The organism is Exiguobacterium sp. K1 (genome assembly GCF_033721435.1).
Classification (GTDB): domain Bacteria; phylum Bacillota; class Bacilli; order Exiguobacteriales; family Exiguobacteriaceae; genus Exiguobacterium_A; species Exiguobacterium_A artemiae.
On sequence record NZ_JAOTIT010000007.1, the window covers coordinates 1 to 57463 of the forward strand.

59 protein-coding genes, 1 other RNA gene and 1 pseudogene (1 of these 61 cut by a window edge) are annotated in these 57463 nt (G+C 47.2%); 27 read left to right on the forward strand and 34 right to left on the reverse strand.

Features of this window, described 5'->3' with window-relative positions:
• Nucleotides 1-30 precede the first annotated feature (30 nt).
• A complete protein-coding gene (locus N7U64_RS13085) occupies nucleotides 31-315 on the reverse strand; it encodes a hypothetical protein (RefSeq protein ID WP_318930044.1) in 285 nt (94 codons plus the stop codon).
• 153 nt (nucleotides 316-468) lie between these two features.
• Here N7U64_RS13085 and N7U64_RS13090 point away from each other — a divergent pair, with 153 nt between their 5' ends.
• From N7U64_RS13090 to N7U64_RS13110, 5 genes and pseudogenes are all read left to right on the forward strand, one after another.
• On the forward strand, nucleotides 469-1752 hold the full coding sequence (locus N7U64_RS13090; protein WP_318930045.1) for a hypothetical protein: 1284 nt from the start codon (nucleotides 469-471) through the stop codon (nucleotides 1750-1752).
• 652 nt (nucleotides 1753-2404) lie between these two features.
• Nucleotides 2405-2512, forward strand: a pseudogene (locus N7U64_RS13095) (excalibur calcium-binding domain-containing protein); the annotation flags it as partial.
• 384 nt (nucleotides 2513-2896) lie between these two features.
• Nucleotides 2897-3385, forward strand: a complete 489-nt coding sequence (locus N7U64_RS13100) for a hypothetical protein (RefSeq protein ID WP_318930046.1) — start codon at nucleotides 2897-2899, stop codon at nucleotides 3383-3385.
• An 81-nt stretch (nucleotides 3386-3466) separates the two neighbouring features.
• Nucleotides 3467-3949 (forward strand): hypothetical protein, encoded by a 483-nt coding sequence (locus tag N7U64_RS13105; protein ID WP_318930047.1) that lies wholly within the window; start codon nucleotides 3467-3469, stop codon nucleotides 3947-3949.
• 4 nt (nucleotides 3950-3953) lie between these two features.
• Nucleotides 3954-4799 carry a hypothetical protein gene (locus N7U64_RS13110; RefSeq protein WP_318930048.1) on the forward strand — a complete coding sequence of 282 codons (846 nt, stop codon included), beginning with the start codon at nucleotides 3954-3956 and terminating at the stop codon, nucleotides 4797-4799.
• A 545-nt stretch (nucleotides 4800-5344) separates the two neighbouring features.
• Here the strand turns inward: N7U64_RS13110 and N7U64_RS13115 are convergent.
• Together N7U64_RS13115 and rnpB are read right to left on the reverse strand one after the other, a co-directional pair.
• On the reverse strand, nucleotides 5345-6490 hold the full coding sequence (locus tag N7U64_RS13115) for a class I SAM-dependent RNA methyltransferase (protein WP_318930049.1): 1146 nt from the start codon (nucleotides 6488-6490) through the stop codon (nucleotides 5345-5347).
• 110 nt (nucleotides 6491-6600) lie between these two features.
• Nucleotides 6601-6974: RNase P RNA component class B (gene rnpB / locus N7U64_RS13120), an RNA gene on the reverse strand.
• Between the two features lie 134 nt (nucleotides 6975-7108).
• Here rnpB and N7U64_RS13125 point away from each other — a divergent pair.
• Nucleotides 7109-7552, forward strand: a complete 444-nt coding sequence (locus N7U64_RS13125) for a hypothetical protein (protein WP_234944590.1) — start codon at nucleotides 7109-7111, stop codon at nucleotides 7550-7552.
• A 57-nt stretch (nucleotides 7553-7609) separates the two neighbouring features.
• Here N7U64_RS13125 and N7U64_RS13130 read toward each other — a convergent pair whose 3' ends face one another.
• From N7U64_RS13130 to N7U64_RS13145, 4 genes are all read right to left on the reverse strand, one after another.
• Complete coding sequence (locus N7U64_RS13130; protein WP_318930051.1) at nucleotides 7610-8953, reverse strand: S8 family peptidase; 1344 nt, start codon at nucleotides 8951-8953, stop codon at nucleotides 7610-7612.
• Nucleotides 8954-9013: 60 nt separating this feature from the next.
• On the reverse strand, nucleotides 9014-9430 hold the full coding sequence (locus N7U64_RS13135) for a hypothetical protein (protein WP_214764997.1): 417 nt from the start codon (nucleotides 9428-9430) through the stop codon (nucleotides 9014-9016).
• Nucleotides 9431-9489: 59 nt separating this feature from the next.
• Nucleotides 9490-10182: a hypothetical protein gene (locus N7U64_RS13140; protein WP_214764998.1), complete on the reverse strand. Its 693-nt coding sequence runs from the start codon at nucleotides 10180-10182 to the stop codon at nucleotides 9490-9492.
• Nucleotides 10183-10249: 67 nt separating this feature from the next.
• Nucleotides 10250-11245: a potassium channel family protein gene (locus N7U64_RS13145; protein ID WP_318930054.1), complete on the reverse strand. Its 996-nt coding sequence runs from the start codon at nucleotides 11243-11245 to the stop codon at nucleotides 10250-10252.
• Nucleotides 11246-11313: 68 nt separating this feature from the next.
• On the opposite strand from N7U64_RS13145, the gene N7U64_RS13150 reads away from it, so the two are divergent.
• The 3 genes from N7U64_RS13150 to N7U64_RS13160 all read left to right on the forward strand — a co-directional run bounded on the left by N7U64_RS13150 (nucleotide 11314) and on the right by N7U64_RS13160 (nucleotide 12776).
• Entirely contained in the window at nucleotides 11314-11541 is a 228-nt protein-coding gene (locus N7U64_RS13150; RefSeq protein ID WP_012370146.1) for a DUF1659 domain-containing protein, read from the forward strand.
• Between the two features lie 31 nt (nucleotides 11542-11572).
• Nucleotides 11573-11779 carry a DUF2922 family protein gene (locus N7U64_RS13155; protein ID WP_214765000.1) on the forward strand — a complete coding sequence of 69 codons (207 nt, stop codon included), beginning with the start codon at nucleotides 11573-11575 and terminating at the stop codon, nucleotides 11777-11779.
• A 97-nt stretch (nucleotides 11780-11876) separates the two neighbouring features.
• Nucleotides 11877-12776: a hypothetical protein gene (locus N7U64_RS13160; protein ID WP_318930055.1), complete on the forward strand. Its 900-nt coding sequence runs from the start codon at nucleotides 11877-11879 to the stop codon at nucleotides 12774-12776.
• A gap of 144 nt (nucleotides 12777-12920) precedes the next feature.
• Here the strand turns inward: N7U64_RS13160 and N7U64_RS13165 are convergent, their stop codons facing one another.
• The gene (locus tag N7U64_RS13165) at nucleotides 12921-13343 is read right to left on the reverse strand and encodes a hypothetical protein (RefSeq protein WP_318930056.1); all 423 of its coding nucleotides are present in this window, start codon (nucleotides 13341-13343) and stop codon (nucleotides 12921-12923) included.
• Between the two features lie 355 nt (nucleotides 13344-13698).
• On the opposite strand from N7U64_RS13165, the gene N7U64_RS13170 reads away from it, so the two are divergent.
• Together N7U64_RS13170 and N7U64_RS13175 are read left to right on the forward strand one after the other, a co-directional pair.
• Nucleotides 13699-14382 carry a lytic transglycosylase domain-containing protein gene (locus N7U64_RS13170; RefSeq protein ID WP_012370142.1) on the forward strand — a complete coding sequence of 228 codons (684 nt, stop codon included), beginning with the start codon at nucleotides 13699-13701 and terminating at the stop codon, nucleotides 14380-14382.
• Between the two features lie 14 nt (nucleotides 14383-14396).
• Entirely contained in the window at nucleotides 14397-14978 is a 582-nt protein-coding gene (locus N7U64_RS13175; protein WP_318930058.1) for a DUF1643 domain-containing protein, read from the forward strand.
• A 246-nt stretch (nucleotides 14979-15224) separates the two neighbouring features.
• On the opposite strand, the gene N7U64_RS13180 is transcribed toward N7U64_RS13175, so the two are convergent.
• From N7U64_RS13180 to N7U64_RS13215, 8 genes are all read right to left on the reverse strand, one after another.
• Nucleotides 15225-17561, reverse strand: a complete 2337-nt coding sequence (locus N7U64_RS13180; RefSeq protein ID WP_318930059.1) for a glycoside hydrolase family 31 protein — start codon at nucleotides 17559-17561, stop codon at nucleotides 15225-15227.
• Nucleotides 17562-17759: 198 nt separating this feature from the next.
• Nucleotides 17760-19283 carry a cardiolipin synthase gene (locus N7U64_RS13185; protein ID WP_318930061.1) on the reverse strand — a complete coding sequence of 508 codons (1524 nt, stop codon included), beginning with the start codon at nucleotides 19281-19283 and terminating at the stop codon, nucleotides 17760-17762.
• A gap of 103 nt (nucleotides 19284-19386) precedes the next feature.
• Complete coding sequence (locus tag N7U64_RS13190) at nucleotides 19387-20511, reverse strand: GTP-binding protein (protein WP_318930062.1); 1125 nt, start codon at nucleotides 20509-20511, stop codon at nucleotides 19387-19389.
• 150 nt (nucleotides 20512-20661) lie between these two features.
• Nucleotides 20662-21531: an alpha/beta fold hydrolase gene (locus N7U64_RS13195; RefSeq protein WP_318930063.1), complete on the reverse strand. Its 870-nt coding sequence runs from the start codon at nucleotides 21529-21531 to the stop codon at nucleotides 20662-20664.
• A gap of 12 nt (nucleotides 21532-21543) precedes the next feature.
• Nucleotides 21544-21990: a DinB family protein gene (locus N7U64_RS13200; RefSeq protein ID WP_318930279.1), complete on the reverse strand. Its 447-nt coding sequence runs from the start codon at nucleotides 21988-21990 to the stop codon at nucleotides 21544-21546.
• The gene (locus N7U64_RS13205; protein WP_318930065.1) at nucleotides 21987-22499 is read right to left on the reverse strand and encodes a GrpB family protein; all 513 of its coding nucleotides are present in this window, start codon (nucleotides 22497-22499) and stop codon (nucleotides 21987-21989) included. The genes N7U64_RS13200 and N7U64_RS13205 overlap by 4 nt, the downstream gene beginning before the upstream one ends.
• 89 nt (nucleotides 22500-22588) lie before the next feature.
• Nucleotides 22589-25306, reverse strand: coding sequence for a bifunctional 2',3'-cyclic-nucleotide 2'-phosphodiesterase/3'-nucleotidase (locus tag N7U64_RS13210; RefSeq protein WP_318930066.1), 2718 nt, complete (start codon nucleotides 25304-25306; stop codon nucleotides 22589-22591).
• 207 nt (nucleotides 25307-25513) lie between these two features.
• Nucleotides 25514-26908 (reverse strand): hypothetical protein, encoded by a 1395-nt coding sequence (locus N7U64_RS13215; RefSeq protein ID WP_318930068.1) that lies wholly within the window; start codon nucleotides 26906-26908, stop codon nucleotides 25514-25516.
• A gap of 163 nt (nucleotides 26909-27071) precedes the next feature.
• On the opposite strand from N7U64_RS13215, the gene N7U64_RS13220 reads away from it, so the two are divergent.
• The 3 genes from N7U64_RS13220 to N7U64_RS13230 are packed head-to-tail and all read left to right on the forward strand — an operon-like array spanning nucleotide 27072 to nucleotide 28955.
• Entirely contained in the window at nucleotides 27072-28109 is a 1038-nt protein-coding gene (locus N7U64_RS13220; protein WP_318930069.1) for a phosphotransferase, read from the forward strand.
• Nucleotides 28110-28126: 17 nt separating this feature from the next.
• The gene (locus N7U64_RS13225; RefSeq protein WP_318930070.1) at nucleotides 28127-28576 is read left to right on the forward strand and encodes a hypothetical protein; all 450 of its coding nucleotides are present in this window, start codon (nucleotides 28127-28129) and stop codon (nucleotides 28574-28576) included.
• A 4-nt stretch (nucleotides 28577-28580) separates the two neighbouring features.
• Nucleotides 28581-28955 (forward strand): SMI1/KNR4 family protein, encoded by a 375-nt coding sequence (locus N7U64_RS13230; protein WP_318930073.1) that lies wholly within the window; start codon nucleotides 28581-28583, stop codon nucleotides 28953-28955.
• Nucleotides 28956-29081: 126 nt separating this feature from the next.
• Here the strand turns inward: N7U64_RS13230 and N7U64_RS13235 are convergent, their stop codons facing one another.
• The 3 genes from N7U64_RS13235 to N7U64_RS13245 form a co-directional block, all read right to left on the reverse strand.
• The gene (locus N7U64_RS13235; protein ID WP_318930075.1) at nucleotides 29082-29645 is read right to left on the reverse strand and encodes a GNAT family N-acetyltransferase; all 564 of its coding nucleotides are present in this window, start codon (nucleotides 29643-29645) and stop codon (nucleotides 29082-29084) included.
• A 128-nt stretch (nucleotides 29646-29773) separates the two neighbouring features.
• Nucleotides 29774-30931 (reverse strand): MFS transporter, encoded by a 1158-nt coding sequence (locus N7U64_RS13240; protein ID WP_318930076.1) that lies wholly within the window; start codon nucleotides 30929-30931, stop codon nucleotides 29774-29776.
• A 39-nt stretch (nucleotides 30932-30970) separates the two neighbouring features.
• Complete coding sequence (locus N7U64_RS13245; RefSeq protein WP_318930078.1) at nucleotides 30971-31729, reverse strand: MBL fold metallo-hydrolase; 759 nt, start codon at nucleotides 31727-31729, stop codon at nucleotides 30971-30973.
• Between the two features lie 117 nt (nucleotides 31730-31846).
• Between N7U64_RS13245 and N7U64_RS13250 the strand changes: the two genes are divergently transcribed.
• Nucleotides 31847-32257, forward strand: coding sequence for an Lrp/AsnC family transcriptional regulator (locus N7U64_RS13250; protein ID WP_318930079.1), 411 nt, complete (start codon nucleotides 31847-31849; stop codon nucleotides 32255-32257).
• Nucleotides 32258-32352: 95 nt separating this feature from the next.
• Here N7U64_RS13250 and adhE read toward each other — a convergent pair whose 3' ends face one another.
• Nucleotides 32353-34947, reverse strand: a complete 2595-nt coding sequence (gene adhE / locus N7U64_RS13255) for a bifunctional acetaldehyde-CoA/alcohol dehydrogenase (RefSeq protein ID WP_318930081.1) — start codon at nucleotides 34945-34947, stop codon at nucleotides 32353-32355.
• Between the two features lie 333 nt (nucleotides 34948-35280).
• On the opposite strand from adhE, the gene N7U64_RS13260 reads away from it, so the two are divergent.
• The 5 genes from N7U64_RS13260 (at nucleotide 35281) to N7U64_RS13280 (ending at nucleotide 40582) form a co-directional block, all read left to right on the forward strand.
• On the forward strand, nucleotides 35281-35832 hold the full coding sequence (locus N7U64_RS13260; protein WP_012370131.1) for a beta-class carbonic anhydrase: 552 nt from the start codon (nucleotides 35281-35283) through the stop codon (nucleotides 35830-35832).
• A gap of 151 nt (nucleotides 35833-35983) precedes the next feature.
• Nucleotides 35984-37306 (forward strand): Na+/H+ antiporter family protein, encoded by a 1323-nt coding sequence (locus tag N7U64_RS13265; protein ID WP_318930082.1) that lies wholly within the window; start codon nucleotides 35984-35986, stop codon nucleotides 37304-37306.
• Nucleotides 37307-37504: 198 nt separating this feature from the next.
• The gene (locus tag N7U64_RS13270) at nucleotides 37505-38098 is read left to right on the forward strand and encodes a DedA family protein (RefSeq protein ID WP_318930084.1); all 594 of its coding nucleotides are present in this window, start codon (nucleotides 37505-37507) and stop codon (nucleotides 38096-38098) included.
• A 58-nt stretch (nucleotides 38099-38156) separates the two neighbouring features.
• Nucleotides 38157-39026 (forward strand): hypothetical protein, encoded by an 870-nt coding sequence (locus N7U64_RS13275; RefSeq protein ID WP_318930085.1) that lies wholly within the window; start codon nucleotides 38157-38159, stop codon nucleotides 39024-39026.
• Between the two features lie 191 nt (nucleotides 39027-39217).
• A complete protein-coding gene (locus N7U64_RS13280; RefSeq protein WP_012370127.1) occupies nucleotides 39218-40582 on the forward strand; it encodes an amino acid permease in 1365 nt (454 codons plus the stop codon).
• 144 nt (nucleotides 40583-40726) lie between these two features.
• On the opposite strand, the gene N7U64_RS13285 is transcribed toward N7U64_RS13280, so the two are convergent.
• Nucleotides 40727-41059 carry an ATP-binding cassette domain-containing protein gene (locus N7U64_RS13285; protein ID WP_318930086.1) on the reverse strand — a complete coding sequence of 111 codons (333 nt, stop codon included), beginning with the start codon at nucleotides 41057-41059 and terminating at the stop codon, nucleotides 40727-40729.
• Between the two features lie 336 nt (nucleotides 41060-41395).
• Entirely contained in the window at nucleotides 41396-42217 is an 822-nt protein-coding gene (locus N7U64_RS13290; protein WP_318930087.1) for a transporter substrate-binding domain-containing protein, read from the reverse strand.
• A 204-nt stretch (nucleotides 42218-42421) separates the two neighbouring features.
• Here N7U64_RS13290 and N7U64_RS13295 point away from each other — a divergent pair, with 204 nt between their 5' ends.
• A complete protein-coding gene (locus tag N7U64_RS13295; protein WP_318930088.1) occupies nucleotides 42422-43063 on the forward strand; it encodes an SDR family oxidoreductase in 642 nt (213 codons plus the stop codon).
• Nucleotides 43064-43107: 44 nt separating this feature from the next.
• On the opposite strand, the gene N7U64_RS13300 is transcribed toward N7U64_RS13295, so the two are convergent.
• The 3 genes from N7U64_RS13300 to N7U64_RS13310 all read right to left on the reverse strand — a co-directional run bounded on the left by N7U64_RS13300 (nucleotide 43108) and on the right by N7U64_RS13310 (nucleotide 45494).
• A complete protein-coding gene (locus N7U64_RS13300; protein ID WP_318930090.1) occupies nucleotides 43108-44136 on the reverse strand; it encodes a hypothetical protein in 1029 nt (342 codons plus the stop codon).
• Between the two features lie 74 nt (nucleotides 44137-44210).
• On the reverse strand, nucleotides 44211-44633 hold the full coding sequence (locus N7U64_RS13305; protein ID WP_318930091.1) for a MarR family transcriptional regulator: 423 nt from the start codon (nucleotides 44631-44633) through the stop codon (nucleotides 44211-44213).
• 117 nt (nucleotides 44634-44750) lie between these two features.
• On the reverse strand, nucleotides 44751-45494 hold the full coding sequence (locus tag N7U64_RS13310; protein WP_318930093.1) for a nuclease-related domain-containing protein: 744 nt from the start codon (nucleotides 45492-45494) through the stop codon (nucleotides 44751-44753).
• A gap of 122 nt (nucleotides 45495-45616) precedes the next feature.
• Between N7U64_RS13310 and N7U64_RS13315 the strand changes: the two genes are divergently transcribed.
• Nucleotides 45617-45931, forward strand: coding sequence for a hypothetical protein (locus N7U64_RS13315; protein WP_318930095.1), 315 nt, complete (start codon nucleotides 45617-45619; stop codon nucleotides 45929-45931).
• A gap of 52 nt (nucleotides 45932-45983) precedes the next feature.
• On the opposite strand, the gene N7U64_RS13320 is transcribed toward N7U64_RS13315, so the two are convergent.
• From N7U64_RS13320 to N7U64_RS13350, 7 genes are all read right to left on the reverse strand, one after another.
• On the reverse strand, nucleotides 45984-46616 hold the full coding sequence (locus N7U64_RS13320; RefSeq protein ID WP_318930097.1) for an ABC transporter ATP-binding protein: 633 nt from the start codon (nucleotides 46614-46616) through the stop codon (nucleotides 45984-45986).
• Between the two features lie 12 nt (nucleotides 46617-46628).
• Nucleotides 46629-48047 (reverse strand): hypothetical protein, encoded by a 1419-nt coding sequence (locus N7U64_RS13325; RefSeq protein ID WP_318930098.1) that lies wholly within the window; start codon nucleotides 48045-48047, stop codon nucleotides 46629-46631.
• Nucleotides 48041-48799, reverse strand: coding sequence for an ABC transporter permease (locus tag N7U64_RS13330; RefSeq protein ID WP_318930100.1), 759 nt, complete (start codon nucleotides 48797-48799; stop codon nucleotides 48041-48043). The genes N7U64_RS13325 and N7U64_RS13330 overlap by 7 nt, the downstream gene beginning before the upstream one ends.
• A gap of 18 nt (nucleotides 48800-48817) precedes the next feature.
• Nucleotides 48818-49573 (reverse strand): permease prefix domain 1-containing protein, encoded by a 756-nt coding sequence (locus N7U64_RS13335; protein ID WP_318930102.1) that lies wholly within the window; start codon nucleotides 49571-49573, stop codon nucleotides 48818-48820.
• Complete coding sequence (locus tag N7U64_RS13340; RefSeq protein WP_318930103.1) at nucleotides 49563-49907, reverse strand: PadR family transcriptional regulator; 345 nt, start codon at nucleotides 49905-49907, stop codon at nucleotides 49563-49565. The genes N7U64_RS13335 and N7U64_RS13340 overlap by 11 nt, the downstream gene beginning before the upstream one ends.
• Before the next feature lie 180 nt (nucleotides 49908-50087).
• Nucleotides 50088-50513, reverse strand: a complete 426-nt coding sequence (locus N7U64_RS13345; RefSeq protein ID WP_318930105.1) for a hypothetical protein — start codon at nucleotides 50511-50513, stop codon at nucleotides 50088-50090.
• A 214-nt stretch (nucleotides 50514-50727) separates the two neighbouring features.
• Nucleotides 50728-51120, reverse strand: coding sequence for an RrF2 family transcriptional regulator (locus tag N7U64_RS13350; RefSeq protein ID WP_131502876.1), 393 nt, complete (start codon nucleotides 51118-51120; stop codon nucleotides 50728-50730).
• A 171-nt stretch (nucleotides 51121-51291) separates the two neighbouring features.
• Here N7U64_RS13350 and N7U64_RS13355 point away from each other — a divergent pair, with 171 nt between their 5' ends.
• The 5 genes from N7U64_RS13355 (at nucleotide 51292) to N7U64_RS13375 (ending at nucleotide 56017) form a co-directional block, all read left to right on the forward strand.
• Nucleotides 51292-51585 carry a hypothetical protein gene (locus N7U64_RS13355; protein ID WP_318930108.1) on the forward strand — a complete coding sequence of 98 codons (294 nt, stop codon included), beginning with the start codon at nucleotides 51292-51294 and terminating at the stop codon, nucleotides 51583-51585.
• A gap of 177 nt (nucleotides 51586-51762) precedes the next feature.
• Nucleotides 51763-54096 (forward strand): sensor histidine kinase, encoded by a 2334-nt coding sequence (locus N7U64_RS13360; RefSeq protein WP_318930109.1) that lies wholly within the window; start codon nucleotides 51763-51765, stop codon nucleotides 54094-54096.
• A gap of 31 nt (nucleotides 54097-54127) precedes the next feature.
• Entirely contained in the window at nucleotides 54128-54433 is a 306-nt protein-coding gene (locus tag N7U64_RS13365) for a hypothetical protein (protein ID WP_012370115.1), read from the forward strand.
• A gap of 15 nt (nucleotides 54434-54448) precedes the next feature.
• The gene (locus tag N7U64_RS13370) at nucleotides 54449-54994 is read left to right on the forward strand and encodes an isochorismatase family cysteine hydrolase (protein ID WP_318930111.1); all 546 of its coding nucleotides are present in this window, start codon (nucleotides 54449-54451) and stop codon (nucleotides 54992-54994) included.
• Nucleotides 54995-55135: 141 nt separating this feature from the next.
• Nucleotides 55136-56017, forward strand: coding sequence for a manganese catalase family protein (locus N7U64_RS13375; RefSeq protein WP_012370113.1), 882 nt, complete (start codon nucleotides 55136-55138; stop codon nucleotides 56015-56017).
• Nucleotides 56018-56623: 606 nt separating this feature from the next.
• Here the strand turns inward: N7U64_RS13375 and N7U64_RS13380 are convergent.
• Together N7U64_RS13380 and N7U64_RS13385 are read right to left on the reverse strand one after the other, a co-directional pair.
• On the reverse strand, nucleotides 56624-57013 hold the full coding sequence (locus tag N7U64_RS13380) for a thiol-disulfide oxidoreductase DCC family protein (RefSeq protein ID WP_318930113.1): 390 nt from the start codon (nucleotides 57011-57013) through the stop codon (nucleotides 56624-56626).
• 139 nt (nucleotides 57014-57152) lie between these two features.
• A protein-coding gene (locus tag N7U64_RS13385; protein WP_114596099.1) for a hypothetical protein crosses the window boundary here: on the reverse strand, nucleotides 57153-57463 show its 3' portion. It continues 100 nt past the right edge of the window; 311 of the gene's 411 nt are visible here — the last part of the coding sequence; the start codon falls outside the window, past its right edge — the gene reads right to left on this strand; the stop codon is at nucleotides 57153-57155.

A 57463-nucleotide genomic window follows, 5' to 3' on the forward strand; every position in this document is an offset into this window, starting at 1 on the left:
AGACCGAGCGGTTTTTTAAGGAACAAGGACTTACTTGAAATCCTCGATTCGCAGGCGTTCCAGTTCTTTTTCCTGATTTCTTTTGAACACCTCTCGCCCCTCCATCCACTCTGCCATCAGACAAAACAACCCGATGCCCATAACCAGTAATTGAGCCTTTACGCTCACGGTATCCACAGTCAAGTACCGCCACGCCATAGCCGCTACGAAAATCACCGGTATCACGGCACCGAGGTACACCTTCTTTTGACTCGATAACGCAAAGTGAATCAAAAGCATGACTGTGAAAAACATTGCCTTCAGAAAAAAGTCCATTTGGTTGTCCTCCTGTTTTTTTAATATTTTTTTCTATCGTCAGCTGATATAAATAATTTACCACATCAATTTGAAATTTAATTAAATATTCCTTATAATTACAAAAATGTAATTTAAGAACTTCACACAAATATATCTAAGGAGGAGCACAAAATGGATGAGGAAAGCGAACGTGGTTCAAGACATGAACGATATCATCGCAAGACAAGATGTCTTCGTTGGATTATCGGAATCATTGGCATATTAATTGTCGGCGGCATCTTTATTGGAGATATGTACACTAATCCTTCTTCATCTAAAAAAGAAAATGTGGGCGTTCAATCAAAAGCAAAACAAACAAAGCCAAATAAAACAGAAACTAGAGACCCACGGGACCTTGCCTCTTTTGGCCACGGAACCAACATTGTACAACCTAACAATGATTTTCCTCCTGAAGATGTACAAAATGCTTTAGATACTGGAAAGCCTGTTATTGAGAGTGCTATTTCCTCTACGAGTAAATTAATCGAAAACATCGTCAAAGAACAAAAAGAAATGAAAGAGTCAAAACAACTGGACATCAAAGAGTTTCAACAAACAATCACTCAAGATGTCCGTGATCGTGTCGATTCGCAAGTGGAGATACTAAATGAAGCCGCTCAAGTTGCTCACACCATGGCTTCTGGTGCGCACATGGCAAAGTATAAAAACATGCCTTTTACGAATACTGAAAACGTGAGTGAAGAGAAACTAGAACCTCTCTCGCAAAATCTTCTAGATATGGCATACAGTCTGGAAACCTATACAGTCGCTAGAAGTTTTGAAACATGGGATGAAGCGGCTGATTATTTACCGAATCGACAGGAAAAATCGTTACTCGCCATTCCGTTAAACGAAGCCATCTTTAATTCTTCCTCTATAGTCAGTAATCCGATTATTGCAGAACCAGTTACGGAAGAAGGAGATATTAGTGATGAGTCAGAGGAGAAAGAGCAAACTGACGCTGAACGATATCCGGAAGCAATCACTAGCGTCTTTAAAATTTCAGAAGCCATGAATACTATTTATGTAACGGCTGATGAATTACAACAACGCTTTACCCCCTACGAGAAGAAAGACGGATTTGGTCACTTTGAATACATCTCAGTGAACGATTTAAATGATTTGTACAAATTTGATGCAACCATATCAAATGAAATTACGTCGAGTATCCATTTTAAAGCACCGAGCTATACTGTCGATGGATTTACACAAGCAATGGACTCGCATCGTATCATCATCAAAGAACTCGATCAGTTAGCAGTGTTCCTCGATAGTTATTCAGAAGAATTCCAACAAGATCCAGAAGGTACACTGAAGCAAGCAAAAGGTCACCTTGAACGAATCAAAGTTTCTGCTCAAACCAAGTTACCAGGGTTTGAACAATTCTTTGAATCAGCGGGTCCTGAAGCAAACTAAACACGGGTTAAGCACGTTTTGCATTAAAGGAGCAAAATATCTTATTTGCCATACTGAACTGCTTGTCTCCAGAAGAATTCATCGCCCGTACAAATAAGATATGACTTTTCAACTCGTAATATGTGGTGACATTATATCGTTTACTAGCTATAGGAAATAAATTTTTCAAAACATCAGAAAATGATTAATACAGGTAATTGTATAAATTTGTCACATTGTGCATCTTTCTATGTTGTCGCAACTAAAAAAGAAGCCCTTTACTTTTACGTCAGCTATCGACAATCCGTCAAGCTATTGGTCCATCACCCTTGGAACGAGATTCATGATGAGCTATTTAAAAGCAATCGTAAAAATAATCGCACCTATCGTCATAAATAAACGTTACCCTGACTATTTTTGTTGGTGATGACTAAGAAAATAAAGAACAGCCTGTACAAACGGAATAAATTAATACATTAAAGGCTGAAGATCAGTCCGACGATACTAAAGATAACGATACAGCCAATAACGACAAGGCTAAAAAAGCAGCTGATGAAAAAGAACGTGAACGTAAAGCGGAACTAGCTGTACAAAAAGAAGCAGAAAAGAAAGCGAAGGAAGAACATAGTGCACAAGATGAAGAACCGCTGCTGCAGAGGCTTTCGAGACAGATTTTGCGAACTGTACGGATTTCAGAACCGTTTATCCAGAAGGGGTTCCGAGTACTCATCCTGCTTATCAAGATAAGATGGATTGGTATAACGACGCTTTTGCGTGTTAGCGAAATTAAATTTAATCACGTCCCAAATATATTCATAAACGAATCTTAAACAGACTACTTTGCCATATTAAAAATGAAGGAAAAGTCATGTTCATGACGAAATCATTATGTATAACCAATGATTAAGAGAAGTCCTTGAGAAATTATCAAGTGTTAAAATCGGAGCATATTCAGTTCAATTTTTTTGGTATTTACACGTATACATAATATTGTTTTAGGGAATATTCAAGATACAAAGTGATTATACGAAGTTGAAAATAGTTCATAAGAACTATAAATTGCAGGATTTTTATATCATTTACCTTTTTTCATCTCACATTATGTTATTATTACAAACGTTGAAAACAAAATTGTACAGGACATTTAATTAAGGAGGGATTTTAAATGTCATTTACTAAAGATGCTGATGGATTTATCCCTAGTAGTATTACCATTAACTATAATGCTTCTCCTTCTGCTAACGCTGCTGATGTAATTAGCGAATTTTACGTCTTTACCGTCTTAGCGAGAAGAAGCAACGAACGCTTACTACAATTTATTACAAGCCCGAATTTTCAAAATCCTGACTTAAATACTGTTCACAAAAACAAAATTGAGAATACTCAGATTACTGTTTCGTTTGTACTAGATTGTTTACATGCACCTGCTTCATATTCTAAACCAAAGCATATGAAGAAATGGTTAGATTCTCAAAATCATTATCTAAGCAAAATGCTAAAAAAAGATTTAAAAAATGAGTTTGAAGCAATTATGTTTGCAAATGATATTACACGTGCTTTTTCAGATTTAAAGAGTGAGAATGAAGAGTTCTTTTCAAAAGATCGAATATCTTCTTATTTGAAGCATGAATCATATCATTTAATTAACAGTTAAATAATTTTATAAATAAAGATGGGCTACTGAAATAGTACTCATCTTTATTTTATTTATACATCACTTAGGAGGATATATATAATGAAAGAGTCTACAATAATCAATATTAATCACTTTTTAAGGCATTTTAATATAATAGATTTAGCTATTCAGTCTGAAGATAATTATTTTTTTAAACAAGAATTTAATGTGAAAGGTAAAATCAATATTGCTTTAACAAGACCTAAAAGATTAGACAAAGAAACTTGTGAACAGATAGCAACGTTTCAAGTTGAATTTTCTGATTTAGAAAATGAAAACAATACATATATAATAGTTTCAATAGAGCATCAAATAGAAATTAAATTTGATGTAAATGAGTTAGATGAAAATAAGTTATATGATAAAAATGCTAACGCAAACGATGAATATCATAGAGCATTTGGTGATTTTGTCATTGAAAAAGTTTGGAGTCAAACAAAAGATTTAGCTAACCTAGTTTTAGCATCGACAAGGTATGAAGACGTAGCTTTACCAGATAAACTAAATCGAAATGCAAATACCGATCATCAGGAGTCACAATGATATCATGGCTACCTTAAACAAGAACTACAGACCATTGTGTAGACGTGAAGCCAAAAAGAGACTAGAAAATATAGCGACTTTCAGTAGTTTTTACAATGATTTAAATAAAGTATTTGTAAAAAATAGTGTATACTATAAAACTTTTTTCTCCATTATGGAAGATATAGTTATTCCTGCAAAACAAAGAGAATATGCCGAAAAAAATCTTCCTGTAATAATTGAAAAAATTCCTGATCTTTTAATGATGGATTTTAATGAAGAGACAAGTTTAACCGAATCTGATGTAATTTATAAACATAGTGAATTTTATAATGCGGTTATAAATGTTCTTTCACTCCCACTTACAATAGTGAATAATTTCAGAGGGATATTTTTAGAAGATTTTATTCATAAGGTCGGTCCCTCACTACCTAGAAATCAAAAAGAATACTATAGATATATGAGTCCAGTTATTCAAGTCGGAAACGCCTTAATTAAGTTAAAAGAAAAAGATAATGATGTTGATGTTTTATTTCTTAATGTTGATTCGCATGACACAATAGTAGAGATTGAAGCAATAGAATGTAAGTCTTCAATCAATACATTTATGTACTCTGTGAAAAATCATCTTGAAAATAATAATAGAAACTCTAGAAGAGATTATAATAAAATTTTGTATATGCAAGATATATTAGACTATTCTGCAGCTGACTCGTCTGAATGTACTATAGGTTTCGCAACATACGAGTCTGAAATGAATATAAAATATATATACGATTTTAAAAATGAATTCACCCATAGTATATTCGATTTTATTCGCCAAAAAACAATAATTATAGATAGAAACCATTTATTAAAACTCGTAATATGATTCCACTAAATTCAATAACATAAAAAACATTAAAAATTTGTTTGTATTAATCTACTATCAATTTTTAGTGTTTTTATTTTTACCGAAAACCTTTTATTGAAAGAAGAGACGGCTACTCGTTCTCGAAACACGTCGCCGCGGATACACGTCGAACAGCGCTATGACAGTCGGCGGAGGGGTTGGCGGACGAGAATCTGATATATCTCGGCGTCTCCGTTGCCTACCTCGAGGCAATCGGGTCTCCAGCGGCGGCACCTCAAGACAATCAAAGCCGCCGGACTCCTGAAAATCCCCCTGCATACGTATGCTTCGCTCCTGATGGAGATCTTACCATCCATGAACAACTCATTCGCCGATGCCACCTTGACTATGGAAACGCACGCTCACACATTGCACACTTTACAATCGGACACGGCGACGCAATTCGAACAGCTTTTAAAACGCAAAAAAACCGCTCAACAGAGCGGTTCGTAAGAAAAATCCTGATTTTCACACCAAGTGTGCAATGAGTGTGCAACGGGATTTCGGTAGGTGCTAGAAATGACTTAAGACTGCGGTCTTTTCCGACGGAGACCATAATACTGGTAAAACTGAACTTCAATATTCCCGTTATAGAGCTTACGACGTTTTGTCGCCGGGCGGCCGAATGCTTTTTCGAACTCGACGTATGACGTGATCATGTAGACACTGTAATACGGGAATTCTTTGAAGGCATTCCCGATTTTTCGGTACAGTTGATGGACTTCACGTGCGTCCTCGAGACGTTCCCCGTACGGCGGGTTCCCGATGATGACACCGAAGTCTTCCTTCGGCTTGAAGTCCGCTGCATCACGTTGCATGACGTTGATTGCATCCCGGACATCTGCGAGCTCGGCGTTTTGTTTCGCGAGCTTGACCATCTCGGGATCCGTATCGTTGGCATAGATTTTGAGAGGCTTGTCCCACTCGGCTTTTTCGTTTGCTTCCTTGATCGCATCGAACCAGGCTTTTTTCGGAATACATGCCCATTCCTGCGACGCGAACTCACGGTTGATCCCGGGTGCGATATTCCGGCCGATCATTGCCGCTTCAATCGCCAGTGTCCCGGATCCCGTAAAGACGTCGTAGAGCGGCATATCCGGCTTCCAGTTCGTCAGCATCAGCATCGCCGCGGCCATCGTCTCTTTCAGTGGTGCCGCGGAGTGGAACTCGCGGTAACCGCGTTTATGGAGTGCGTCGCCTGACGTATCGATCGTCAGCGTTGCGATGTCTTTTAGAAGCGCAACTTCGATCGGGAAGCTGGCACCGGTTTTCGGTAACCACTCGTCGCCCATGTTGTAGGCTTCCTGCATGTGCGAGACGATCGCTTTTTCCGTGATTTTCTGACAGTCCCGGATCGAGAAAAGTTTTGATTTGACCGAACGGCCGTTGACGACGTAGTTCGCTTCCCACGGCAACAGCTCACTCCACGGGAGGTCTTTGACCTGATCAAATAATTTTTCGAATGATGTCGCCTTAAATTCCGCGACGACGAGTTTGACACGGTCCGCCGTCCGTAACCAGAGGTTGAGACGGGGAATGTCCTCGAGCTCACAGTCGATGTAGACTTTTCCGTCCTCGACCGTACACTCGTATCCTAAATCGCGGACTTCCTTCGCGACGAGAGATTCGATCCCCATTGCCGCTGTCGCGATGACTAAACGTTTTGCCATGATTGTTCACGCTCCTACCTGTTTCTAGAATTTCCAAAATCATTTCAATAAAAAAAGAGCCCAGTTGGACCTGGACTCTCGTTCAAAGTAAAAAATAACAGCCTATGTGGTCCTGTAAGCCATGTTCTGTTCCCTAGTGTTGCAAACGGTTTGACCCTCACACGCGGGCGACAATCATCTATCTCCGTATTTTCATACGCTCTCCTTTGCGTTCAGTTCCGCTCCGGAAATTCCCCTACCAAATTTGGGTTTCTCGCTCGTGGGGTTTACCTCGTTCCACCCTTACTGTTTCCAGTAAGGCTCCGTCACTGTGGCACTTTCAAGAAGTTTCGGCCATATCCGAAGACTTAGGCGTTCCTTCTGCCGTCAGCACGACGCTGCCTACACTTATCTTTTCGTGTAGCACGATCACTACAACCATCGCAGGTTGTGCGAGCATGGACTTTCCTCAAAGCACCGGAGTGCCCCGCAATTGTCCGAACCAACATAGTCACTGCTTAACAGTGTAGCGCACGCGAGCGTTTCTAGCAAGAGGTATTTCTCGTTTGACGGGCGGAAAAGTTGCAATTCTTCCTGATTTTACGGTATAGTACAATGGTTCAGAAAGGGGCATATACCATGAAAAAAAGACGCTCTGGTACGAACCAGCGTACCGTACGGAAGTTGACGTTCTTGATCGAGATTGATGAAATCAAGGCCCTTCATCTCCGGAACGGCATTTTTGCCTTTTACCGCAAGGGTGAACTCATCCATGCGTTCGAGCCATTTAATGTAAAACAACCTGATGCATTTTCGAAACGGAGTTACCATTTTGACCAGCATGACATCTTACTGATGAATGAACGGTTCCCGCAACAGATTCCGCTGTACGACGAAGCGATGACGTTACGGTCGTGGGCGAATCAGGTCGAATACGGCTTGTATCAGCTGATCGATTCAGGACGCCTGTCGTTCATCCATGAAGACGATACCGGCTACAAAATGGAAGCAACGATTCAGTGGACCGGCGAAGCGCTAGACGTTCCGACGCCCATCTATAAAAAAGGAAAAGACCCAAAGTAAACACTTTGAGTCCTTAACGAGCTGTCTCCCCTGAGGTGAGACGGCTTTTTTTTGTTGTTATTTGACGGTGATGACCCGCTCCGTCACACGTGTATGACGCCCGCTCGATGTCGCAAAGACAAGTTTATACGTCCCTGCTTCTTTTAAGGCGTACGTATACTTATGGGTACCGTTCCGCAGATAGTCATTCGTAAACGTCTTGACGATTTTACCGTCCTTGTACAGACGGGTCAGCGTTTTCGCGTTCGAATACTCGTCAAAGTAAAGCGCGAACGGCTGGTTCGGCTTCAGGACGGACGGCACGGACACTTTCGAGACCGGTGACGGAATCGTTGCGAGCATGCCGGCATTCAGACGGCCCGTCCCGTAATGAAGGGACGTATCCCCCGTCTTTTTCGCCGCTGCCGCATACAGTTTGCTGCGGAGCGTACTGTTCGTAATGAACGGATTCTTTGATTTTGCAAGCGCAATGACGCCGCTGACGATTGGTGTTGCCATCGATGTCCCGTCAAGATAGCCGTACTTGTTGCCGACCATCGTCGAATACACCCCTTCACCGGGGGCCATGATGTTTAATCCTCTGCCGTAGTTCGAGAACGTCGAAGCGCGTCCGAGCGTCCCGACCGAACCGACGGCAATGACGGAGTTCATCGAGGCCGGGAATAACAGTTTATTGCGGCCGTCGTTTCCGGCTGCACTGACGACGATGATGTTTTTCGCTTCCGCCTTTTTGATGGCAGCTTCCATGTACGGATCGTATTCATATTGACCGAGTGACAGATTGATCACGTCAGCCCCTTGGGAAATGGCATACAGCACACCGTCCCCGATATCGATTGAACTGGCGAAGTCACCGTCAAAGACGTCGGCGCCGATCAGCTTGACGCCGGACGCGACACCGACGATGCCTTTTCCGTCTTCCGCTGCCGCAACGATTCCCGCGACATGTGTCCCGTGATCGTCCGGTTTCCGGATGCCGGAAATCGTCGTCGTCTTATAGATGACGTTTTTGAACTCGGAGTGATTGACATCGATTGCATCATCAATAATCGCCACACGAACGTCGGATTTACCGCGACTGTATTTCCAGTAAGTAGGAATACGCGATTGATCGAGATATGTCTGTTGCAATTGAGCGGAATCCGTCGCCTTTTCGACGACACTGACCGGAATCAGGTCGGCGTCGACATCTTTTTTGTCGACATGCGGCAACGGTTCGACGAGTGAGAACCCGTCCTGTTTCAACTCCCGGACTTCCTGCAGACCCTGTTCTGCAAGCCATGTTTGTTTCTGTTGTTCATTAAACGTCGGATCATACTGCACATATTGAGAATTAGCGAACGCAGAAGTAGGTAACCCTACAACGACAGCAAATGTGAGTAGTGCAAGTTTCTTTTTCAATGTGGACCCTGCCCTTCTCTTTTTACACGCCGATTCTATTGATGTGCTGATCCAAACAGACTAAAAAAATGGCATCGTCCCATCGGATTCTTCGCTGACTTCAAATGGAATGATTTTTCCGATCGTGACATAGGAGTAATAGCGGACGAGAACGGCACGCCAACGTTTGGCATCAATCCCGGTCAAATCTTCTCCGAGCGGTGATCCGTCAAACGTCTCGAACTGTTGGCAGAAGAATGCTTCTTCCGCCTCGTTCCACGTCACGGCTTCTCCGATAAAACCGGTGGAAAACCGTACAAAATCAGCAATCGACGGACCAATGACTTCGGACGGCAACCGTTCGCTCATCCGTCCCACCAGTTCATACCGATCCCGTTCCGCCTGATCGGCCGCTTCAAGTGAGTGGCACAATAAAACTTCCCGGTTGATTTCCACCAAAACGACATAATCACCTTGCGGCAAATTGACGTGTATCATCCCTACACCCCTTGAATTAAATTCATGCAGTATCTAGATGTCACTTTCTATTGATTAATTTATAATGTCCATTTTCGATCAAACATCAATTCTATCGGTTCGTTATCCTTAGACTTTAACATACGAACCCGTGTCGTATCAATTTGATCGAGTAAATCGGCATCGCCGAGCGAACGGATGACCGGTGCGTCCGACTGCTCAATCCGCGACCGGAACGGTGTCAGTAAATCCTGCTGACCGCTCGCGAGCGCGTACCACGCGAGGCGGGCAAACGGTTCATCCTTCGCTGTCTCGAGCGCATAACTTTCAAAAATGTCTGGTAAGTAACTGGAAAACTGATCGAGGGCATCAATTCGTTCCGCCAGATCAAGCACCGTCAACCAACTCGGCAACGATAATAACGATTCACTTGACCACCAATCAATCAAATCAATATGTTCTTTAAACAATTGTTGCGCTTCATTGCGGTCGATGAAATGATGCATCGTCTGGATCAATTCGTTCCAGGCAATCGACCAGTACTCTTCCGATGGGTTGGCGGAAATGAAGAACTGGCGATAGACCGTCAACAGTTCCGATACTTCCTGAAGCTGCTCGACTTCGAGCCGTTGATTTAACCGGCTGACTGCTTTTGTGAAATAACTTGGTTCGAGCGTCAGTGCCATATAGAGTAATTTTGGGACATCTTTTAATTCACCTTGATCGACCGTCTCGAATAATTCTTGAATCCATTCTGGTTGTGGGTTTGTCATACACTTTTCTCCTCTGCATAGTAAATGTATTTACTATACCCGAAAAAGAATTAATGTAATCCTTTTCCTATAATGCGCCGATCCGCTGCGCCGTCTCTTCACTGCATAACACGATCAGCGTCGTATTCGGAGGAATCGGTTCATTCAGCCGCCGGTTCAAATCGAGGCGCTTCCCGTCCGATAAAATCGTCACTCCGTCTTCGAGCAGGACGTGAAAGGCATCCCGAAACGTCTGCCACTCCGGTTTTGCGGAAATCGAGAACATCCCGTCCCCGTCCTTCGTCAGCAGGTTCGTCACGACTTTCGAGACACCGGGATGATGAGCGGCGAGAATCGCCATCCGGGCGACGGTCTCGTCGCCGAGCAACACTTCATCGACTTTGACCTGTTCGAAGCTGTCGAGGTGTTCCTCAAGCATCATCTCGACGATCGTATAAATATTCGGGTTCGCCCGTTCGATGCTTGCCGCGATCAACAGGGTCCGACCATCGGCAAGGGCCGGTGGAATCGAATGATCGGCGAGAATGATCGCCCGGGTCGCCTTTTTAATATTCGCCCGCTGTAATGTCGCGTCGAGCGCCGGATCACCGCTGACATAATGGAACCGCGGATGACTGAACGGTTCCCGTTCAAGATCATCAATCAAGATGACATCTGTCGTTTCCAGCAATTCGTCGATGACGTGTTTCGACCGCCGGCTGTAGCCGAAGACTAACGTATGTCCCGTCTCTTTCACCTGTAATAACCCTCTTTCCTTTTGATTGCGGATCAACTGGACTCCGTCGACGAGTTTTGAAATCAACCCGCCGACAATCCCGATTCCGAAGATGAAGACGAAAATCGTCATGAACCGTCCGAAATCCGTATTCGGGAAAAAGTCCCCGTACCCGACCGTCACGACCGTCGTCATCGTCCAGTAGACGGCGCGGAAGTACGTTCCGAACGTCTCCGGTTCTGCCAGATACATGATCAGGGCGACACCGAACACAAATAAAAACGATGCATAAGCGAGCGTCCGCATCTTCAAAAACGACATCCGCCGTAAAAACCGTAACCAGACCATACTTTTTTCACCCTTTCCGAACATTTCCTGTTTTCGTCCTGTCAATAAGGGCGAAGGAGGTGATACACATGACACAAGCTGAAGAAATCAAAACCAGTTTAGTTGTCGTCTTCGAACGAAACGACAAGGTGACACCAAACGGGGACGCGGTCCTCGCCCGTCGCCGCTTTAACGGTTTGCGGTCGGATCTCGAACCGCAAGTCGTCGCATCGATTGGTCAAGCCATCGGCAAAATGCTTGCCGGTTCGTACACGCACACGGAAATCAGCCGTGATTTCGCTTTACTTAACGCTTAATCCGTTTGACTCAACTAAAAGGAGGAATTAGATGGAACACACGATTGTTTTGACATTCGATACGTTACTCAAAAAGCCGTACCGCTTGCGTCTCGCGGGAGCGAAACCCGATACGTCGGTCGCCGAAATCAAGGCACTCGGGCAACTGATGGTCGACCACGATCCGTTTCATGATGGGCTCGTCAAGTTGAGCCAGGCCGAGCTGCAAAATAGTTCGGAATCTGCCTACATCATTTAAGCGGAGAAAAACTCATCGTCATCATCACCAATAAAGGTGATGGTGACTTTTTTTTGGTATACTAGAATCATCAAGCAACTGGAAAGGAAGTCAATTTATGGCCAAACGCCCTCTTACGCCCCGCGAATGTGAACTCGTCGTCAGCAGCCTCTATGTGATGGAGCTGATTCCATTCGAAGGAATCATGGAACGACTCGAATCGATCACATTGCGAGACATCATCGGACCGGTCGCTGCCGGCGAGATGTCACGGGAGCAGGCTGCCGACGCGCTCGATCAATACATCAAAGTGCGTCGCCGCCGTTTCCGCAACGTCCCTCCGGAACACCTCTGGTCGCTCGACGACCGGATGGAACAGGAAGCTTTACGGATGATCCGCAAACGGGCGCCGTTGACGGCCGGTGAAAAACTGCAGCCAAAAGCCATCCCGTTCGAGATGGGCGATACGGTGGAAATGACGGTGACGGAAGTCCAGGAACGCAACGGAAAAGTCAACGTCATCGGGAAAGTCGGTCAAGTGACGGCTAAACTGCCGGTCGCCAACCGTCAAGCCGTGAAAAGCAGCAAAACGATGTCCGCCTGGATTACCGGAATCGAAAAGAAACCGGCCTTGATTCACCTGTCGACGTCCGATTACGGGAAACATCAGCCGTCCGCTGACGTTAAAGAAGCGTACGTCACGGCGATTGCTTCACTCCGCGAGTACTTCGAGACGATGGCTTTACCATCGACGGAAGAAGTGGATCTCGCAAAATCTCTCTTCCAACGGATGATCCGCCGTGATCAAAACGACTGGTTCACGGTCTACGTCGCAATGGGACGTCCGCAGCTCGATCACGTCCGGCGCTGGGTCAAAGTCATCCAGATGCTCGGGAAATCACTTCGTGGTGACGAGGAAGCGACACGGATGCTTGCCTCGCAGGAAGACCGGTTCTTCAAAGATGCCCTGCTCCGGGCATGCCGGGCGGCTGAAAAAAACTTTTCAAACCCTATGTAATGCTTTCGACTATGAGGAAGTCTTTTCCTCGTTTGTTTTTAAGATCATTTTCAATGACGGTCCCTTCATCGGCTTCTGCGGTGAGGGACCGTTTTGTCGTCCACAGAAAAAAAGACCGCCGGCGTCGGCCGGCGGTCTAACGAATTATGCGATATTAACTGTTGATTCTAATGCCCGGCAGGTCCGGCGCACGGTCGGAAGGAAATCCGTCCGTTTGGCGACTCCACCTTCAATCAAAAAGTGCTGGACGCCTTTCGTGCGTTGAATGGCCGTCAAGACAGTGACCAGTTCGATGAACCAGTTCGAGATCAGTTCGACGACCTGTTCATCAAATGCTGCTGCTCCATACACATCATACCCGTTCTCGCAGAGATGGTTCGGGAAACGTTCCTTGAACCGAAAAATCAGTGTAGCCGTTGTCGGAATGTAAAAGTGATCGAAGATGATCCGTTGTTCTTGATCTGTTTCTTTCTCCGTCAGTCCATCCATCATCAACTTCGGTTGACTCCCGATATCCAGAGTCCAACTTGTTTTCTTTCGTTCGCCAGTGGAAGTGATCGTTCGCATGGTTTCGTCCATCTCCTTTGATGTGTAAGCGTTTACCTCTTCATTTTACAAGCCAATCGACGATTCCTGCAACCGTCAAAATCTTAAAAATGAACGATGACTTCATCTGACATTCAGTCTATCAAATTTCGCTTGCTTTGACGATGTCAGTAATTAACAACCTCTTTCCCAGTTCCGAGCCAATTTAATCGCAAACACCCGTACTGGACGAAGGATTTCGACCGGCTGTCCGGCTCGTTCTTCACACATGTGACCGCTCTCACCGTTGCCTTGGAACGGACTTTACAAAAAAACTATTAGCCGCTAGCGAAATATGATACCATTCAGTGGAATCACAGAAAGAGGAGAGAACAATATGCGAAAAGTTTTTCGATTAAGCATCTTGTTCGTACTGATCGTCCTCATCGGTAGTAGCATCATCTACTGGCAAAACCGGGAACGTGTCCAAAATGAGCTGTATCGCACCTATTATGGACAGTACGGTGTCCCAGCCGAGAATATCGACATCTACGAACAAGCCGGTGACCGCTACGAGGTCGATTGGAAGTTACTTGCCGCGATTCACCGCGTCGAGACCATCTTCTCGAAATCGTCCGCCATGCAGTCTTCCGTCGGTGCAATCGGCCCTTTCCAGTTCATGCCGAAGACATGGGTCGGATGGGGATATGAAGGCGGAACGTCACTTGGCGACATCGAGCATGACGGAATTGATTTAACTGATCCGGAAGCCATCAAACAATACGGTGGACTGGGTGTCGATGCAAACGGAGACGGCAAAGCCGATCCGACGGATTTGACGGACAGCGCACACACGGCCGCGAAGTACCTCAATCAGCACGACGTCACGAAAAATTCGGACCGAGGAACGCTTGAAACTGCCCTGTTTGAATACAATCGCAGTGAACAGTATGTCATTGACGTCCTCAACCAATACGATGCCTATCAACAAAAAATCGAGCCGATTGATGCGAACGATCTCGATCTCAAAAAACAGACACTTGCCCAACTCCTTCGCATCAGCTTACGTTTGACCAACTAAAAGGAGGCACCACCATGACACAGCCCGATCGTTCGTCCTTGACGATTGAGGAATCGTCAATCCGCGTCCAGACGACGTTTGACGAAGCAAAAACAAAACGCTATTTACGGAGTTACATCTTTGACGACGTCACGGACGGCGCACACATCGCCGCCCTGATTTACACGCCGCGGACGACGGATGCTTTTTTATCCGGTACGACGACGCAGCGTGCCTACAACTTGATGAAAAAACATGTCGAAGGTCCGATCAAACAATACGATATCATCAGCCTGATGCCGGACCTGCTCGTCAGTGAAGATCTGCCGTTCGCGCAAGCCAGTTTCGACGAAATCAATTATGAGTTCATCGAAGAGACGTTACGCCGGGTCAAGGAAACAAACGGTGTCGTCTTGTGCGGCTGGGGATCGCCCGGCCGTCTGATGCACCATTTGCCGGCTTATGAAAAGCTGTTTGACCAGTATGCCGGTATCCTGTTCTGTTCCGGCATCACCTCAAAAGGGGAACCGAACCACCTTCGTCTGACCGTCGACGACAGTCCGATGATCACGTATCCGGATATGAAGCTGAAGGCGAAGAAATTAAAACGTAAATGATTGTACTAAAGGTGTTCTTTCCGCAGGTTGCGGAAGAACACCTTTTTGGTCGACTGTTTTTTCAGCTCACTCGTCATCCATCAGGGTATGGTCTACCCGTCCCGATGGATTGTCTGCATCAAAAAGAAGCGAGGAACGTGTCCACCGCTTCTTTTTGATTTTCGTGAATCTCACTACTCGTCATCCGACTCCTGCAGGGAAAAGCGGATGAAAAGAGAGTGAGAGCTTGCACTACCTTGCTTTGTATTAGAACAACATGATCTCAAGCAGACAGTCGACGAGATCTTTCTCAAGATTAAGCGCCTGTAACTGATGCATCATATTGACCGGATCGAGTCGTTGCGACAGCAACCGGTACAAGCGGTCTTTCAAGTCGTACCCGATTTCTGCCTGGTCGAGGAACGTATACAACCGTTCCATCCGGTTATCGTTCGTCGACATGTCGACCTGGAGTGACAGCACCTGTGTCTCCCCGATTTCGCCGAGATCAACCGACAATGATTGGGTTTTATGGTCATACCGGCTCGGCAACACTTCGCCGTCCCGGGAGACGTGTCCTTCGTTGACTCCACGGAGAATTAACGTCACTTCGCGTTTCTCAGGCAACAGCTCGCGTTTGCCGAACGGTGTGGCAATCGTCAACGTCCGGGCCGCCCAGTCGAGTTCGAATGACGTCTCGACGTTTTCCCCGTCGCGGTGTGCGACACCGACATTATCATCTTCAAACAACGTAAACTGGTTCGAGGCGCCCGGGAAGACCAACAGTTCGAGATGCTCCGGATTGTTCAATGCGTTCGAGTGTTCGAGGTGTTGACCGAGCGGAACGATGGCTCCGGCTTTCGCAAGGACGCCTTGATCTTCGAGCTTGCGGAACAGACGCATCTGTTTGCCGCCCGAGTACCGGTGACCGGTGAAGAAGTCAAACCAGTCCCCTTCCGGCAGCCAGGCCGTCGTCGCGGCGACGTGGAGCTTCGGATTCATCGGCTCGACGATCGGTGTGACCATCAGCTCAGTCCCGAAGTAATACTGGTTCGGCACCGCATACGCCAGTTCGTCTTCTGGATGTTCATAATACATCGGTGAGACGAGCGGTAATCCGTCAAAGTGATTGCGGGCGTTCATCGTATAGATGTACGGGACGAGCTGATGACGCAGACGGAGGTATTTCTTCATGACGTGTTCCGACTCCAGGGAATAACGCCACGGCTCTTTCCCGTTGAAGATACTCATCGTACTGTGCAGACGCATGATCGGACTGAATACCCCGTACTGCAACCAACGCGTCGACAGTTCGTCGTCCTTTTCACCACGCTGGTGACCGCCAATATCATGACTCCACCAGCCGTAGCCGATGTTTGATGCCGTCGCCGTGAAATACGGCTGGAACTTGAGCGACGCCCAGGAAATCAGCGTATCGCCCGAGAAACCGACCGGATAACGGTGGCTGCCGGGACCGGCATAGCGGGAGAAGATTAACGGACGGTTACCGTCGCGCGCGATATCGAGTGCATGATAATGATTGAGCATCCAGAGCGGATCGAGCCCTTTCATCTTCGAATTGGCGCCTTGCTGCCAATCGATCCACCAGAAATCGACGCCGTCGGCTTCATGCGGATGGTGCAGTTTCGTAAAGTAGTTTTCAATGAACTCACGGTCCGAGAAATCAAATGGAATCCGGTCTTCCGTTTCCGGATCAACCCCCATCGCGACTGCCATCGCTTCGTACGCTTCCTCAAACCCACGGACACCGTCGGCCGGGTGCAGGTTGAGCGTCACCATCCGGTCGTCATCTTTTAACCATTGCAGGAAACCTTTCGGGTCCGGGAACAAATCGCGGTTCCACGTATAGCCGGTCCAGCCGCTGCCGTATTTCTCCGGAATATCCGTCACGTGCCAGTCCATGTCGATGACACTGACCGAAAACGGGACGTCTTCCGTCTTGAAGCGGGTCATCAAATCCTTATACTCTTTTTCGTTATAACGCCAGTACCGGCTCCACCAGTTTCCGAGGACTTGCCGCGGCAACATCGGTGTCGGACCGGTCAGGCGGTAAAAATCCTTCAGTGCCTGTTTATAGTCGTGACCGTAACCGAAGTAATAGATGTCCTGCGCCCCTTCTTGACGGGGTTCGACGAAATGATCTTCCGTCAGGACGAACGACGCCGAGTCATCAATCGCGGCGTACCCTTGGCGGGAGATGATTCCTTCTTCGAGTGGAATCTCACCGTCGGCATGGTCAAGCGTCCGTGCTGTTCCTTTGAGCGTCCGGAGCGGTCCGCCATACGTGTAGCGGCTGTAATACGTACTGAAGTTCCCAAGGACGTCGATGTACAGCGTATTCGACGCAAACGGTCCTTTCGTATAGTGCAAATGGACGTGTTCCGTAATGATTTGCAGTTCCGTCTCATCCTCGACGATCCGATACGAAGGGACCGGAAAATCGCGGTTCCAGACGGTTTGAGTCGGACGATCTTCAAATCGTCCGTCTGCTGCGTACTCGAGTCGAATCAGACGACTGGTGAGAACGGTGAAGCGGTAGGTGTCCCCTTGGACAATTGCTTCCGGTCGTGCCAATGGTTTCATGTCTCGGGTATAAAAATGGGATTCGTCAATTGTGCGCATACGGGATCAGGACGCGAACGTCCTTGTCACTTCCTTCCAAAAATTAAGTGTGCAACCGATTACACTACTAGTGTATAAGAGTTGTTGTTCCCGTTTCAAGTGACAACTAATCAAAAAGCGCACCAATCCTCTCAAAAATCAAGGACGGTGCGCTTGTAATCATAACAATGGCGAAATCAAACGGGAGAACGATTCAAAGATTCTGAACCGCATCGGCCGTTTGACATAATCTGCGGAGGAGAGCTGAATCGAGACATCGAAATCATCGATGAAATCGCGTTCGAGCCGGGCCGCACTCTCGGAATCATACATAAAGGCCATCAGTTCATAGTTCAGGACGAAACTGCGGATATCCATGTTCGCCGTACCGACGACGGCAATCTTTCCGTCGACGAGGAACAGTTTGGCATGAATGAAATGACGGTTGTACGTATAAATTTTGACGCCGTCTTTCAACAACGGACCGAAATAGGACCGCGTTCCGTAGTAGGATGTAAAACTGTCTCCTTTACCCGGCGTCAGAATCCGGACATCCAGTCCGGCACGGGCCGCGAGACGGAGCAGTGTCATCGTCTCGTTATCGGGAATCAGATACGGCGTCGAAATCCAGATTGAGCGCTGGGCCGAGATAATGGCGGCAATCAACGCATTCCGGATCGCCGGATCTTTTGACGTCGGTCCACTCGTCACGACTTGAACCGCACCGTCCGACTCGACATCGTGTTTCGGGAAGTAATGTTCGATTGCTCCTTCGCCGGCAAACGTCTCCCACGTATCACTGCCTTCGAGATGAGCGTAAAGCCAATCGTCGAGGAATGTCGCCTGCAGCTCCTTGACAGCCCGTCCTTCCAGCCGCAAGTGCGTATCGCGCCAAAAGCCGAACTTCTTACTTTTGCCGTCGTACTCGTCGCCGACGTTCAGACCACCGGTAAAACCGATTTTACCGTCGACGACAACGATTTTCCGATGATTGCGGAAGTTCGCTGTGAAGATGAACAACGGACTCGAAATCGGATCATAAGCGGCAATTTTTGCTCCGGCTTCCCGGAGCGGTTTTAAAAAACCTTCGCCAAGCATGTAACTGCCGAGCCCGTCAAACATGAACCGTACTTCCACTCCGGCGTTCAACCGGTCAATCAGAGCTTCCCGGATCGCCTGTCCGGTCTCGTCATTCCGGTAAATGTAGTACTGGATGTGGACATGGTGCTTGGCGGAGCGAATCATCCGGAGAATTTCCGGGAACGTCTCATTGCCGTTCGTCAGGATTTGACTGGCTGTATGGACATCAACCCCACCGCCGCCAAAGTTGCGAATCGTATTGGCAAGCTTCAGGTGATTCGGCGGCAACTCACTGACCGCGAGCGACCGGACGGGACGAATCGCTTGTTTGAGCAACATCCGTTCATCATGCGACCGACGGTTTCGGCGACGGCGGCGCGGATTGCGCCCGAACATCATCCAGATGATGACACCGAGAATCGGCAGAAAAATCAACACTAAAAACCAGGCAATCGTCGACTCTGCCGTCCGGTTTTCGATGAAAATGATCATGATGACGGCAAGCGGGACGACGGTCGCGGAAATCGTCAGGACATAAAATAAATAACCTAATTGATATAGTCCCCAAATGATTCCACCGGCAACCAAAAACACGAGCGCGAATTGTAAAATCCGATTGCGCACTAAACTTCCTCCTCTGCAACGTACTCTATTCTTGTAGTTCCCTGTCTTCTCTAAAAATATAGCAAAAAAAGAAACCACTAGTGTGATTTCTTGAAAAGTTGACCTATTTTGAAAAATTCAGATCGTACATCTCGCGTCCCGGAATTGGATCCTCCAGGCTGGCCCAATCCGTTTCGTCCTCTTGAACAAGGCAAGCATCAAACATTGCTTCAAGAATCTCTCGGTCAAGACCAATGCCGATCAAGACCAGCTCCGTCCGGCGATCCGCAACCGATTCAAAACGTCCGGCATATTCCATGTTCGAGGCGTATCCCGCCTGATGGAACAGCAAGGCGATTTCCGGGCGCGTCGCGAGATAGACAAAACCTTTGGCACGGACGACTTCTTCCGGCCACGCCTCAATCAAGGCGAGCAACCGTTCCGGATGAAACGGAATATCCCGCTTGTAGACAAACGAACTGATGCCGTATTCTTCTGTTTCCGGAACGTGTTCCTCAGCATTCAGCTCACGGATCCAGCCGGCGCTTGCTGCCGCCTGTTCAAAATCAAACAGATCGACGTCGAGGATCTCCGCCGGATCGACTTGTCCGTGGGTCGTCTCGATCAGTTTGGCAATCGGATTTAGTGCCTTTAAGTAGCCGATGACATCATGTTTCTCCTCGTCTGTTAACCGATCAATCTTGTTCAGCAAAATAATATCGGCGAATTCGACCTGATCGACGAGCAGATCGACGACTTCCCGGACGTCCGTCTCGTCGACCGCCTGTTGCCGCTCAATCAGGGACTCACCGGACTCAAAGTCTTTCAGAAAACGATAACCGTCGATGACCGTCACCATTGCATTGATTTTCGTTGTCTCCGTCAAATCAATCTGACTGTCTTCGTCAAGATATGTAAACGTCTGGGCGACCGGAATCGGTTCCGAGATCCCGCTCGATTCAATGACGATGCCATCGATATCGCCTTGATCAACGAGACGCCGGACTTCGAGTAACAAATCGTCCCGCAACGTACAGCAGATGCAACCGTTCGATAGCGTCACGAATGATTCTTCCGTCCGTGAAAAGCCGCCTTGTTCAATCAACACGGCATCAATGTTCACTTCACTCATGTCGTTGACGATGATGGCAAGCTTGCGTCCTTGGCGGTTATTCAACAGATGGTTTAATACAGTGGTCTTGCCGGCACCCAGGTAGCCGGACAAGACGGTAATCGGAATCGGATTCATATACAGTCTCCTTTTTAAATCGGAATCATTACGTTTTAAATAGTAATCGTTCCGGTTTAGACTGTCAACTGCTGTTTCACAACATTATAAAATCCCCGCTTCCGTGACGGCTCTCGACGCGTCATGAAAAACGGGGTATTTGGGTCAAACTTATTTAAAAAAGGCGTTTCGGATCAAGCTGACGATTGTTGTCGCAGCCTCTTCTGAAAAACCGGCAATCGTGTAATGATTCGTATTTGGAATGACGTGGAATGCCGCGTCCGGCAAACTGGCGGCAAACCGTTCATGCGCAGCATTAATCCGCTTCGTCAGTTCCGGATTCAGCCAGTTCTCAGGCATTCCGCCGGCCCAGTCCGATGCGGATAATACCAGAACCGGCGGCGTAATATGCTCGACGACTTCCAGGACGTGCTGATTGTTCGCTTCGACCGCCTGCCACTCATCCAGCGTCCCCCGCCAGTGATTTTTCCGCGCCATGTTCCGCCACATCGGAATCCGGTCGGCTTCCGGCAGACTCGTGAACATTCGCGCTCCGAGATCATCCGGAATCAGCCAGGCGAGTGGCCGGACATGACTTAAGACATACAAAAAGCGGTTCCACTCTTCTTGCGTCCGCTCGTACCAGTTCGGCAGTTCCGCATCGACTTCCGGATGCGACGGATCAAGCAGGACAATCCCTGCCGTCTCGTCCGGTCGGCGGCGTCCGAGTTCAAGCGAAATATAGGCGCCGAGCGAATGCCCGATGAAGACAAACGGACCTTTAATCCCAAGCAACGCCAAAACTCGTTCCAGTTCGTCCGCTTGTTGCGTAAACAACCGTTTCGTTTTACCACGGGTCGATCGGCCGTAACCGAGCCGGGAATATTCAAAGACTCGTCCCTGCTTCAACAATTCCCCGCGGAGCCAGCCCCACTGGTAATGACTCGACATCATCCCGTGATCGAGAATGAACGTGACATTTCCCGTCCCGGTCAATCGTGTATCGAACCGGCCGTCTGCCGTATCGACAATCCGTTCCATTAAAATCCTCTCCTATTCAAACAAATCCAGCTGGGTGTCATACCCAAGCAGATTTAAGTAATCGAACAATTGTGACCGGTGGTGGTACAAGTGGACAGCTGCTTCCAGCAGCCAGCCGGTCGAACTGTCAGAGACGCCCCAGTAGGTCGTCTCCGCCGCAAAGCCGTTCTCAAGCCGATCCTGATAATACCGCCACGATTGGTCCAGCCGGTCAATCAGCTGACCGGACGGCACGGGAGCGGCATAAAACTGTGCCATCTCGTCCGCCGTCGCTCCGGTCGCGATCCGTAAATCGGCTTCGAGTAGGACTGCGAGATGGACCGCGACTTCATAGACGGACCGTTTGCCGGGAATCGGACGTTTATCCCAGTCCTCCGGCTGAATCAGTTGAATCAACGCACGGGTCGTCCGGACCCCGACACCAACATGCCGGTCAAGTGCCTGTTGCCAGTCCGTCATTGTGACCACCAGGCCAGTGCTCGCTGCTCCATCGTTTTGACGAAGCTGTCCTTGCCGGCAATGTAGGCGCTGATGTCTTCCGGATACTGGTGTGCCAGGCGTTCTTTGATTGTACTGTAGGCTTCGACCTCCTCCGGGTGCTGCCGCAAGTAATCCCGGAAGACAACGTGGCGCATGATTTCCGGATTGCCGTCCGCATAGAGATGAATATGGTGTGTCCGGTTGTCGCCGCCTTTTCGGTAATAGCGGCGACCCGACATCCCAAACTCTCCTTTGGCTTCATAGCCGATCTGTTCCATCGCCGCGTCAAACGCTTCGATCCCGTCCAGTGAATCGACGACCGGCTGGATATCGAGAATCGGTTTTGCTGATAATCCCGGAACCGATGTACTGCCGATATGATGGACCGCAAGCAGACGGTCGCCGAAAATCGTCTCCAACTGCTCTTTTTCCTGTTGAAATGCGTCCGGCCAGGACGACTGATATGGTGTGACGATGACTTGCCGCATGGTATCCTCTCCCCTCTTAACTAGTATGCCAGTTTTTTCCGCAAAACCAAAACGACTCCTCATGTGAGAAGCCGTTTTGGTTTGTTGTCTTATTTTTTCGTGATGAAGTAACGCGATTGATCGAGACGGTCCGATGCTGTGTAGATGTTCATTTTGTATGAACCCGTCGCAAGACCTGTCCGCATTTTCAGGACGTAGTTGCCGTGGTTGTCAGCAACGTCCTGGGCAATCAATTTGTAGCCGCTGCTTGTTTTTTCGAACAAGCGGACAATTTGACGTTTTTCCACTTTGCCCGTCAATGTCTTTTTACCCGCCCATTTTTTGACCGGATACGTATTTTTGATTGTAAATGACGCTTTTTTCGTGATTTTGTTTGAGATGTCCGTCGACTTGACTGTGTACGTACCCGTCATCAGACCGTTTTTGACCGGAATCTTGAAGCCGCTTGCCGTCGTTTTCGCTTTCGCGATTTTTGTCGACCCTTTATAAAGCGTGACATCGAGTCCCTCTGTCGCTTTTCCTGTTAAGACCGTCGAACCGTAGACGGCTGACTTCTTGTCGATGGCCGGCGTCGCCACGACACCTGTTCCGACAGTAACGCTTGTTTCTGTTTTCATGAAGCTGAGTTCTGAGACGACCGTCAATTTGTCACGCAATTTGACCGGACGGACGGTAACGGCATATTTGCCGGTTTCGTCGGCTGTCGCCGTACCGAGGACCGTCGTACCGCGTTTGACTGTGACTTTTGCTCCGGCGACGGCTGTTCCCGTGACAAGCTTCGCTCCCGGTTTAACAGCGCTGACGCTGACGTTGAAGTCTTTCATCGGCACGTCGAGTTTGAACTTCAGGAACGTTCCTGTCTCACCGGCACGTTTTTCCCCTGTGTTCGTGATGCCTTCATAACGTTTCGTGTAGTCTGCTGCTGCTTCGGCTGAATCGAAGTCGACCGTAATCGGTTTACTTGCAACGAGTGACCAGTTGTTGTCCGCTTGATAATCAACCGGCTGTTTTGCTTTGATGAAGTCCGAGATGACGTTGCGTGTTTCATAAGCCGATTTGTAGACGATTTTCTTTCCTTGACCAAGGCCCGGGAAAGTCGCACTGCCGGCTCGGTAGTTGTTGGTAGCGACAAGGAACTCCTGATTGTCCTTGATTTCCTTGCCTTGGTACTTAATGTTTTGAACGCGGCTTGCGTCTTCCTTGACGACCACCCCGTTATAGTCAAACTTCGCCGGTTTCGTGATATCGATGTCGTATGTCAAACCATCGAGAATATCGAAGTTGTAGCTGCGGAAGTCTTTGTTCAACAAATCTGTTTTCGCATCTGTCACTTCATTGAATTGACCGGCTGACATTTCGAGCCAGTTTTTGACGTCGGCACCCGTCACTTTGACAACTTCGAGTGTGTTCGGATAGACATACAGATCGGCGACGTTTTTCAACGCGATCGGACCTTTTTTGATCAACGTATAGTCAGACGCATTGACTTGATTGCGCCCGCCTGTTTTAAACGGTGCGCCGGCAGATAAGAGCGGTAAGTCTTTGTACTGAGCGAGATCCGCATTTTCTTTGAGTTGTTTTTCGACGTACCATTTTTGAGCATTCGTGACGAACTGGACGGAATCATCATCCTGAACAAGCGCAAAGAAGCTTTGGATGTCGTCATTGATCGTTCCGACTTGCTGGCGGATGTAAGCGAGTGTGCCTTCATGCGCTTTTTCAATCAATTTGACGGCACCGGCATCAGCCACTGTATCTTTCGTGACGTCTGCCAGTTTTGATCCGGCTGTATCGACGACCCACTTGTCACCGTCTTGCTTCAATTGAAGATCGATGACACCGACGTTTTTCCCTTGTGTGTTCGCCATGACAACCGGTTTCCCGTTGATAAGACCGTTCGCTGCGTCGACGTTCGGTAAGTTATTGAACGCTGATGTCTTGTCCGGGAATTTTCCGTGCTGGTGACCTGTCATCAAGACATCGATGTCTGCGATTTTTGTCAACGCGTATCCAACATTTTCATCGCCGTCTTTTTGATCCGGTGTATCACCGATTCCTGTGTGCGCAAGTGCGACGACAACGTCAGCACCGGCGTCTTTTAATTTCTTCGCCGTTGCTTTAGCGACCGGCACAATATCTTCCGCTGTCACTTTGCCTGTCAGATTGCCGGCGTCCCACGCCATGATTTGTGGTGTAACGACTCCGAAGACACCGACTTTGACCGTTTTCATCTGACCGTTCTGGTCTTTAACTTGACGTTCGATGATTTGGTAATCCTTGCCGTCCGTGTTGAACTCAGACACGATCGGCTTTTTCGTAACGGCATCGAGCACGTTCGAGTTGACGAATTTGATTTCGCCGCTTGAGGCTTTCATCGCTGACTTCAGGAAGTCGAGTCCGAAGTTGAACTCATGGTTTCCGAGTGTGACGGCGTCATAACCGATGTATTCCATCAGCTCGTACATCGGGTGTTTCCCTTTGTTGCCTTTGTCGTACTGATTTTTGACGTAATCGCCGAATGGTGTCCCCTGTAACGTATCCCCGTTGTCGAATACGAAGCTGTTGGCTTCGCCGACGACGTTTTGTTCCTGTTTGATGACGGTTGCCGCTTTGACAAGACCAATCGTCTCATCTTGCGCGTCCTTGAAGTAATCGTAGTTCATTGAGTTTGTATGTAAATCAGTGGTCTCTAAAAAACGAAGTTTGACGACGCTGTTATCGGCGGCGAGTGTCTTGACTTGAATGACGGGTGCAAGCATCGGTGCGATCAACGTGCTGGCAATGACGATTTTTGTGACTTGTTTCATCTGATTTCCCCCTAAGTATAAATGACTGCTCAACTAATTTAACACGCTTTCATTGTAGCTTATAGTGACTTTGTATAGGTCGGACATCCGTCTTATTTAACCTGCTTAACTAATTCCAAATACTGGCTTAATAATCTTCAAAATGGCTTTACATGACAAAAAAAACGTTAATCGGCTGTGTTTCATCCGATTGACGTTTTCTTAGAATCAAGCAGTCGGTTTTCGTTTAATGACAAATCCGATCAATCCGGCAATCAGCGCCATCCCGGCAGCATAAAGCGGTGTCAGTCCGGCCGGTTGCTGGGAAAACTGCAACAAGGCTTCGTTACGCCAAGCGACCGTAAAGTCCGCCGTCGTCGCTTGAGCAACCAGGAAACTGGTGACTCCGACAAGGACCGCAAAAACAATCGGATCGAGAATCGTCTTGAACGCCCGGATACTGACAAGCAGATAGAGAATGAACGGTATCAGGATCAGGACCCAGTACGCACTCTCCGAGTCAATCGGCTCCGGCGTGACACCCGCCGATTCGGCATCAAGTGCTTGAATCGTCTGCCTTGCGATACCGTAATCGACCGGATCGAGACTCAGCTGAGTATCCGATAAATCGGGCCGCTCTCCGCCAAGAATCGTCAACAGTTGCTCCGTCACCCGGTCGGTATCAACTTCTGCCAGGACATCCTCAATCGATTGATTTAACTTTCCGGTCGAGGTTTCCCCGTTCAGCATCGTCACCGGTACATCAACATCTGCTCCAAGAACATTTGCTTTGTAGGCAACCTGTCCGCCGTGCAACAAGTCGTACATGCCGCCGCTGCCGGCATCAAGACTGGCGACCGTCAAGGCCGTCCGAAGGGCCGAATCGCCGTCATACTGTGTTTCATCCGTAACGACGAGATACAGTTGGAGACAACTCGCGAACATTAAGACAAGCAAGCTACCACGGGCTGCTGCCGATAAACCGGACAACCCTTGCGGATAAAGCGCCAGATAACTTAACGCAATCACGATGGCGAGCGCGAGCAATCCTTGCGTCAACACACCGTCCTGGAACGATAAAAAGGAAATCGAATCACTGCGCTGTACGAGGATAAACCAGCCGATCCACGCCGTCACTAAGAAACTGACGGACCGGACTGTCCAGCCGAGCCGGTTCGCTTTGATCCGCATCAGTAAAAAGAGGATAAAAACAAATACGATGCCGAATACTGACAGCAAAAGGGAACCATAGGTCACGTCGAACGTCAGCGGGGACAAGACTTGATTCAAATCAATCCCGAAGATCGACAGGACATCTCCGGCCGAACTCGCTCCGAGTACTTGGTTGATGATTGCTTCCCGGACGGCAGACGGCATCGTCACGTCGAGTCCGCCGACGAATAACAGCATCAGCGTGACCGTCACGTCGCTGCTTCCCCAGGTGACGCCTGCATCCTGCATTTGCTCGACGAGCGACTGGTAATCACCCGAGGATTCGATTTGTCCGGTCACGAGTGACATCAGACCATATAAGACGGCAAAGAAAATTAGACCAAACCCAATCCCGAACACGAGATCCATAATCGAAAAGCGCCGGTTGCGCCGCTCTTGTCGTTGCTCCATCCTCTAATCCCTCCTTTTCCTTTGTTTGATTATTCCTGTTCTATGCCGTTCAGAAACGCCGGTCGCCTAATTTCAATGACTTCTGGTCATTTTTGTACGATATACTCTAATTATAACCAAAATTGTATGGAAGAGGGATTTTGATTCCATGAGGAGGAACGACGTGACGACAACAGAACCCAATCAAACGCTTTTTGAGAACATCAGCAAACAGGCAAAACTTGGTCAGCTGCTTACGGAACCGACAGCGCTGTCCGGTGGTCTCCTGCATCAGATGAATCAAATTCAGACAACGACCGGGACATATGCAGTAAAGTTGCTGAATCCATCCATTCTTTCTCGTCCGACCGCACGGCAAAACTTCATCGATTCGGAACGGATTGTCAACGCTTTAGCAGGCAAAGTGTCCGCTCTGCCTGCCTTGACGATTGATGGATCTGCCTTGCAACAAATCGGTACACACTATTACCTTGTCTTCCCTTGGATGGACGGTTCGCTCTTGTCGATTCAGCAAGTCACATCGAGCCACGCTGAACTGATCGGCGAACAGTTGGCGCAAATCCACGCTGCGGACCTGTCCTCGCTGAAGGTTCACCAAACCGCTGCATCACCAGAGTCTCCGGTTCCATGGGACATATTCGCTGAAAAAATCCGTCAGCAAGGACTCACAGTGCTAGAACCTTATTGGACGGACTTAAAACGAATCAAGCGTTGGGATAGCGAAGCGTCTTCTACCCTAAAACAATGGCAAGGAACATCGGTCCTCAGTCACCGCGATTTGGATGCCAAAAACGTGTTATGGAAGTCCGGTGCACCGATTCTTATCGACTGGGAATCAGCCGGTCCGATTCATCCGATGCACGATTTTTTAGAAACGGTCCTTTATTGGTCGCTCGATGAGCAAAATCGTGTGCGACGAGACCATTTCGAGGCATTCGTCAAAGGGTATCACGCGGCAGGCGGTCGACTTGACTATCCTCTTGAGCCCGCTCTGTCCGCTGGATACGCGAGTAAACTCGGATGGCTTGCTTATAGTCTATCCAAAGCTCTTCACCTTGAACCCGTAACTGAAAAAGAGCAACAAGTTGCCGTTCAACAGGTGCTTGAGACGTTAAAAGCGCTCAAAGACTACGAAGCGCTTTGTCCAGTGATTAGAAAGTTGTGGCGTGACAGTCAAAAGAACACGATTAGTACTTTTTAGTAAGGAGCTGGATTTAAATGTCCATCGATTACACTTACCTCATGACACTGATTAAAATGAATCAATTCAGCAAGGCAAAAATCTTATTTGAGACGTATGACATCGATGAAATCAGTGATAAATTCATTGGGGACGCCTTTGATCACGAGACAGACATTTTGTATCAGTTCGTCTGTTATCTGATTGAACAAAAAGAAACAGTCAAACTGCACGAGTTAGCGTTTGGTCTATTGATCCATCCTTTTTGTCATTATGACCGCGCCTACTACCGAGCGTATGACCATGTTCAGCGAATAGTTGCCCTGACCCATCGTCAAGACGTCGCTTTCCTGGAGTATTTGTTGTTCTTAGCGGAAGTGCCCGATCGAGTCACACCAACACAGGAAGCCCTTGCTGTGGCGAATGAAATCTTACGGATGGAACCAAAGAATCGAGTCGCAAAAGACTTTTTGAAGGGGATGAAATAAACACATGTATCAAGCAGGGATGGAAACATTACTTCAATTACAGGACCGCTTAATCAACAGTCAGCTCGAAGTGCAAAAGGAAGAAGGATATGTCGAGGTCGAGTCGTTCAGCTTCAACTCAGGCGCCAGCCAGGAAGAATTGGCTCGACTCCCAAAAGACACACCAAAAGAAATCGTACATTTTTTAAGTGTTCATAATGGTGCCCGTCTTTATTTCACGCTGGACGGCGGCGGGGGTTTCGAGTTGTTTTCGATTGATGCTATTTTGACTTACCTCCCGATTTGGGAATGTCCACCGGGCTTCATCCCGATTGGTAACGGACCTGACGGCGAATGGCTCGTTTGCGAATCGATCAGTGAAGGCGACAATCGGATCTAGACCGGTGAATTCCGGACTTACGAAGATCCGGACTTCGAACGACTCCCGTTCTCCTTCGATAAGTGGCTTGATTATCTGATTGTTGCGCAAGGGACGATGTATGGGGACTGGTTTCGGTAATACTGTTTAACGATTCAAATTTGTTTTTGTAATACGCGGTTTAAAGAGAAGGAATCGCAGGTTTCCCGCAAACTTTCGCAACAATCGATAAAACTCATGTGTTTCTACGGCCGTCCCGTTCAAGAGTACTTCATATTTTGCCCATCGGTCTTCATACACCAGACCGGAATCTCGATAGCCGTTCCGCACATAGAACCTTTTCCGTGTCACCCGCTGTTGATAATTTTCAGCACTCTCATCCAGATTCTCGATGTTTAATATTATACGATTTCCCGGCCGGTGTTCTTCAATCTTCTTTAAGAGTTGACTCCCGTATCCGCTTGATCTTGCCTGACCGTCAACAGCAACATACAAAACGTAGGTTAAATCTTGATGCGTGATCAAATAGGTAAAACCAACAAAAATGTTTTGATCATACAGTGCCCAAAAATCCACAGAGCGCTTGTTGGATTTTCTTAACAATATGTTCATCGGCATCCGTTCATGATCCGGGAATGCTTCCAGGTATAATTGATTTACCCGGTCGATATCCCGATGGTCTTTCGTCAAGTGTTCTGTTTCCAAAAACATGTTCACTACTCCTTTGATAAAAAGAAAACTCAATCCGGTCGAAGAACAAAAGTCTTCCCCGACCACATTGAGTTTTTTAGTTGTTTTTTGAATTTCGTTTTTTGCATGACGTGCGTACTATGTCCCATTCATCGCAGAGACAAACGTCGGTAAAGAAGAATCGTCAACAGCACGATGATTCCAAGCAGTACATACATGACGGTATATCCAATAACCGGCAACATCAAGCCGAGTAAAACCGGACCGAGTCCATTTCCGATATCAAAAAAGATAAGAAACGTCGCTGTTGCACGGGCTTTTCCTTCGCGCGCGACAGCTTTCACAGCCATCGTCTGGCTGATCGAAGAGAGATTCCCGAATCCGAGTCCAATCAACAGGCTGGCGAATAAAAAGACAACGGCATCAGTCGCATTACTCAGTAAAAACAGCCCGACAGCAAACAGGAGAAAGGCAGGATACATGACGACGTCGGGTCCGCGCTGATCCATCAAACGTCCCGTAACAGGACGTGAAACCAAAACCGTCAATGTGTAGACGATAAAGAAATAACTGGCAGCCGTGATTAGATTACGCTCGATGGCAAATAAACTGATATACGAGAGGATACTGGAAAAACAAAAAGTCATCACTAAAATAATCAAGCTGATGGGTAATGCTTTTCGTTCAAACACATGCATCCACTTCAAATACGAAGTCGGCGTATTCGTTTTCTTCGATGGAACCGAAAGGAACCATCCACACACCAAACTCAGGACCGCCAACAGCAAACAGAATATAAAGATTGTCGTAAACCCTGTCCGGGGCATCAAAAAAAGTCCAACGAACGGACCGATTCCGGTAGCCAACGCTGTACTTACAGCAAAGTAGCCGATGCCCTCTCCGCTTCTTTCTTCCGGAATTGTCAAGACAACGATCGTTCCGATGATAGTTGTTGCAATACCCATCGCAAAACCGTTTAACAAACGGGTTAAAGCAAAAAAGGCAAATCCAAAATCCAAAATGTAGAGAGCCATCGTCAGGGCAAAGAACAGTAATCCAAAGCGTAACAAGGACCGACCGTTCACTTTCGACAAAAGCACCCCTGTCACGAGACGCCCCACCAACGCACCGATGATAAAAATACCTGCGACTACCCCCGCCTGACCAGTCGTCGTACCCAATTCATCAAGGGCATACAGTGTGATGATGGAGTTGAGCAACAGATACATAAAAATCAAGAAAAAGTTGATACTTGATAACATCACGAATTTTTTTGTCCATAAAGACCGTTTCTCTATCTGCTTCAAGATGAGTGCCTCCAAAAATCACGGCAACTCCAGTTAAACTTAAAACACAAAACGCTCGCCATCTTCCGGCACGATCAGTTGAGAAGAAAAGTGATGTTCATTGGCAAACGTTCTTAAATCTGTCCGAGACAATGCCCAGTGATTCACAGCTTCCATATGGACGGAAAGAATCCGTGCGGTTGGTGCGGCCTCGTGGACAGCTAAGACGTCTTCCGCTCCCATCACCAGTGACCCACCTTCAACAAACTGGTTATCCCCCGCGTTGACGATGATGACTTCCGGTTGATGTTGCTCAATCACTTTCTCCACTTCTTCATACCAAACCGTATCGCCAGCGATATATACTGTTTTTTCGTCTTCATGTTTAAAGACAACTCCGCATACCGAACCAGCGATTTCCAAAATGGGTCCTCTGCCGTGCTCACCTTTTGTTTTAATCAACTGAATCCCTTCAAAAACCGTATCTTCTTGTAACACTTCTACGTTTTGGAATCCGCTGTTTCTAATTTCTTGCGCATCCTGTTCATTCTGAGTGAACATAGGCATGTCTTTTGCTAGTACTTCTTTCGCCACGTCGTCCCAATGATCGAGGTGTAAATGTGTGACAATGACCGCATCTGCATCAATAATAGAGTCGAGTGAAACCGGCAAGTTATTTAACGGATTTTTTTGATCTTGTCGTGCCGAATTCGGAAATGCCGGATATGCTCCCTTATTTGCTAAAAATGGGTCAACCAAAAATGTTTTACCGGCATAATCCAGTTTTAACGTTGCATTGCGGATATGTTGGATGTTCATGTGTACCACTCCTTTTCGTTGTTAGGAGCCTAGTATATAATTTGAACAACCTCCCGATACAGAGCTTACTGAAGGTGTTTTTGCCGTTTTACTTTACTTATGAAGGGATTTGAAAGCGTGTTGGATCAGACGGACTTACAAATCATCGACGAACTGTCTCAGAACAGCCGGATTACGATGAAAGAATTAGGTCAAAAAATTCATTTAAGCGGCCCTGCGACATCCGCACGGGTCTTGAAACTAGAAGAACAAGGCATCATCGAAGGGTATACGATTCTTCTCAACCCCGTAAAGATGGGTTATACGATTCACGCGATGATCAGCATCTATACGAAAGATACCCATCACCAGCCGTATCTCTCGTTTCTCAAAAAACATCCGTTATACGTTCTGAATAATTATAAAATCAGCGGGGACAGTTGTTATCTATTGGAGTGCCGTTTTCCATCGAACAAGGAACTGGATTCGTTTTTAACTGAATTAAATGAGCATGTGAACTATCAATTATCGATCGTGATTAACAAATGAGTAAACTTTACTTCACAATTATGAACAGACGAAAGCCTTGCCTCCGTTGACCGGAAGCAAGGCTCTTTTTTATTGCCATGATATTTTTCTCTCTATTAGATACCTTCGTAGGCAAGTTCCATGATTTGACGAAGTTCCGTCACAAGCGGCATTTTCGGATTGGCGGTTGTACATTGATCTTCAAATGCATCGACGGCCATCTTATCGAGCTTCGCTTCAAAGTCGGCTTTGTTGATGCCTTGGGCTTTAAACGACATTTTGATGTTGAGGCGTTGTCCGAGCTCACTGACGGCTTGAATAAACGACTCGACGCCTTGTTCTGTCGTTGCTGCCGGTAGACCGAGGTAACGGGCGATTTCCGCATACCGTTCATCCGCGATAAACGACTCGTATTTCGGGAAAGCAGCCAGTTTCGTTGGTTTTGTTGCATTGTAACGGATGACGTGCGGCATCAGAATCGCATTTGTCCGACCGTGTGGTGTGTGGAACTCCCCACCGATTTTGTGAGCGATTGAGTGGTTGATGCCGAGGAAGGCATTCGCAAACGCCATTCCGGCCATCGTTGACGCATTGTGGACTTTTTCGCGTGCTTCGGCGTCTGAACCGTTATCGTAAGCACGTGGCAAGTACTCAAAGATCATCTTGATTGCTTTTAACGCCAGTCCATCCGTGTAGTCGTTCGCAAGGACAGAGACGAAAGCTTCTGTTGCGTGGGTCAAGACGTCCATTCCGGTATCCGCCGTGATCGAAGCCGGTACCGTCATGACGAACTCCGGATCAACGATTGCAACGTCTGGTGTCAACGCATAGTCAGCAATCGGATACTTGACGTTTTTCTCTTTATCGGTGATGACGGTGAACGGTGTGACTTCTGATCCCGTACCGGAAGTTGTCGGAATGGCGACAAACTTCGCTTTGTTCCCGAGTTCCGGGAACTTATAGGCCCGTTTGCGGATATCCATGAATTTTTGACGCAGGTTCGAGAACGTTTCGTTCGGTTGCTCGTAGAACAACCACATCCCTTTCGCGGCATCCATTGCTGATCCACCGCCAAGAGCGATAATCAGATCCGGTTTAAAATCGCGCATCGCCTGGGCTCCGACTTGGACAGTCGTTACCGATGGATCCGGTTCGACCTGATCAAAGATCCGGTAGCTGACGCCTGCCGGCAAGTTCCGGATGACTTTGTCGGCATAGCCGAACTCGACCATCGATTGATCAGTGACGATCAATGCCCGGGAGACATTTTGAATCGATTTCAAGTATTGAACCGAGTTTTTTTCAAAGAAAATCTTTTCCGGTACTTTGAACCATTGCATGTTCACGCGTCGTCTCGCCACCTTCTTAACATTGAGTAGATGTTTCGCCGTAACGTTTTCAGAAACCGAGTTTTTCCCGTATGATCCGCAGCCGAGTGTCAGCGATGGTGTCAATTCGTTGTAGAGATCGCCGATTCCGCCGTGTGCCGATGGACTGTTGACGAGAATCCGGCAGGCTTTCATCCGGAGACCAAATGCCGTCATCAACTCATCGTTTGTTGTATGAATGACGGCCGTATGACCAAGTCCGCCGATTTCAAGCATGCGTTCTGCGACATGGAAGGCATCATTTGTTGAAGCGACACTGTATGCACCAAGGACAGGGCTTAATTTTTCGTGTGACAACGGCTCTTCCGCTCCGACTTTTTCAAGTTCCGCAACCAGCATGACGGTGTTGATCGGAACGTTGATATCAGCTTTTGCGGCGATCCAGGTCGCAGGTTTCCCGACGATGTCCGCATTGACGGCACATGTATCGGTTTTGATGACGAGTGCTTCGAGGCGTTTTTTCTCATCCGGTGTACAGAAGTAGCAACCGAGCGCTTCCATTTCTGCCCGCACTTCGGCATAAATCTCTTGATCGACGATGACTGCTTGCTCGGACGCACAAATCATTCCGTTATCAAATGTTTTTGAGAGAACCAAATCACTGACGGCACGTTTGATTTTGGCTGTTTTTTCGATGTAACACGGTACGTTACCCGGTCCGACACCAAGCGCCGGTTTTCCGGTCGAGTAAGCGGATTTGACCATGCCGGCTCCGCCTGTTGCAAGGACCATCGCGATGTCCGTGTGGTTCATCAAAACTTTTGTTGCTTCAAGGGACGGTTGTTCGACCCACTGGATACACTCTTTCGGTGCACCGGCTTTGACGGCAGCATCCCGTAATGTTTTCGCTGCTTCGAGGGAACAGTTTTGAGCCGACGGGTGGAACGCGAAGATGATCGGGTTCCGTGTTTTAATCGCAATCAATGCTTTGAACATCGTGGTTGATGTCGGATTCGTCACCGGTGTGACACCACAGACGACACCGACCGGCTCTGCGATATACGTCAGACCGTTTTGGACATCCTCTTCCAAAATTCCGACCGTTTTTTCGTTGCGGAGACTATTGTAGATGTACTCTGTCGCAAACATGTTTTTGATCATTTTATCTTCAAAGACACCACGACCTGTCTCTTCGACCGCAAGACGGGCAAGTTCGACGTGCCGTTCGAGACCGGCGAGCGCCATGTCGCGGACGATCGTATCAATTTTCGTTTGATCAAATGTCAACAATTCTTGAAGTGCCGTTTGGCCTTTCGAGACGATTTGATTGATTGCTTGTTCGACAGGTGTGACTTCTGATTTGATTTTTTCTTTGACAGCCATGTTAGGTTTCCTCCCTATTTTGGAACGAATCTGAGTCTGCAATTCCCTATTAGATGTTAGGAATGCCAAGCTGAATTTAACTAGTTTGTGCTTTCCTTCACAAATCAATCATACCGCCTTTTGTTTCATTTGTGCATGACTATCCTGTGAACTATTTCACATGAATGAGAGCGTTTTCATCGAAATGACCTGTTCTGACATAACGGTCCGTCTTTTCAAGCACTCGCTGTGATAACTGTCACAGCAATCGATGAATCTGCTTGTCTGACCAATCGTTCATCGTGTACGCTAGGAATAGTTCCATCATTCATTTGTCTTAAAGGAGGAAGTTTCATGTCAGTCGTTAATCAAATGCTTGCGTTTAATCAACAGTTCGTCGAAGAGAAACAATACGAACCATTCATCTCGGATAAGTTCCCGGATAAGAAGGTTGTGATTCTGACCTGTATGGATGCGCGTTTGACGGAGCTCCTTCCCCACGCACTTGGTCTCAAAAACGGTGATGCGAAAATCATCAAAAATGCCGGGGCCGTCCTGTCCCATCCATTCGGATCCGTCATGCGGTCGATTCTCGTCGCCCTTTATGCTCTCGGAGCGGAAGAAGTCATTGTCATCGGACATCATGACTGCGGCATGAGCACAATCGATCCGGCGAAGATGATTTCCGAAATGCAGGACCGCGGCATCAATGAACAGGTCTTGCACACGCTCGACGCTTCCGGCGTCGACTTGAAGCAATGGTTACGCGGCTTCACATCGGTCGAGGAAAATGTCAGCCACTCGGTCGGATTAATTAAAAATCATCCGTTGTTGCCGCCGGGTACAGAAGTTCACGGACTCGTCATCGATCCGGGAACGGGTAAACTCGACCAAGTCGATTGCTGAATCACGTCTTAATGAAGAAGAAAGGTATGACCGGTCTCCGCTTGACGCCGGTCATACCTTTTTCATGTTTTTTTCTTGACAGTCAAAAGAACGGTCTGTATGATACTTTAGTATAGTACAGTGATACCAAAAGAAAGTGTGGTTTTAGTTTATGTTTAATGCAGTCATTATTGCCGTTGCTCTATTATTTATTTTAGCCATCTTCCGTGTCCATATTGTCCTCGCGATGGTGCTCAGTGCCGTCGCCGGTGGATTGATCGGTGGTCTCGGAATCAACAAAACGATTGCGACATTCGCGGAAGGACTCGGAGCCGGTGCAGAAATCGCCCTCAGTTATGCCCTGCTCGGAGCGTTTGCCGTCGCCTTGTCGAAAACCGGACTTCCGGATGCCTTGGCACACGCTTTGATCAAACGGTCAAAAGGATCGGCTGACGCCGCGTCGGTCAAGAAGTTAAAAGGCTTTATCGTCTTTGCGATTCTGTTGCTCGCGATCAGCTCGCAAAACGTCTTGCCGATTCACATCGCCTTCATCCCGATCATCATTCCACCGCTTCTCGGTCTCTTTAATGAAATGAAGATTGACCGGCGCTTGATCGCGATCGTCATGACATTTGGTCTTGTTACGCCGTACATGTTCCTGCCGGTCGGTTTCGGAGACATCTACTTGAACCAGATTCTCCTGCCGAACATCTCGAAAAACGGGATGGATACAGCGGGTGCATCCGTCATTCAGGCGATGGCGATTCCGGCACTCGGGATGCTCGTCGGTCTGTTGATCGGTCTGTACGTCTACCGGAAACCGCGTGAGTACGAAATGCGCAATATCGCGCCGGACGATTATGAGATTCCGGTCATCACGAAAACGAAATTGTTCTTAAGCGGACTCGTTGTCCTGGCGACACTGGCTGTCCAGTTGACGACCGAGTCGATGATTTTCGCCGCAACGACAGGTCTTGTCCTGTTCCTTCTTCTCCGTCTCGTCCGCTTCAGCGAAGCCGACGATGTCATCACGCGTGGGATGCGGATGATGTCGTTCATCGGATTCGTCATGATTTCAGCGAACGGCTTTTCAAACGTCCTCCGGAAAACCGGTGACATTGATCCGCTCGTTGAGAACTCCAAAGCCTTGATGGGGGATTCGCAACTCGTTGCCGCTTTCGTCATGCTGTTGATCGGATTGCTCGTCACAATGGGGATCGGTTCAAGCTTCTCGACCGTTCCGGTCATCGCTGCGATTTTCGTTCCGCTCTGTGTTCAGTACGGATTCAGCCTGGAGGCGACAATCGCCATCATCGGAACGGCCGGTGCTCTTGGTGACGCCGGAAGCCCGGCATCCGACTCGACACTCGGGCCGACCAGCGGACTGAATGCCGACGGACAACACGACCACATGCGGGAAACGGTCATTCCGACGTTTCTGCACTACAACCTGCCGTTACTCGTTTTCGGAACGATTGCGGCGATGGTGTTATAAGAAGGATGTATTCAGGAACCAATGCCTTGACCGGTGTTGGTTCTTTTTTAAAGAATTTTTACTTCATTAACCGTGTCCCACCTTCGACTAAACATGCTTGCTACATATTTGTTTCACCAGATTAAAGATTTTTTCTTCCATTTTCCGACTTTCTTCTCTAATATAAAGGAATGAAGTGAAGCTGAAGGAGTGTTATATGTGTTATCTCAAGTTGTAAATAACGTTTTATTATATCTTGCTGACTTAGGGTATTTCGGAATCGCTTTAGGATTAATGATTGAAATCATTCCAAGTGAAATCGTCTTATCGTATGGCGGATTCATGATTTCCCAAGGAACGATCGGTTGGCCGCTTGCCGTCGTCGCTGCCGTCATCGGCGGTTTGCTCTCGCAACTCTTTTTATACTGGTTCGCCCGTTACGGTGGTCGGCCATTGATCTTAAAATACGGAAAGTACCTGTTGATCACGGAGCACCATCTCGATCTCGCAGAACGCTGGTTCCTGAAATACGGACAAGGCGTCATCTTCGGAGCCCGTTTCATCCCGGTTGTCCGCCATGCAATTTCGATTCCTGCCGGTCTTGCCAAAATGGACCAGACAAAATTTTCACTTTATACGATCCTCGCCATCATTCCCTGGTCGATTCTTTTCCTCTACCTCGGTGAAACGCTCGGAACAAATTGGCGCTCCATCAAGGAAGTAGCCGCACCTTATACGAATGGTGTCCTGATTGCTGCTGTCGTCATGATTCTCGTCTATGTCTTCCTGAAAAAGCGTCAACGTACAACCTAATTCAAATTTTGCAGTCTGTCCCCGCGGCAGACTGTTTTTAAAAAAGGAGCGACTTATCTTGGATACTTCCAACACATTAAAAATCCACCTCGACCGCGTGACGGCGTCTCAAGTTACCGGAAAACATGTTGCTACAGGACTGACGATTTCAGGACAAATCATGATGATTGAAGAAATTTACGATTCAAAGCGACACCGGGATGTACTGCACGTCCACCGTCTGCATGACCAGTGGCGGACCACGACGATCGTCGCTCAGGCCGAAACGGATTTCAGTTATGTCGACTCGTTTTCCGACGGACGGATTCTGCTCGTCGCTTCCCGTTGCGACGATGATATCGACGGCTCCTGGTTGCCGAACGCCTTTATCTATAATCCAGCCGGGCATCTGCTCGACAGCTATTGTCTCGATGATGGGATTCAAAATGTCCACATCGATGAAAAAGATCAGATTTGGGTCAGTTACTTTGATGAAGGCGTTTTTGCCGATAGTGCAACTACTTCGATTGGTTCATTCGGTTTGGCTGTTTTTAATGAAGCGGGACAAGTCATCTATAAAAACAAGGATTATCCGATTGATGATTGTTATGCACTGAACGTCTGCGCGTCGGATGATGCCTGGTTCTTTTATCATCCGGATTACCGTGTCGTTCATCTGCAGGGGGAACGCAGTACGAGCTATCAAGTTCCGACACGTCATTTCTCCGACTTCGTCGTTCAGGGAGAATATTTAATTTCGACCGACAATGAGCATACGTACCTGTTACAACAGGAAGGCGACACGTATATCGAGAAGGCTCGGATTCTGTTTGAGTCGGAAAAAGGAACACCGTTGCAGGGAACGATCAAGATGCGCCAAAATCGAATCGTTCTTTCTACAGACACCCGCCTGTATGCCGGTACGTTTACAGATTTCGTCCCAGAATAAATCATCGTCGAATCCTTTCGTTGGAAGTGGTTCGACTTTTTCATTTCTTTTCATTTTCACAACAAAATTAAAAATGTTTTCAGAAAAAGCTTTCTATTCTCTTTTTTAAAATAGTATACTCATGTTTATAGTGTTTCGAACTGGTCTTACAAGTTCGATAGTCATCAATTTTTTGCTACATGGGGGTACTTATGGAATCGAACTTAAAACGCGAACTGACAGCACGACAAGTACAAATGATTGCTCTTGGGGGGACGATTGGCGTTGGTCTGTTTTTAGGATCGTCGAGTACGATTGCCTGGACCGGTCCATCCGTCATTTTGGCCTATATGTTTGCAGGTGCCTTTATCTTTTTAATCATGCGGGCCTTAGGTGAGATGGTCTACACCCATCCACATACGGGATCATATGCAAAGTTTGCCAATGATTACATTCATCCGGCTGCCGGCTTCATGACAGCAAGCAGCAACATCTTCAACTGGGTCATCGTCGGCATGAGTGAAGTCATTGCCGTCGGCGCCTATATGCGCTTCTGGTGGCCGGATTTACCGACCTGGATTCCCGGTGTCGTCGTCATCGTCATCCTGACGCTTGCGAACCTCGCCTCGGTCAAAATGTTTGGTGAACTCGAATTTTGGTTCGCCTCCGTCAAAGTCATTACGATCATCCTGATGATCATTGCCGGTCTTGGTCTCATCCTGTTCGGTTTCGGAAATGACGGAACGCCGATCGGCTTCTCTAACCTCTGGTCGCACGGCGGCTTCTTCACGAACGGCTTCAGCGGTTTCTTCTTTGCCCTCTCGATCGTCTTCGCCTCCTACATCGGCGTCGAACTAATCGGTGTGACGGCCGGGGAAACGAAGGATCCGGAAACGAACATCACCCGGGCGATCAACGGTGTCATCTGGCGGATCCTGATTTTTTACGTCGGGGCCATCTTCATCATCGTCACCGTCTATCCGTGGGATCAGCTGGCCGATATCGGCAGTCCGTTTGTCGCGACCTTTGCCAAAGTCGGCATCACGGCGGCGGCTGCCATCATCAACGTCGTTGTCATCACGGCCGCGATGTCCGGATGTAATTCGGGTATCTTCAGTTCCAGCCGGATGATTTATACGCTCGCCGAAAAAGGGCAGATGCCGTCGCTGTTCCTGAAGGTCAATAAAAACGGCATTCCCCTGTATACGGTGCTTGCCGTCTCAGCCGGAATCTTCGTCGGTGTCATTCTCGACATCGTCCTGCCGCTGTTCCTCGGGAAAGACACGAACATCTTTGTCTATGTTTACAGTGCTTCGGTCTTACCGGGAATGGTACCCTGGTTCGCCATCCTGATCAGCCACATCCAGTACCGGAAAATCGAAGCGGACCGGATCGCCGATCATCCGTTCAAGATGCCGGGCGCACCCTTCACGAACTACATTACGATTGTCATGCTGCTGATCGTTCTCGTCGGGATGTTGTTCAACGATGAGACACGTGTCTCGATTTTGATCGGAATCGTCTTCTTGATTCTATCCGGCATTTACTACATCGTCCGCACACCTAAATCGTTTTAAACAGAAACGCTGCTTCCAGCTTATTCAGTCGGAAACAGCGTTTTTGTCATTTCTTCAAGGCTCCGCGCGCATTGAGTGCCGCAAAGACGACCATCGCAATACTCAGCACGGCGGCGACGAGGACGCCGTGCATAAACACTCCAGTCAATCGTCGGACGTAACACGACCGCCCGCATTCCTTCCCATGCAACACGAGTAGCTCCTCCCCGTCAAATCATTGTCGATCCCGGTTTCCTGGAGAGCGACACCGATTTGCAGGCGGACATCCTTTTGATCTCGTTGAATGTCATATTCGTTGATCGTTGCACTGCCGGACGAGACCGCGATCAACGTCGTCAGCATTTGAACGGTCGTAGACTTCCCGGCGCCGTTCGGACCGAGAAAGGCAAAAATTTCTCCCTGATCAACATGAAAGGAAATCTGATCAACAACTTTTTTCCCGTTGTATTCTTTCGTCAACCGGTCCACTTCAATCATCTTTATCCGCCCTCCCCCTCATCAGAAAATTGTTCAGTCACTTTCTTATCTTTACCCGATTTTTAAACGATTGCACAAAAATGGGGCTGACTCAAAAAAAGAAACACTCATTCTTTCACGCCCTTTCCACAGGCGAGACACAAGCCAGTTTTCCTGCCTGAATCATGCAGAAACCCGGGTCTTGTTTGTCTCTGACAGCACAACATGTGCTTTTTCCTGTAGGAGTGGCGTGAAAAGAGTATTTCTTTTTTAACGCTAAAAGGATGGCAGATTCCAATTCTGCCACCCTTCTCTTTGTAGAATCTGACTTTTGAGTCAGCCCATCGAATGCTTCATTTAGATGGCATCCTGAACAACTGAAGCCACACACCATTTTTCCTTTAATTCCTCAATCCGTTTTTTTCCTTCATATGAATTCATCCATAGATTCATCACGTCGAGGACTTCCGTCTGACGGTCCTGGATCAGATAACTTTTTTCAGCCGGAATCCACTTTTCACGAATCTTCGGCGCACCGAGTCGCTGATCGAGCGACGCATAGTAAATCGCTTCGACCGTATCCGTAATCATGACATCGACCTCACCTATCGCGACCGCTGCCGGGATCGCCAGGTTATCGGCATACATGACGATACGGGCCTGATCAAACGTCTGCCGGACGAACTGTTCATTTGTCCCTCCCGGATTTAAGCCGATCGTCACATCCGGACGATTGATGTCTTCGATGGACGTCAACAGGTCGATATCCGTCCTTCTGACAAGCGGCGTCTTTTGGAACGACAGGTAGCTTTTCGTAAAGTCGCCGACGATTTCGCGTTCGATGTTTTTCGTGACACCACCGACGACCATATGAAATTTCCCGGCACGCAGGTCACGGGTCAATGTTCCCCATGTCGTCGGAACGAACTCGACTTCAAGCCCGGCGACGTCAGCAAACGAGCGGATGACATCAATATCGAATCCTTCGTACTGGTTGGTCTGACGGTTCAGGTACGTGAACGGTTTATAATCGCCGGTCGTCCCGACGACAATCTTTTTTGTGGTGAAGACGTTTTGTTTCCCGACGTTGAATGAACCTGCCGCGTCCTTTAATCGTGTCGCTACCATGAGACCGGAAAGCAACAGACTTCCTCCAAGTGCTAACCCTCGTTTATTCACTCTGCTCGCTTCCTCTCTCTATCTGACGCTATGTTTTTTTATAATACTCAAAACAGTATCATATTGTTCTATCCGTTCCAACAATTTTTTGATTATTTCGTCAAAAAGCCTCGATGTTTTCCCGTCAAGTCCTCTTGATTGCAGAATACACGTACTTTCTTTCATACTGACGAAGAACGTATCAACGAATGGGAGGAATGAAAGATGAGTAACGTATTCATTATTGGAGCAAACGGTAAAGTTGGTCGACAGGTGGCGAAACAATTAAGCGGATCGAGTCACGATGTCCGCGTCGGGTTACGCTCAAAAGAGCAGTATGCCGATTTCGAAGCACTCGGGGCAACACCGGTCGCTCTCGATTTAGAGCACGATGTCGCATCGATTCAAGATGCCATCCAAGGCAGTGATATCGTCATCTTTACAGCCGGATCCGGCGGTCACACCGGCGCGGATAAAACCATTTTGATTGATCTTGACGGAGCAGCAAAAGCAGTGGCGGCGGCAGAAGGCATTCAAGCGAGCCAGTTCATCATGGTCAGCGCCTTGAATGCCGATTCGCCGGAAACGTGGTCTGACAGCATGAAACCGTATTATGTTGCGAAACATTACGCCGATCGTCTGTTGCGTGAAAGTTCGCTTGCCTATACGATTCTGCGTCCGGGCGGTTTGACGGATGAGGCAGGTACGGGAGCGGTCACGACAGATCCGGCTTCAACGGACGAAACAACGATTGCCCGTGAGGACGTCGCACGTGTCGTCGTGGCATCGATCGGTCAACAGTCTGCCCACCATCAAACGATTCCTTTATTAACCGGGGACACAGCGATTGCTGAATTGTTTGCTTAACTAAAAAACGAGCTGATCCGATTGGATTAGCTCGTTTTTTTGTTTCAGGAAGCCTGTTTGACCTCGACAACATGTGCCTGTTCCCGGCGAATCGCTGTCAAAATCAGTGTGACAGCAAGGGTCACGAGCAGAATAACCGTCAGTCGTAAGAGATAGGTCGAGATATCTCCGTCAAAATACAGCAACCGGGTTAATCCGCCGACCGCGTTCGGAACCGGCAGATAATGACCGATCGTCTGATAAAACGGAGCAAGCATCGAAGACGGAACGATATTGCCCGCCGTCATCAATTGGAATGGAATCAGGGCAACGTTCACAAGCGGCGCAATCGGACCGAAAATCGTAAAGTTCATCTGTGTCACGCTGATGCAGGTCGCCGTCAGCAATAACTGGAATGCCCATACTTTTAAGAAGGACGTCTCGATATCGGCAAAGGCAAACGCAAGTGACACCATGACAAGCGGAACGATCAACAGGACGATCCCGTGCAACAGTTGTTTACTCCAAAAGAGTGACCATTTCGGAAAACGTTTTTGCAGAATTTGTGTTACGAGATTAAATTGAATCCCCATCGTCATGACCGCAATATAAATCACGAACCCGAGCAACAGCGGTAACATCGACACTGAGAAATCGGATACTTGATGTTCGATGATGATATCCGACCGGACAGCAGGTTGACCGTTTACGCCTTGTGCGATTTCGGCTGTCGCCTGCTTCAGAATCCCGTTTGCAAACTCGGCATTCGCCTGGTTGACGTGAAATGTCATTTGTTTTGCATCGGTCAAGTCTGCCGCGAGTACCATTTCGACTTTTCCTGCATCCAGTTGTTTCAGACCTTCCGCTTCGGACGAAACGGCTTTGACTGTGAACGGACTGTCTGCCTTTAGATGTTGATACAATTCTTCCGTCGTCGTATCCTGCACGACAGCGATCCGTAACTGATCCAACCGCTCCGTCGCCCCGTGGTAACCGGTCATCCAGACGACCAGGAATAGGACCGGGACGATCAAGGCAAACATTAACCCAACTTTCGTTTGTGTAATCGACCAGACTGATTTAAAACTCTTCATGTAATTTGCTCTCCTTTTATATATGCATTACTTATAATAGCATGTGCAACTATTAATTCAAAAAGAGAAACCACTTACGTCACATTTTTGTAAATGGTCTCGAGTGTCTTGATGAATTGTTTGATCTCTTTTTTCGTCAGACCGGAAAACGCCTGCTGTTGGAGTTCGTCGAGCGCCGGTTCGAGCAATTGAATCGTTTGGATGCCCTCTTTTGTCGTCAGCAAAATAAAGGCTCTCCGGTCTCTCGGATCTGCCGAACGAATGACAAGCCCTTTCTTGACCAGCTTATCGAGGATTTTTCCGACTGTCGTCTGATCCCGCTCAGTCGTCAAGGCGAGCTGTTTTTGCGAAATGCCTTCCTGCTTATGCAGTTCACTTAAGACTGAAAATTGTTCCGGTGTCAGATCGTGTTGTTCCATCCGTTTCGTGGCCGCCCGTTTAAAAGACAGATAGCTGCGTGACAATTGCATCCCCAGTGACCAATCCGATTCTTTCATGAAGACTCCCCCACCTCGGCATAATAGTTGCACTACTTATTATTTTGACTTATTTACTATATGCCGGAACCGGTGGATTGTCAAACCGTTTTCTTTCAGTCGGTTATGATTTAACAGTTAAGACGTAAACGATTTAATCGACTCGATATGTGCATCCTTCACTTCTTGCTCGACTTGGGATTGTTGCTTGAGTTGTTTGTAAACAGCATCGACCTGTGCCGGTGTCAAACGATCGACAGTCGCCAGTTTCTTGATGGTCCGCCCTAAATCATTACGCTTAATGACATGGACGTGACTGGAGTCCACCGTAATTTTTTTGAGTTCACAACGTTCACTGAAGACGATGACCGACTGGAATATTTCTTCTCCGACCGTCCCCTCCAAAAATCGTTCCATGCTCTTCAGGTGTTGTTCATTTTGTTTAATCGGATTATAAAATTTTTGTTTGTAGCGGTTTTTAAACATCTGCGTCCACTGCCGGTCCGCTTCTTTTCCGAAAATCCAGCCGCTGTAATTCTTCGATTCGAGCACATAAATACCGCTCTCATGAATGAACGTCACATCGATTTCCGTCAATCCTTTGCCCCGCGCTTTCGGTATATACGTATTGATGACGAACTTCCCGTAGCCTCCGACTTTTTCAAGTTGCCGGGTCGTTAAATATTCTCCCCAGATCCCTTTGTCACGGACGGCCTTCAGAAACCGTTCCTGCGTAACCTGCTTATATGTACTTTTCTCAAACGAACGTCGGCGGAAATAAAACAAACTGCCGAGCGTAACGGCAAAGCCAACGAACAGGACAATTCCTGTCAAAAGTAACATCGGTATCAACGCCGCTAATAAATCTTCCACACTTTTCATTCCTCTCTTTTTCAAACCCTTAATTTTCCACTATTTCAGAATAAACGGTATTCTTTTCAATTTCCACTAATTGTTACATCATTTTTAATATGATACGGTAAACGAAAGGGGGCTTCTTTCATATGGACTCATTTTTATCGATTTGGTTGCCTTTGATCCTCTTGATCATGTTCTGGCAATCCGTATCTCAACAATTGGCAAAGCAACGGGTCGCGCAACAGCAACTTCTGCGCGAGCTCACCCGGATTCAGGAACACCTCGGAATGACGGATGCCGCAAGCAGTCATACCTTACTTAATGAACAAATCCAGCATCTTCTCGCTGATCATCAAACGGTCGAAGCCATTAAACTCGTCCGGGAAACACTGGGGTATCCTTTGCTTGAAGCGAAACAATATGTCGATGCACTCAAAGACACTTCGTCCGACAGTCGTTAAACGATCAACAGGCAAGTCCTCCGTTTTTCGGAAGACTTGCCTGTTGGTGTATTCACCTGATGTGGTTCAACCGTGCTTCTTGAATGTGATACACCTCATCACACAGTAAATCAATATCCTGTTGCTGGTGACTCGTCAGGAAAATCGTCCGGCCTTCCTGCTTATATTGCACGAGTAATGTTCGGATTCGTTCGACACTATCGGCATCAAGGGCATTAAACGGTTCATCGAGCAGGAGCACCTGCTGGTTTTCCATGATGGCCTGAGCAATCCCGAGCTTCTGTTTCATCCCGAGCGAATATTGTTTGACCTTTTGCGTCAAGTTCGGGGCAAGTCCGACCTGTTCCATCGCCTTTCGGATTGTTGCATCATCAATTTTGTTTTGAATCCGGGCCAGCTCTTTTAAGTTTGAGAAGCCGTCCAGTTGACCGATGTAACCGGGACGTTCAATCAAAATCCCAAAGTCCTTCGGAAAACGGTTTTTTCCCGCCAACCGGCGTCCGTCCACTTCGATCGTTCCTTCGTCCGGAAAGACGAATCCGCACAGCATCTTAAATAAAACGGACTTGCCGGAACCGTTGATGCCGGTTATGCCGTAAATCTTCCCCGCTTCAAATGATACGTTGACGTCATGAAATAATTCCTGTCCTTTATAACGCTTGCTGACATTCGTAAGTGTAATCACTTGTTTTCCCCCTTAGTAAGTTGTCCGGATTTGCCTACGAAATGCGAGCTGAATCACGGTCAAGACGAACAGACCGGTCAACACGAGTTGAATCGTGATACTGACTGCCGAATGATCCAACAGCCGGACCGTCCCGTTCAAGCCAACCGGCATCCAGTCTTGTCGGACGAGCGGTAGCAGAGCGACCATCGCTCCCCCGATCCAGTACATACCTTGGACAGCTTCACGCGTCCAGTACAACACGAGAAACAGAATCAGTCCGTACACGATCAGTTGCAGGGAACCGTTGACAACCGTGTGATAAAGAAGCGTCGTGATCCGGACCGGCAGACTTTCCATCCCCGTCGTCCACTTCACCCCCCGAATAAATGCAAAGCCTGTCGCAAGTACAACCAGCCCTGTTGCTGTCAGGACCGCCGTCATGATCAAGCGGCTAAATTGCCGTAAAAACCAGCGATTCAATGACTGATGCCGGATGATATGGTACATTCCCTGCTGAATGACATCCCGCTCGAACCGTCGGGTCAGTAAATAGGTGTAACCGAAAAACAGCACGGCATGATTCAGATAAGGCTGGAATGAAAAGTTCTCGGACGCTGTACCGCTGAATACCGCGATCAGATAGTCCCCATACGTCTGTCCCACCGGCTGCATCAAGAAAATCAGTACACAACAAACGAGGTAGAGACTGGCTGCGCCGCCGCTTTGCGGCAACCGGATCGGCCGGTCAAGCAGTAACAATCCGGCGCCGATGATCAAAACACAACCTGTCCAAAAAGCATACGCCTGATGCGCAAGCAGGGCGGCTAACGATAACAGGAATAACGGGCTCGGAAGTCCGATTTTAAAGGCAAACCCTGTCCCTAGAAACAAAAGGCTCGCAAGCAGGTATAGCAGTTTCGGGCGCTTCGTCCACAGGTACACGAGACCCAGTAACAAATGAATCAGCAGTCCACCCGTGAATAAAAAGCCGAGTTGCAACAGGTGGGCAACGAGCGGCGGAAGATCAAAAAACAGCGAATCTTTTGAGACATAAAAGACTTGTTCCGTCCGTGCCGCAAGACTCCAAACGGACGCGGACGGCGCCTGCAGCGAAAAAGCATATCCGACCGTTCCATACAGCAATAGGCCTGTTCCCCAGACTTTCGCAAATCGGCACGTACTATGTAATAACGCCGATCGTGAATCGCGAAAGCGGATTAACCGGTCTTCCGTTAAATCTGCTCGGATTCGGATAATCGACAACACCAGGACAAGTAACAAAACATCATAAATCAGCAGATACGTGTTCATCGTCACTGCTGTCAGCAGATCCCATTGGTTGAAGACAATACCGTGTCCAAGTGCCTCCTGCTGATCGTAATACATCCAAATACAGGCGAAGACCGTCACTTGAAGCCAGGCAAGCGTATAGCCGATCCGGTTCACCATTCCCACTCCGTCCGCTTTTGTCCGGTGATAATCAGGCCAAGCAGAAACAGACCCAGCAGGCTGAACGGGACCAACACCGTCCATAACGGCATCGCAATGATGTTAAACGGAAAAATCGTACTGATCGGCGAAAATTGAGGCGCACTGAACAGTCCTGCCGTAAAATTCAACAGATGATAAAACAAAAAGGGAAGACCGACGGCGAGCAACAAATTCCCGGACAAAACCAGCAACAGGTAAGCAATCGTGGCGTACAGTGCCGCGTTTAGTCCAATCCAGAGTGCGTAGACCAGCATATATATCCCGTCTGTCCGGAACACTTGCGTGAAGGTCGTCAACGATTCCGGTCCCTGTTCATATGTCATCCAGTGCAAGTTCGGCTCTACGAACCGTAAAAACAGCATCCAGGCAATCATCGTCACAAAAAAGACGGTGAAGACAATCAGAGCATTCACGATCCCTTTGGCAACCAGATATTGTCCGAGAGCAACCCGCGTCCGGGCATACCGGATGAACTGATGGTCGATTTCACGGGCGACCGTCGGAAGATACACGAGACAGCAGAGTAACGGAAACGCGACGGCGACAATCACGCCGGCCGACTCTTCGAAAACGCCCTGCCAGGATGTGAAGACATAACCCGTCCGGACCTGTTTGAATTGCAGCAGGATGATGAGCGGAAGCAGCAATGACATCATGAGCGTCCGGCGTGTACCGCTTCGTTTGAATTCTGTCCAAATGATCATTTGCAATGGTTTCTCCTCCTTTGGTCAGGACCGCTTTTTTGTCAGATAATACAGCAAAATACTGAGCGCCGGAATCATGATTGATATGACTCCTGTCGTCCGTGACAACCGGTCCGTCCGGTAACGTTGAATGATGATCCAAATCGCAAACAGGACATGTGCCGCCGTTAATCCAAGTAAAGCAACGGCCAAGCCGATGACGACGGTGTCAATCATATCCAGTTCAACACTCCAGCTTCCGTCCGGTGACCCGCTTGCAAGCGACGAAATGAACGGTCGGAAGGCGGACGGGACATGTTGTTCGTAACGTTGTTCGAGCGCCATCCGTTCCCCGTCTGTTGACGTACTGTAGATTCGGGCTCCCGTGACGCTCCATTCTTCCTCCACCACCGTCTTCAGCGGTGCAGCATCCGTCGTCTGCCACTCTTCCCCCAATTCGTACGGAATACCTCGTTCCATCACATCCGACATACTTCGCGCCATGAAACCACCGGAGCCGAACAACAGACTGACAATCATCACGATGATACCGGCCAACAAAATGCGTTTCGCAAACAGCTTTTGAACGAGTTGCAACTCCTGAATCAGGGCTTCCGACTGTTCTTCGCCGCCGAAGCGGTTGATGGCCATTTTCATCGCCGCCTGTTCCGAGTAGCCGTCAAAGACCAGCTCGGCGACAGCTTCTTCCAAATGTTGACGCGTCTCGTCTTTTAGTTCCTTTGTTTCCGGCAAATCCGGATCAGCCGAACGGTACAGCCGGTCCACATATTCATTGATCATCCGTGTCCCCTCCTAAAAATTGATTCATTAGTCGTTTGACGACCTGCCACTCCTGCCGCTTCGTCCGTAATAACGTTTGTCCGGCATCTGTCAGGTGGTAATACTTGCGGCGTGCTCCCCCGGCTGCCTCATCACTCCAATAGGACAGGACGGCTTCTTTCTTTTCGAGCCGTTTCAGCGACAGATAAAGTGTTCCTTCTTTCAGTTCGAAGGCATCAGCACTTTTTTCGCGGACTTCTTTGGCAATTTCATAGCCGTACCGATCTTTATCGACCAATAGAGCCAATATCAAGGTGTCGATATGCCCTTTTAACAGCTCTTTATCAATTTCCATCTTCTCCCACCACCTCTTACATACAATGTAAAACAATGTACTCTATAATGCAAGGTACTTAAACAAAAAAATATTTAGTTAACAAAAGGGCGATGGATTGATTCCGTCACCCTCTTGTCGATTCGGTCCTCTAGACACAATCCTTATATATAAAATGGCTTCCGCCATTTTTATTCAGCGTTAGTCTGATTCAAATTTCTGAATCAATTGATCGATCTGGCGAACAAACGGCAGGATATCTTTCTCATCCGTCATAATTCGGTGTAGTACTTCTTTTCCTTTAATATACAAATAAGCATGATGACGATTTGAGGTTTTTTCTTTCGTCAAACAAGCGGTTAAAAGATGATTCGAATGGTGTAGTGTATGTGCAGCTAAATGAATCAATTCCTTCATTAACACTTCCCTTGCTTCATCCGTCGCCTCTTCCTCGAACAAACGGACAAGGGGTTCTAACAATTGAGCTTTAGTTGTAGACCGCAACTGTGCGTATCGAATCTCAATCGTTATGTTTTCAGACTGCTCCTTCTTCTCGACAAGAAATAAGGGAGGTCTGATTATGGTCTTGATAACGGATGTGAATGTGTCAATGGTGATTTCAGCCATTCTGGAAACTCCTTTCTGACAGAATTCAAGTTATGATTATTGCGGATGAGGACATCGAACGAAAGAAACCACTTTAGTTCCCTGTTTTCATCCGAAATCAAGTATACCATTTACCGGTTTTAAGATGGGATTTTGTCTCCTTTTTCAATAAAAAAACACGCTACAGATTTTTACCAATCCGTAACGTGTTTTAAACTAATTTTCTTCCATTCTCTTAATTCACCTGAATCAAATCTTGTAACGAATATGCTTTTAACGCTTCCGAAAATTGGAGAAATGCATAATCAAACGCTTCTTTCATATTTTCCAGATTTTCATCTTCATGGATTTCAGGAAAATTTTCAAGATACGAGACTTTTTCAAAAAGTTGTACGATTTCACCTAATGTAATCTCTGACGGATCTTTCGCCAGCTTAAAACCGCCATTACGTCCTTGATAGGAAGTGATGAGTCCGAATTTGCTTAGTGCATGAACAATCTTCATCAAATGATTTTTCGAGATATCGTAATAGTCGGCGACTTCTTGAATTTGAACGAGTCGAGTTGGGTGAAGAGTCGTAAACAATAGTACTCGAATCGCATAATCCGTTGATCGAGTCATTTTCATTATTTTCACCTACTTTGCTCTCTATACCGTTTATAGTACAGAAAAAAAGATACAAGATATAGTTTTAAGCGTTTCGGAATATGTCGATTTTTTTTACGAAAGATGTTTCCCGAAAACATGTACAGGAAATATTGGATATATGCAGAACGTTTTTGGAAGGAGCTCTGGCAGATGAAATTTTTAAGCGGTTCGGAATTTTTAACATTTATCGAAAAACAATTTTCGAAAGAACGGTATCGCATTGTTTCGACCTATTTGACGGCTAATTCAGCTAAAGTCTCTATTTTCCAACTGGATTTTTCAGAAGAGCGGATCATGGATATTGAATACTTATTGTTTTTGCCGACACTCGAGAAACGGATTTTCATTCGAGGCGTCCGACATTCGTCTAATTTTCAGTTTTTCTTGAAAAGCTTTGAATCGCTGGATGAGTTAGTCGGACCGATCCGCCAGTTAAAAAAATAAATTCCTGTCTTTTGCGTCTTTGTTCCTGTCAGTCAAAAATTTTGACTGACGTTCAGTTAATGAATCAGGTCAAAACCTCCCTATAACATGTATAATCATAGTATGTTATTTAAACAGTGATCTTCATGCGGGACATGAATCGCATGTCTCACCTGCTCACTGTAGAAAGAGGTTATGATGAAATGGCTGTCTCGTAAAATCACCCGAACCTTTTCAGGTCTACTTATATTGATTTTTTTGATTTTAGTGTGCATCACGACTGGTGCATACTTTTATTCCATTCAACAACTCGAACAAAATAATGCCATGCTGTTACGCCTGACGAATCAAAAAACTGCAGCGCGTCAAATTTGGAATGACTTGCAGGAAACGAATATTGAAATTCAAGAAGCATTATTATTAAAAACCCCGGCTGTTCCAAGATTGTCCAGTGATTTAACGCGGACAAAACGTGAGCTCGAGCGTTTGGGACACGATTATCCGTCCGAAGAGACTAACTCTTATCTGCAAACATCGTCAACATTGATCGACTATTACGAAAAAATCCTGATCCCTTTGACAAAACATCCGCAATCTTCTCGCTATACGGACGATACCGCCATGCGACGGATGCTAAAGGATGCAGACCTGGACGTCCCGTTACAATCGACTTCAAGCGGAACAGAACGTGCTTCCCTGGATACGATGTATTTTTTTTCAAAAAACCGCCAGGCAGCCGATCAGTACATTTCTTCCGTTCATTCGCAGGAAAAACAAGCGCAGCAGAAGCTGGCTGATCAGATGCGGACAACGCTGTGGGGTACACTGACAGTTCTCATTGCAGTCTTTTTCCTACTGAACAGTTGGACATTCCGGTTTATGCAACGATTGACGGATGATCTCGTCCGTTTGGTCAAACAAACGAAAAATCCGTACACTTTTTCCGCTGTCCCAGTAATTAAACGACAGGATGAGATTGGTGTTCTGGGAAAGGCCATGCGTGATATGATGACGATGCTTGCTTTTCAGCAATCGGAGACTCAGACGGTCAATCACCAATTGTCACACCGCAATCGGGAACTTTTCAATAGTCTTCAGGAAAAACAACGGACGGAAACTCTGTTACAGTTACAGACTGATTTTGCACGCCGCTTACTCGAATATGATTCGCTTTCGTGTCTAAATGGATTACTGCAAGATCTCGCCCATTCTTTCGGATTATCCGAATTAAAATTAACGATGCTTACGAGTCAGGAGGAAATCATTTACCGGTCTCCCCGTCCTGTCAGGAAAAGCCGGCATTCTATCGTCCGTATCGTTCCGTTGCTGAATTCCCGTGAACCGGAACCGTTTGCCTTGTTGACGTTTGAGGATCCAGCCGGAGATGCTTATAAGAAACTATCGGCATTGAGTGATATTCTTTCGCTCGGAATATTACGCATGGAACACATGCGGACGTTAAACGAAGACAAACAACACGTACAACGGATTTTGGAGAGTCTGCGTGAAGCTGTCATCTACGTCAATTTCCCAGACTCCCGACTCATCCATAACGGAACACTCGTGACGATGTTTCCCGAGTTACATGATTTGCCGGATTCGTTGCATGAGGTTGAATCCATCCTGGATATTTTCCGCCGGGTATTCATCGTTGAAGAACAGCTGATCGATTATGTGACGCAATTAAAACTTCATTTGGCAAGTGGCCATGCCATGGAGGCACAAGACTTTGAAGTTAATGGAAATCGTCATATTCGACTTTATACGGAATTTCTTCCGGACAAGAAGGGCATCATTTTTGTTTTAAGTGAGCGGACAGCTGAAGTGGAAGCGATTCAAAACGAACATGCCTTTATCTCGATGATTTCGCATGAGCTCCGGACACCGCTCGCTTCGATTGAAGGATTTAGCGAACTGATGATCCACCGGAGTTTATCAAACGATAAACAATTAAAATATTTAAAGACCGTCCACAGTGAAGCACAACGTTTAGGTAAACTGGTCACTGCCTTTTTAGACTATCAACGCCTGAGCCGCCAAAAGGAAGTGTATCTGTTTGAGTCCTTTGATATCTCGGCTTTGGTACAGGAAGTGGCGGACTGGATGAATATCTCGATCCCGTCCCATCAGGTCAAGTTTGATACGACGCACATGACTTGCCTGATTGAAGCTGACCGTGAAAAAATCCGGCAACTGCTGACGAATCTGCTAGGAAATGCCATCAAGTACTCACCGTCGGATCCGCAAGTCGATGTTCTGCTGGACTGCAGTGAGGAAGAAGTTGTGCTGACTATCAGCGATAACGGTCTTGGAATTCCACAAGAAGATCTGCCTCACCTGTTTGATTCGTTTTACCGTGTAGAGCGTCAAGAGCATAAGCAGATTAAAGGAACCGGACTCGGACTGCTGATCTGTAAAGAAATTGTCGAAGCCCATCAAGGCCAGATTTCTGTTTCTTCCGAATTAGGTATCGGCACCGATTTTCTGGTCCGGTTGCCCATCCGGCAACAGACGGAAATAGAACTAAAATGAGCTGATTTGAAGATAGAGGAAGTGTATACGTATGGATTACGAGTTAGATCGCATCATTGATTACCTGAATCGGAACTTTCACGACCATGTCAGTTCTTTTTCCGGAATGATTTTAAAAGAAACCTCGCCGGCCATCATATTAATTGAAGATCACGTCCGGCGGCAGCTGGGTCATGCTCTGTATCAATATCCTGAGTTCATTTCGGAAATCGAGGATACCATTTTCCGGTGCCTCATCGATATCCGAGGAAATAAGGAATCCGAGGATCCCACAGAGATATTCATTTCAAAAGCGCAACTTTATTCCCCTTATCATTATCTCGTCACTTTTTTATAAGGAGTCGATTGGCGTATGAAAAAAACAGGAACCGCCCTATTGATCGTCGATATCATTAACAAAATGGATTTTGAAGGTGCGGAAGATTTACTTGCCGAAACTCGTCCGATTTTAACTCCATTAGTCGAACTTAAACATATATGTAAATCGTATGATATTCCTGTCATTTATGTGAATGATAATTTTGGTCTGTGGCAAGAAAACGTCGATCAAATCGTTGAAGAATGTCGCGGTGGACTGGGCGATCCGTTCGTCCAAGCCCTCCATCCGCAACAGGATGATTATTTCATCATCAAACCCAAACACTCCGGTTTTTTTGGCACACAATTGGATATTTTGCTAAAACACCTCGACGTGTCACGTCTAATCATTACCGGAATCACGACCGATATGTGTATTTTGTTTACAGCAAATGACGCCTATATGCGGGAATACGAGATTTGGGTACCACAAGACTGTACTGCCGCTGAAACAACCGAGGCAAAAAACCACGCATTGGAAATTTTGCACACCACGTTGTCCATCGATTGTTCCGACAGTACGACGGTATCGTTCGATTAAAAAAGAACGGAAAGGCTTTTCTGCATTCCAAAACATTACATTTCAATGACAATCCTTCCCGATTGGTTTTTGTTTTTCCAAAACAGGTATATGTATCATGTAAAGTTTATACATGTTTTTAATCCAAGGGAGGAATCGTTCATGTTCAGACATCAAAAGGAACTACAGTTCGAGGTGAAAGTCGACCGTCCAGATCCGAAGTTGGCACGGTCTGTGCAGGAAGTATTAGGCGGACAATTTGGGGAAATGACCGTCATGATGCAGTATTTATTCCAAGGATTCAATTGCCGTGGAAATGAGAAATACAAAGATATGTTGATGGACATCGGAACGGAAGAAATCGGACATGTCGAAATGCTCTGTTCCTTGATTTCACAGTTACTTGATGGAGCCTCACCTGATGATCAGGCAGAAGCAGCCAAGGATCCGGCGATTGCGGCTATTTTAGGAGGCATGAATCCACAACACCTGCTCGTCAGCGGGCTTGGAGGGCTGCCTTCCAACTCAAACGGTGTTCCATGGAACGGTTCTTACATCGTCGCAAGCGGCAACTTGTTAGCAGATATGCGTTCCAATCTGCATGCCGAGTCACAAGGGCGTCTTCAAGTCGCACGCCTCTATCATATGACAAACGATGAAGGAGTTAAGGCGACCCTCCGGAAAATGCTGGCACGTGATCGGTATCACCAATACCAATGGCTGGCTGCAATTGAAGAATTGGAAGAAAAGAATGGAATCGTCGTACCTGCGACATTTGCTCCGGAGGATGAATTGGAGGCACAGCCTCACGCTTATGAATTTTGGGATCTCTCGGAAGGAACAGCTTCAAAAGAAGGTCGCTGGTCCCAGGGAAGTGCGCAGGATGGGACCGGAGAATTCGTTCACCTGGAAAACCCTGCACCCCAAGGCCAAATACCGGATCCCGAAATTCCGGCCCACAATCTGCATCATGATTTAAACGAGCCGCAACAAAAAAGAGGAATTACAGATACCGTAAAACACATTTTAAAGGACAAGGAATAACATACACGCAACCCATCTTAAATCCAAGTAAGCAACCATTTGCCCTCTCTTCTACCGAGAAGAGAGGGTTTCGTAACTTTTTAAGTCTTTTCCACAGATTTATCAAAAATTAGGCGAGAATACTCTCACCTCTAAGTGTCTCGGGCGAAGCCCAGCGTAAGTGGGAGATGAATCGCCTTTGGCCAAGGCGTGTCTTACGACACGTCAATTGTCCGACGTCCTCGGTTTGAAAACACTTTAAACCAGGAATAAATAATATGTCGTGTTCTTTGAAAACTGAAGGTATAGGGTTGTGACAGGAAGTTCGTTTGTCACGTAAAATCTTCAACGTTCACCTTGCGGATGACTGAAGTAGCGAAAACCAAGCAGAGTAAGCATCCGCACAAAAGAAACTGACAAGATTAAAATCCAACCGTCGGGACGACGGGGTTAGCCTGATAAATTTCCGACCAATAGGTTGGATAACTCAGGAATCCTTCACCTCTTAGCATAGCGTAGGTGGAGGTAGTTCAAACCGGTTCACCAAACTCATGATTTAGGACTCAGTTTCTTGGCGGATCCTTTACCAAGTTGTCACTGGCTGTTCATAGACAATCGAACCCGGCCTTACTCGTGGAACCGTGCCCGGGTTTCTTTTGAAGGCAACAGGCATTGTTGTTTCTGCCCGAACCATTTGTGACGGTGTTTTGCAATGAAATCATATGCAAGATCTCTTGCCGCACGCGGTAAAACACGGAAGATGGATGCGAGCGGCCACGCCCCATTCAAATGCTTCGTAATCTGAAGTGCTGCATCTGATTTAACGTAAGGGATTCCCTCTTCAATGACGACCACACTGTCCAGGTCGGAAGGCAAACGATGTTTTTGAATAAGTTCCTGTCCTTTGATGCCTTGAAGCGAGGCAAACTGATAGTAGCCATGATCACGCTTCAAGATGAACTGTACACTGGTATCACATAAATTACACTCTCCATCAAATAAGATGATTGGTTTCATATTCCTGTGCCCCCTCTGACAATTGGTTCGATTCCTTATTCTTCTATCCTACATCAGATGAATCGAACACACTTACATTTTCACTTCTTATTTTTCTAAGTATTCATCCATATAACTTTTATACATGTTTTCCGCCTGTTTAATTGGATTTCATCCAGCGGGAGTCCACCATGCGAAGCAAGTTCATTAAATCACCTTCTGTCCTGATGACGGCTTGGCAAGCGACAGCTTCATTTTGAAGCAATTTTATCCGTACCGGTGTCTCATTGATAAAACAGAGCGCAAACAGCAGTTCCGAATGTATTTTTGTATAGGCCGCGACTGCCAGTAATTCTTCATTTAAACGTTCTCTTACTTCTTCACTCGTATGCATGTGCAAAAGGTGAATCGTTTCATGAAGAAGAGATGATTTAAGACGATCCGAAATATCCAAATACCGGACTTCAAGAT

Coding starts and splice junctions, on each gene's coding strand:
- N7U64_RS13085 (WP_318930044.1), bottom strand. CDS start 315: ATGGACTTTTTTCTGAAGGCAATGTTTTTCACAGTCATGCTTTTGATT.
- N7U64_RS13090 (WP_318930045.1), top strand. CDS start 469: ATGGATGAGGAAAGCGAACGTGGTTCAAGACATGAACGATATCATCGC.
- N7U64_RS13100 (WP_318930046.1), top strand. CDS start 2,897: ATGTCATTTACTAAAGATGCTGATGGATTTATCCCTAGTAGTATTACC.
- N7U64_RS13105 (WP_318930047.1), top strand. CDS start 3,467: ATGAAAGAGTCTACAATAATCAATATTAATCACTTTTTAAGGCATTTT.
- N7U64_RS13110 (WP_318930048.1), top strand. CDS start 3,954: ATGGCTACCTTAAACAAGAACTACAGACCATTGTGTAGACGTGAAGCC.
- N7U64_RS13115 (WP_318930049.1), bottom strand. CDS start 6,490: ATGGCAAAACGTTTAGTCATCGCGACAGCGGCAATGGGGATCGAATCT.
- N7U64_RS13125 (WP_234944590.1), top strand. CDS start 7,109: ATGAAAAAAAGACGCTCTGGTACGAACCAGCGTACCGTACGGAAGTTG.
- N7U64_RS13135 (WP_214764997.1), bottom strand. CDS start 9,430: ATGATACACGTCAATTTGCCGCAAGGTGATTATGTCGTTTTGGTGGAA.
- N7U64_RS13140 (WP_214764998.1), bottom strand. CDS start 10,182: ATGACAAACCCACAACCAGAATGGATTCAAGAATTATTCGAGACGGTC.
- N7U64_RS13145 (WP_318930054.1), bottom strand. CDS start 11,245: ATGGTCTGGTTACGGTTTTTACGGCGGATGTCGTTTTTGAAGATGCGG.
- N7U64_RS13150 (WP_012370146.1), top strand. CDS start 11,314: ATGACACAAGCTGAAGAAATCAAAACCAGTTTAGTTGTCGTCTTCGAA.
- N7U64_RS13155 (WP_214765000.1), top strand. CDS start 11,573: ATGGAACACACGATTGTTTTGACATTCGATACGTTACTCAAAAAGCCG.
- N7U64_RS13160 (WP_318930055.1), top strand. CDS start 11,877: ATGGCCAAACGCCCTCTTACGCCCCGCGAATGTGAACTCGTCGTCAGC.
- N7U64_RS13165 (WP_318930056.1), bottom strand. CDS start 13,343: ATGCGAACGATCACTTCCACTGGCGAACGAAAGAAAACAAGTTGGACT.
- N7U64_RS13170 (WP_012370142.1), top strand. CDS start 13,699: ATGCGAAAAGTTTTTCGATTAAGCATCTTGTTCGTACTGATCGTCCTC.
- N7U64_RS13175 (WP_318930058.1), top strand. CDS start 14,397: ATGACACAGCCCGATCGTTCGTCCTTGACGATTGAGGAATCGTCAATC.
- N7U64_RS13180 (WP_318930059.1), bottom strand. CDS start 17,561: ATGAAACCATTGGCACGACCGGAAGCAATTGTCCAAGGGGACACCTAC.
- N7U64_RS13190 (WP_318930062.1), bottom strand. CDS start 20,511: ATGAATCCGATTCCGATTACCGTCTTGTCCGGCTACCTGGGTGCCGGC.
- N7U64_RS13195 (WP_318930063.1), bottom strand. CDS start 21,531: ATGGAACGGATTGTCGATACGGCAGACGGCCGGTTCGATACACGATTG.
- N7U64_RS13200 (WP_318930279.1), bottom strand. CDS start 21,990: ATGACGGACTGGCAACAGGCACTTGACCGGCATGTTGGTGTCGGGGTC.
- N7U64_RS13205 (WP_318930065.1), bottom strand. CDS start 22,499: ATGCGGCAAGTCATCGTCACACCATATCAGTCGTCCTGGCCGGACGCA.
- N7U64_RS13210 (WP_318930066.1), bottom strand. CDS start 25,306: ATGAAACAAGTCACAAAAATCGTCATTGCCAGCACGTTGATCGCACCG.
- N7U64_RS13215 (WP_318930068.1), bottom strand. CDS start 26,908: ATGGAGCAACGACAAGAGCGGCGCAACCGGCGCTTTTCGATTATGGAT.
- N7U64_RS13225 (WP_318930070.1), top strand. CDS start 28,127: ATGTCCATCGATTACACTTACCTCATGACACTGATTAAAATGAATCAA.
- N7U64_RS13230 (WP_318930073.1), top strand. CDS start 28,581: ATGTATCAAGCAGGGATGGAAACATTACTTCAATTACAGGACCGCTTA.
- N7U64_RS13235 (WP_318930075.1), bottom strand. CDS start 29,645: ATGTTTTTGGAAACAGAACACTTGACGAAAGACCATCGGGATATCGAC.
- N7U64_RS13245 (WP_318930078.1), bottom strand. CDS start 31,729: ATGAACATCCAACATATCCGCAATGCAACGTTAAAACTGGATTATGCC.
- adhE (WP_318930081.1), bottom strand. CDS start 34,947: ATGGCTGTCAAAGAAAAAATCAAATCAGAAGTCACACCTGTCGAACAA.
- N7U64_RS13260 (WP_012370131.1), top strand. CDS start 35,281: ATGTCAGTCGTTAATCAAATGCTTGCGTTTAATCAACAGTTCGTCGAA.
- N7U64_RS13265 (WP_318930082.1), top strand. CDS start 35,984: ATGTTTAATGCAGTCATTATTGCCGTTGCTCTATTATTTATTTTAGCC.
- N7U64_RS13280 (WP_012370127.1), top strand. CDS start 39,218: ATGGAATCGAACTTAAAACGCGAACTGACAGCACGACAAGTACAAATG.
- N7U64_RS13285 (WP_318930086.1), bottom strand. CDS start 41,059: ATGATTGAAGTGGACCGGTTGACGAAAGAATACAACGGGAAAAAAGTT.
- N7U64_RS13295 (WP_318930088.1), top strand. CDS start 42,422: ATGAGTAACGTATTCATTATTGGAGCAAACGGTAAAGTTGGTCGACAG.
- N7U64_RS13300 (WP_318930090.1), bottom strand. CDS start 44,136: ATGAAGAGTTTTAAATCAGTCTGGTCGATTACACAAACGAAAGTTGGG.
- N7U64_RS13305 (WP_318930091.1), bottom strand. CDS start 44,633: ATGAAAGAATCGGATTGGTCACTGGGGATGCAATTGTCACGCAGCTAT.
- N7U64_RS13310 (WP_318930093.1), bottom strand. CDS start 45,494: ATGAAAAGTGTGGAAGATTTATTAGCGGCGTTGATACCGATGTTACTT.
- N7U64_RS13315 (WP_318930095.1), top strand. CDS start 45,617: ATGGACTCATTTTTATCGATTTGGTTGCCTTTGATCCTCTTGATCATG.
- N7U64_RS13325 (WP_318930098.1), bottom strand. CDS start 48,047: ATGGTGAACCGGATCGGCTATACGCTTGCCTGGCTTCAAGTGACGGTC.
- N7U64_RS13335 (WP_318930102.1), bottom strand. CDS start 49,573: ATGATCAATGAATATGTGGACCGGCTGTACCGTTCGGCTGATCCGGAT.
- N7U64_RS13340 (WP_318930103.1), bottom strand. CDS start 49,907: ATGGAAATTGATAAAGAGCTGTTAAAAGGGCATATCGACACCTTGATA.
- N7U64_RS13345 (WP_318930105.1), bottom strand. CDS start 50,513: ATGGCTGAAATCACCATTGACACATTCACATCCGTTATCAAGACCATA.
- N7U64_RS13350 (WP_131502876.1), bottom strand. CDS start 51,120: ATGAAAATGACTCGATCAACGGATTATGCGATTCGAGTACTATTGTTT.
- N7U64_RS13355 (WP_318930108.1), top strand. CDS start 51,292: ATGAAATTTTTAAGCGGTTCGGAATTTTTAACATTTATCGAAAAACAA.
- N7U64_RS13360 (WP_318930109.1), top strand. CDS start 51,763: ATGAAATGGCTGTCTCGTAAAATCACCCGAACCTTTTCAGGTCTACTT.
- N7U64_RS13365 (WP_012370115.1), top strand. CDS start 54,128: ATGGATTACGAGTTAGATCGCATCATTGATTACCTGAATCGGAACTTT.
- N7U64_RS13370 (WP_318930111.1), top strand. CDS start 54,449: ATGAAAAAAACAGGAACCGCCCTATTGATCGTCGATATCATTAACAAA.
- N7U64_RS13375 (WP_012370113.1), top strand. CDS start 55,136: ATGTTCAGACATCAAAAGGAACTACAGTTCGAGGTGAAAGTCGACCGT.
- N7U64_RS13380 (WP_318930113.1), bottom strand. CDS start 57,013: ATGAAACCAATCATCTTATTTGATGGAGAGTGTAATTTATGTGATACC.